The organism is Actinomadura sp. GTD37 (assembly GCF_041951365.1).
Lineage (GTDB): Bacteria > Actinomycetota > Actinomycetes > Streptosporangiales > Streptosporangiaceae > Spirillospora.
On record NZ_JBGNUS010000007.1, the window covers coordinates 113,408 to 168,048 of the forward strand.

Here is a 54,641-nt window from a genome sequence, read left to right on the forward strand (position 1 = left end):
CGAGGTGCGCCCAGGGCCGGTCGCCGGCGAACTCGCGCAGGAACAGCGCCGCCGTGATGGAGCCGCCGCCGTAGCCGCCGCGCCCGATGTTGGCGACGTCGGCGACGTCGGAGTCGATCGCGGTGCGGTAGTCGGCGGTCAGCGGGAGCCGCCACACCGGCTCGCCCGCCGCCGTCCCGGCGCGGGTGAGCTCGCCGGCGAGGGCGTCGTCGGTGGCGAACAGCGCGGCGTGCCGGAGGCCGAGCGCGACCTTCGCGGCGCCGGTGAGGGTCGCGACGTCGACGACCGCGTCGGGGGCGAGCTCGGCGTCCGCGTAGGCGAGCGCGTCGGCGAGGACGAGTCGCCCCTCGGCGTCGGTGTTCAGCACCTCGGAGGTCGTCCCGCCGAAGTGGCGGATCACGTCGCCGGGACGCATCGACGACCCGGACGGCATGTTCTCCGCCGCCGCGACCAGGCCGGTGACGCGGGCGCGGACGCCGAGGCCGCGCAGCGCGCTCATCACGGCGATGACCGCGCCGCCGCCCGCCATGTCGGTCTTCATCGCCTTCATGCTCTCGTTCGGCTTCAGCGACAGGCCGCCGCTGTCGAACGTGATGCCCTTGCCGACCAGCACGATGTGCTTCCCGGCCGGTTCGTCGGGCCGGTAGGACAGCTCGATGAGGCGGGGCGGGCGGGCCGATCCGCCGCCGACGGCGAGCAGCCCGCCGAAGCCGCCCTCGGCCAGCTCCTTCTCGCCGCGCACGCGGACGGCGAGGCCGGCGTCCGCGGCGACCCGCTCGGCCCGCGCGGCGAGCCAGGACGGGTCCTTCTCGCCGGCCGGGGTGTTGGCGAGGTCGCGGGCCAGCGCGGTGGCCCGCGCCCGCGCGGTGCCCCGCTCGATCGCCGGGGCGCCGGCCTCGGGCCCGGCCTCGGTCAGCACGGCGAGGGCGCCGAGCGCCTTCCGGGCGGGCGCGGCGCCGATCTTGAACTCGTAGCCGGCCAGCAGCGCGCCCTCGGTGAAGGCGGCGAGGTCGCCGTCCGGGACGCCGGCGACGAGGGCCGTCCGGCCCCGGCCGCGGCGGGCCAGCGCGGCGCCGGCCCTGCGCAGGTCGGCCGGGGACGCCTCGCCCACCCCGTACAGCAGCAGCTCGCGGACCCGGCCGCCGACGCGGACCTGGGTCGCGGTGATCTCCCCCGGCTCGCCCTTGGCCCGGTGCAGCGCCAGCAGCTCGTCCAGCGTGTAGGGCAGCGCCGCCGCGACCTCCGCCGCCGGCGCGACGGGGCCCTTGCGGACCGGGACCGCCACCACCTCCGCCCCGAGGTCGGCCGCCGTCTGCGACACGGTGCCGCCGGCGCCGTGGACGCGGGTCGCGATGGGCATGGTGATGGTCCCCCTTCTGGGTACGGAAATGGCAAGGGCCCCGGCGGCGTCGCCGGGACCGTCACCAACAAGCCGGGAGCGGTGGAGCCGTCAGCCCACGACGCCCTTGAGCGCCTCGCCGAGCTCCTTGGCCTCGTCGGCGGAGAGCTCGACCACGAGGCGGCCGCCGCCTTCGAGGGGGACCCGCATGACGATCCCGCGTCCCTCCTTGGTCACTTCGAGCGGACCGTCTCCCGTCCGCGGCTTCATCGCCGCCATGCGTGCATCCCCTTCCTGCCTTAGGGCCGCGGCCTCGCACACCGTTGGCCGCGTGGCCGCGTGTCGCATCCGCGTCATCAGTAGTGGTCCATTATCTCGTCTTCCGGGCGCGAAGTGGTAACGATCAGCCTCCAGATCGGAAGATGGGAAGATCTGCGGGAGAACCGAGAGGACGACGATGTCTGAGACCGTGCTGTACGACGTCACCGACGGTGTGGGGACCATCACACTCAACCGTCCGGACGGGATGAACTCGCTGACGACCGAGATGAAGGAGCTGCTGCGGGACACGGTGGTGCGCGCGGCCGCCGACCCGGCGGCCCGCGCGGTGATCCTGACCGGCGCCGGGCGGGCCTTCTGCGCGGGCCAGGACCTGCGCGAGCACGCCGCCAACCTCGCCGCCGGGAAGGGGCTGGACGACACCGTCCGCAAGCACTACAACCCGACCGTGCTGGCCCTCGCCGGGATGCGCAAGCCGGTGGTGGCGGCGGTGAACGGCGTCGCGGCGGGCGCGGGCGCGGCGCTGGCGTTCGCCTGCGACCTGGTCGTCGCGTCCGACAAGGCCAGGTTCGCGACCGCGTTCACCGGGATCGGCCTGGCCCCCGACAGCGGCATGTCGTGGACGCTGCAGCGCCTCGTCGGCCGCGCGCGGGCCGCGGAGCTGCTGCTGCTCGGCGAGCCGGTGAAGGCTGAGCGGGCGCTGGAGCTGGGCCTGGTGAACCGGGTCGTCCCGGCGGACGAGCTGGCCCCGGCGGCGGTGGAGCTGGCGCGGCGCCTCGCGTCCGGGCCCACGGTCTCCTACGGCGCGGTGAAGGCGGCCCTCGACCACGCGGCGTCGCACGACCTGGCGTCCGCGCTGGAGCGGGAGGCCGGGCTCCAGGACGAGTGCGCGGACACCGCCGACCACAAGAACGCGACGGAGGCGTTCCTGAAGAAGCAGCAGCCGGTGTTCGAGGGCCGCTGACACCCCGCCGGGGGTAGGGCCTTCCCCAGTGCCGGTCGGGGAGGCTCCGCCAGTGCGGGCGAGGGGGCGCGGGCGGTTGGCTTGAAGGCATGATCCAGACATCCGCCGCACCCCCTGCCGGGCACGTCAGCGACCATGTCGCCGTGGCCCGCGACGTCGTCAAGTCGTACGGGACGGGCGAGCACGCGGTGACCGCGCTGCGCGGCGTCTCCGCGGCGTTCCCCCGTGGCCGCTTCACCGCGATCATGGGGCCGTCCGGCTCCGGGAAGTCGACGTTCCTGCACTGCATGGCCGGGCTGGACACGGCCACGTCCGGCTCGATCATGATCGGGGACGTGGACATCACGAAGCTGTCCCGGACGCGGCTGACCAAGCTGCGCCGCGACCGGCTCGGGTTCGTGTTCCAGTCGTTCAACCTGCTGCCGATGCTGACGGCGGAGGAGAACATCCGGCTGACCGGGCGGCTCGGGAACCGGCGGCCCGACCGCGAGTGGTTCGCGACGATCGTGGACGCGCTCGGCCTGCGGGACCGGCTGTCGCACCGCCCGGCCGAGCTGTCGGGCGGCCAGCAGCAGCGGGTCGCGGTGGCGCGGGCGCTGCTGACCCGGCCGGAGGTGCTGTTCGCGGACGAGCCGACCGGCAACCTCGACTCCCGGTCGGGCGCCGAGGTGCTGGGCTTCCTGCGCCGCGCGGTCGACGCCTACGACCAGACGGTGATCATGGTGACGCACGATCCGGGGGCCGCCGCGCACGCCGACCGGGTGCTGTTCCTCGCCGACGGGACGATCGTCCACGAGCTGCACGCCCCGACCGTCGACCAGGTGCACGACGTGATGCGCCGGATGGAGGGCTGAGCGGCATGTGGCTCATCGCACGCCGCTCGTTCGCCGAGGGCTGGACGCGGCTGGCCGCCACGCTGCTGGCGGCGCTGTTCTCGATCGGGCTGATCGCGGGCTCGCTGCAGTTCACGCTGCGGGCGCAGGAGGCGGTGTCGGGCAGCAACGCCAGCGAGTACGCCCGCGCGGACGTGCTCGTCCTGGGCGGGTCGGTCGACGCCGACGACCCGTACGCGACGCCGGACGGCCAGGTCGCGCTCGGCGCGGTCGCGGGCCGTCCGGGGGTCGCGGCGGCGGCCGGGGACGCGATGGTCCCGGTGACCGCGAGCGGGTCCGGCGGCAAGACGATCCTGCCGCCCGCCGGGGCCGGGACGACGCTGCGGCCGTGGACGTCCGACGCCCGGCTCAACCCCTACCGCCTGGAGGCGGGCCGGGCGCCCGCCGCGGACGGCGAGGTCGCCGTCACCCGCCATGTGGCGCGGGCCGGGAAGCTCGATGTCGGCGACGCGATGCGGGTGCTGCTGCCGAAGCAGAGCAGCACCATGAAGGTCGTCGGGATCGTCACCGTGCAGGGGCACAGCTCGGTGGCGAGCGGCGACCTGCTGCTCGGAACGCCGTCGGCCGTCCAGCGGGCGGCGGGCCTCCCGGCGGGGACGTGGCAGGGCGTCTGGGTCAAGACGGCGCCGGGCGTCCAGGCGGCGAAGCTGCGCACCGAGCTGGCCCGCTCCCTCGGCCAGGACGTCACCGTCCGCACCGCCGCGGGCGTGCGGAACGCCCAGTCGGCCAATCTGGAGGGGGCGGGCGCGTCGATCGGCGGCGCCATCGGGATGCTCTCGTCCGTCGCGGTGTTCGTCGGGCTGTTCGTCGTGGCGAACACGTTCGGCACGCTTGTCCGGCAGCGGACCCGGCGGCTGGCGCTGCTCAGCGCGATCGGCGCGACGCCGCGCCAGATCAAGCGGCTGATCCGGTGGGAGGCGCTCGCCCTCGGGCTCGTCGCCTCGGCCGGCGGCGTGCTGCTCGGCTACCCGGTGTCGGCGCTGCTCACCCGGCTGTTCGCCGAGGACGGCTTCGACATCTCCGCCGCCGACGCGCAGTTCGGCTGGATCGCGCTCGCGGCGCCCGCCGCCGCGGGGATCGCCGTCACCCAGCTCGCCGCCTGGCGGGCCGCGCGCCGCGCCGCGCGGATCTCCCCCATGGCGGCGATCCGCGCCGCGAGCGCCGACACGGCCGGCCGCCGCCGGGGCCGGCTGCTCGGCGCGCTCGCCGTGTTCGCGTGCGCGTGGATCTTCTTCGGCGGCGTCTTCGGGATCAGGTACGAGGAGCCGCCGGGCCCCGACCGCACCGTCGGCATCTGCGTCATGATCCTCATGGGCTGCATGACGACGGTCGCGGCGCTCGCCGTCCTCGCCCCGTTCTTCGTCGGCCCCCTCGGCGGCCTGGTCGGGCGGATCGGGACGGCCGTCAGCGGCGAGGCCGGGCGGCTCGCCCGCGCCACCATCACCCGCAGCCCGCGCCGGGTGTCGTCGGCGGCGTCGTCGCTGATGCTGGGCGTGGCGCTGGTCGGCGTGACCGCGCTGACCGTCGTGTCGGTGAACGCGCGGTTCGACGAGGCCGGCAAGCAGGTGATGCGGGCCGAGCACGCGATCGCCGCGACCGGCACGACGTCCAGCGGCCCGGCGCCGCTGCCCCGCGACTCGGTGGACAAGGCGGCGGCCGTGGCCGGCGTGTCCGCCGCGGCCGCGCTGACGGTGTCGGAGATCAAGCTCGTCTCGCCGCCGCCCCGGCGGCCGTCGCCGGAGGAGGCGCCGCTGCCGGTCTACCTGACCGTGACGGGGGCGGACCAGGCGGCGATGCCGGCCGTGCTGGAGCTCGGCGGGCGCCTGCCCCGGCTCGGGGACGGCGAGATCGCCCTCACCTCCGCGGTGCTGGAGGCGAACAAGATCAAGAAGGGGCAGCGGATCGTCGTCCGCGGCGCCCAGGGCCGGATTCCGCTGACGGTCGCCGCCGCCTACCACGACCCGTCGCACCTGTTCGCCGACCAGGCCGTGGTGTCGCCGGCGACCATGGAACGGCTGGACCCGGCCGCCCCCGCCCAGGTCGTCCTGGTGCGGGGCGGCTCCGAGCGCGACCTCGCCCGCGCGTTCGCGGCCACGCCCGGCGTCGAGGTGCTCGACAAGGGCGCCTACGTGAAGACGGCCGCGAGCGCGATGACGAGCGGGCTGAAGGTCATGTACGGGTTCATCGGCATGGCGCTCGTCCTCGCGCTGTTCGGGATGGCGACCACCGTGTCGATGAGCGTCGCCGAGCGGACCCGCGAGTTCGGGCTGCTCGGCGCGGTCGGCGCGACGGTCGCGCAGATCAAGGCGATCGTCCGCTGGGAGGCCGCGACCGTCGTCCTGCTCGGCGGGTTCCTCGGCATCGGCATGGCGCTGGCCGCCGTGTTCCTGATGCACGTCGCGACGGGCAGCTCGTTCTTCGCCCCGAACCCGCCGTGGTGGCTGTTCCCGGTCGTCCTCGTCTGCGCGGCGGCGGTCGCCCTCGCGACGTCGGCCCTCCCCGCCCGCCGCGCCGCCGACGTCCCCCTCCTCGAAGCGGCCAAGGCGGAGTGATGCCGGGGCGGCGGCTAGCGGAACGCGCAGCCGGCGAGGTGGTCGTTGACCAGGCCGCACGCCTGCATCATGGCGTAGGCGGTGGTGGGGCCGACGAAGCGGAAGCCGTGCTTCTTCAGCTCCTTGGACAGCGCCTTCGACGCGTCGGTGAAGGCGGGCACGTCGGCCATGTCGGTGTAGGCCGGGGAGCCGGGGTCGGCGTAGCGCCAGGCGGTCGCGGCGAGACCGCCCGGCAGGTCGAGGGCGGCGCGGGCGTTGCCGATCGCCGCCTCGATCTTCGCCCGGTTCCGGACGATGGAGGCGTCGCCCATCAGGCGCGCGACGTCGTCCGGGCCGAAGGCGGCGACCTTCTCGGGGTCGAAGCCGTGGAAGGCAGCGCGGAAGTTCTCGCGCTTGCGCAGGATCGTCAGCCAGGACAGCCCCGACTGGAACGCCTCCAGGCAGAGCTTCTCGTAGAGCCCGAGGTCGTCGCGGACGGGACGGCCCCACTCGTCGTCGTGGTAGGCGATGTAGTCGGGCGCCGACATGCCCCAGGGGCAGCGCGCCAGCCCGTCATCGCCGAGGATCGCGGTCACCCGCCCGTTCTACCTCACGCCTCCGACAGCGCGGCGAGGCGGCGGAGGCCGAGGGTCAGGAACGCCTTCGCGACCGGGCCGGCGACGAGCCATCCGGCGCGGCCCAGCAGGCCGAGGGGGAGGTCGACGCACTCCGCCCAGACGACGCGGCTGCCCGAGCCCTCGGGGACGACCTTGAACCACGCCTCGCCGCGCACCACGCGGCCGGTGTGCCGGACGGCGACGCGGCGGCCGGCCCGCCAGTCGGTGATGACCATCGTGTCGACGAAGCCGACCGGTCCGACGCCCGTCCACGCCCGGACCTCGTCGCCGGTCTTGTCGCCGCCTTCGGCGCTGGTGAACGGCATCCACTCGGCGTGCCGAGGCCAGTCGGTCAGGACCTCGAAGACGCGTTCGGGCGGGGCGCCGGACACGGCCTCCGCGTGGACGGCGACTCGGCTCACTGGTGGTCCTCCTCCGGGCCGGGGTCGTCCTCGACCGGGACGGTCTCCTTGCGGAGCGGCACGCCGTTGTCGGGCTCTTCCAAGCCGTGCAGGGCGCCGATGGACGGTTCGCCGTCGCGCCTGCGGAGGTCGCGCAGCTGCCGCTCCAGGTCGGCCACGCGGGCGTCGCGCTCGTGCAGGGCCGTGGTCAGGCGGTGGACGGCCTCGTCCGTCACCTGCATCTGGTACCCCCAGATCGTCGTGGGGAACCGGATGCGGGAGCCGTCCCGGGCCAGGATGGGACGGCCCTCGGCGTCCACCTGGAGGGGCGGGTAGTCCGGGTGGGCCTCGGTCAGTTCACCGCCCCTGCCCATGGCGAGCACGACGACGGCGCCCAGCACGGCCACGCCGGCCAGGACGAGCACCACGACGACCATCAACGCTCCCATCCGCTCGCGTCCCCGGGTAGGACGATCCCCGGACTCCGATCGTGCCACGCTTGGCGGCATGGGGTTGCAAGAGCGGATGGTCCTTCCATCGGACGCGCCGGTTCCGGACGGCGCCGTGGACGCGGGCACGGCGCCTCCCGCGAGCCGGGCCGAGCGGCTCGCCGCCTCCGGGGACGCCGTGCTCGTCACGCTGGAGACGGACGCGCGGGAGCCCGATCCCGGGCTGCTCGCCGCCGCGTCCGTCTACGCGTGGCTGGGGGTGACCTACTTCCGGGTGCCGGAGTCGCAGGCGGACGGCATGCGCCAGGTGCTCGACATGGTGGCCTCCATCGAGGGCGCCCGGCCCCCCGCCGCCGCCCGCCGCGGCCTCGCCTAGCCCCGGACGCGGTGCCAGGGGCCCGTGACGGCGAACGTCGCCCCCGGGTCCGACTGGCGGTTGGCGAACAGGACGCGGCCGTCCGGCGAGAACGTGACGCCGGTGAACTCGCTGCCGTTGAGGGCGTTGCGCGCCATCGCGAACGGCTTGTTCCGGCGGGTGGTGCCGACGAGGTACTGCTCGCCGTCGCCGTCCTCGGCCAGGATCACGCCGCCGCCGTACGGGGAGACGGTGATGTTGTCGGGGCCGTCGAACCGCCCGCCCGGCTTGAAGATCAGCTGGAGCTCGATCTCGTCGCGGCGCGGGTCGTAGGTCCAGACCTGCCCGGCGTGGTCGCGCGCGGCGCCGTCGCCGGAATGGGAGAAGCTCGCGACGAAGTACGCCTTGCCGTGCCCCCACCAGGCGCCCTCGAGCTTCTGGCTCCGGGTGATCGTGTCGAACTGCTTGCGGACGGACGTCTGCCTCGCCGACGGGTCCGGGACGTCCAGCCACTCGACGCGCAGCCGGGTGCCGGGCTCGGTGACGAGCGACAGGTCCGGGACGCCCCGGACGTTCATCGCCTCCAGCCTCCCGCCCCGCGCGTAGGCGTGGTAGCCGCCGCGGTGGGCGCGGGGGCGGAACCGGTAGAACAGCCCGAACGGCTTGGCCGCGTCCTCGGTCAGGTAGGCGGTGAGCGTGTGCGGGTCGACGGCGACGGCCTCGTGCGCGAAGCGGCCGAGGCCCGTCAGCGGGACGGGCTCGGTGCGCCGGCCGTTCGGGTCGACCTCGAACACCCAGCCGTGGCTCCTGGTCTCGCCGCCGACCCCTTCGGTCTCCTCGCAGGTCAGCCAGGTGCCCCAGGGGGTGCGTCCGCCGGCGCAGTTCACCGCCGTCCCGGCGAGGCTGACGTACTGCGACAGCAGGTTGCCGCGACCGTCGACCTCCAGGGTGGTGGTGCCGCCGTTGACGGCGGGGTCGTAGGTCAGCGCGGCGGGCGCGACGGCGCGGGTGCCGTTGGTGCCCTGCTCGTGGTTGCGCACCAGCCGGGTCCGGCCGTGCCCGCCGCCGGGGAAGGTGGCCATCCCGTCGTGGTGTCCGGGGACGACCACGCCGTCGGAGATGGGGTCGCCTTCCACCGACAGCTGCTTGTAGGCGAAGCCCTTGGGCAGGTCCAGGACGCCCTTGGGGTCGGGGACGAGCGGGCCGTAGCCGTACGCCTCTCCGGTGTCCGCACCGGCGGACGTCTGGAAGACTCCGTCCAGGCTTCCGGCCAGGGCTATGGACAGTGCGCCGGCGGCGCCGCCCTTGACGACTCCGCGACGGGTCACTGACATGGGCACTCCTTCACGTGAGGGGATCACGCGGGAGCCTGGTCGCCGCCCCTGAACCGCCGGTGAACGGTCAACGTCCGCCCGGCAAAGCCCCAGGGCAATCTTGGGTCACTGCGCCGTGGGGAAGGCCATCCCGGGGGCCTCGGAGGCCGCGGCGGGCTCGGGCCAGCGGGACGTGACGGCCTTCGCCCGCGTGTAGAACCGGACGCCCTCGGCCCCGTGGACGTGGGTGTCGCCGAACAGCGACGCCTTCCAGCCGCCGAACGAGTAGAACGCCATCGGCACCGGGACCGGCACGTTCACCCCGATCATCCCGACGTGCACGGACCGCTGGAACCGCCGCGCCGCCGCGCCGGACGCGGTGAAGATCGCCGTCCCGTTGCCGTAGGGGTTGGCGTTGACGAGCGCGATCGCCTCGTCGAGGGTCTCGGCGCGCAGCACCGCCAGCACGGGCCCGAAGATCTCCTGCTCGTAGGCGGCCATGTCGGTGGTGACGCCGTCGAGCAGGCAGGGGCCGAGGAAGAAGCCGGGACCGGACAGGTCGCGTCCGTCCACGACGAGCTCGGCGCCGGCGCGGGCCGCCCCCTCGACGTGCCCGCCGACGCGTTCCCGCGCCGCCTCGCTGATCAGCGGCCCCATCTCGCTGGCCGGGTCGGCGCCCGGCCCGACCTTGATCGCGCGGGCGCGGTCGGCGAGCCGGTCGAGCAGCGGGTCGGCGGCGTCCCCGACGGCGACCGTCACCGAGATCGCCATGCAGCGCTGCCCGGCCGACCCGTACGCCGCCGAGGTGATCTGGTCGGCGGCGAGGTCGAGGTCGGCGTCGGGCAGCACGACCGCGTGGTTCTTGGCGCCGCCGAGCGCCTGCACGCGCTTGCCCGCGGTGCTCGCCGCCTCGTGCACGCGCCGGGCGACGGGCGTGGACCCGACGAACGACACCGCGGCCACGCCCGGGTGCGCGATCAGCGCGCCGGCGGTCTCCGCGTCGCCGTGCAGGACGTTGAACACCCCGTCCGGCAGCCCCGCCTCGGCGTACAGCTCGGCCACCAGGTTGGACGCGGACGGGACGCGCTCGCTCGGCTTCAGCACGAACGCGTTCCCGCAGGCGATCGCGATCGGGTGCATCCACAGCGGCACCATCACCGGGAAGTTGAACGGGACGATCCCCGCGCAGACGCCGAGCGGCTCCCGGAACGAGAACGCGTCCACGCCGGTCGACACCTGGTCGGAGTACTCGCCCTTCAGCAGCTGCGGGATCCCGCACGCGAACTCGACGACCTCCCGGCCGCGGACGACCTCGCCGCGCGCGTCGTCCAGGACCTTGCCGTGCTCGGCGGTGATCAGCCGGGCCAGCTCGTCCTCGTGCCGCTCCAGCAGGTCGCGGAGCGCGAACATGATCCGCGCCCGCCGGGTCAGCGACACCTCCCGCCACGACTCGAAGGCCCGGACGGCGGCGCCGACGGCGGCGTCCACCTCGGCCCGGCGGCCGAGGACCACCTCGGCGGTCTGCCGCCCGGTCGCGGGGTCGTGCACGGGCGCCGCGACGCTCCCGCCGACCGCGAGGCCGCCGATCCGGTGCTGAATCGAACGCATGAGGATTCCTCTCACAGGTAGTGGCGCCGGGTCTTCAGGTCGTCGTCGTAGCGGGCGCGGGCCAGCGCCGCGGGCTCCAGCGCGGACACCTCCGCGACCGGCACGTCCCACCACGCCTCGCTGTCGGGGGCGGGGGCGAGCGGGTCGGTCTCCACGTGGACGACGGTGGTGCGCGGGGACGCGACCGCCTCGCGCAGCGCGTCGCGGAACCCGTCGACGCCCTCGGCGCGGAGCACGTCCGCGCCGAGGCTGGCGGCGTTCGCGGCGAGGTCGACGGGGAGGGGGCCGCCGTCCAGGCCGGTGTCGGTGCGGGCGCGGTAGCGGGTGCCGAACCGCTCCGCGCCGACGCTCTCGGACAGGTTCCCGATGGACGCGTAGCCGTGGTTCTGCACCAGGACGACGACCAGCTTGACGCCCTCGGCGACGGCCGTGGCCAGCTCCTGCGCCATCATCAGGTACGAGCCGTCGCCGACGAGGACGAACACCTCGCGGTCGGGGGCGGCCATCTTCACCCCGAGGCCCCCGGCGATCTCGTAGCCCATGCAGGAGTAGCCGTACTCGACGTGGTAGCCCTTGGGGTCGCGCGTCCGCCACAGCTTGTGCAGGTCGCCGGGCATGGACCCGGCCGCGCAGACCACCACGTCCCGCGGCCCCGAGACCTCGTTCACCGCGCCGATGATCTCCGCCTGCGCGGGCAGCCCGTCCCGCCGCTCCCCGAACGCCCCGTCGACGACGGCGTTCCACCGCCGGGCGAGCTCCCGCGCCCGCGCCCGGTGGGCGTCCGGGACGCGGTGGCCGCCGAGCGCCGCGCCGAGGGCCCGGACCGCCTCCCCGGCGTCGGCGACGACGGTCGTCGCGGCGAGCTTGACGGCGTCGGGCCGCGCGACGTTGATGTTGACGAAGCGGACGCCGGGGTCGGCGAACAGGCTGTGCGACGCGGTGGTGAAGTCGCTGTAGCGGGTGCCGATGCCGAGCACGACGTCGGCCTCCCGGGCGAGCGCGTTCGCGGCCGTCGTGCCCGTCGCGCCGATCGCGCCCACCGAGCACGCGTGGTCCCAGGGCAGCGAGCCCTTGCCCGCCTGCGTCTCGGCGACCGGGATGCCCGTCCGCTCGGCGAAGGCGGCCAGGTCGCCGGTGGCGCGGGAATAGATGACGCCGCCGCCGGCCACGATCAGCGGGCGCTCGGCGTTCCGCAGGATCTCGGCCGCCTCCTCGATCGCCGCCGGTTCGGGGACCGGGCGCGGGATCCGCCACACCCGGCGGGCGAACAGCTCGTCCGGCCAGTCGAACGCCTCCGCCTGGACGTCCTGGGGCAGGGCCAGGGTGACGGCGCCGGTCTCGGCCGGGTCGGTGAGGACGCGCATGGCCGCCAGCAGCGCGCTGGGCAGCTGCTCCGGCCGGTTGACGCGGTCCCAGTACTTCGACACCGGCTTGAAGCAGTCGTTGACCGAGACGTCGTGGGACCGCGCGTCCTCCAGCTCTTGCAGGACGGGGCTCGCGGGACGGGTGGCGAAGATGTCCCCGGGCAGCAGCAGCACGGGCAGCCGGTTGATGGTCGCCAGCGCCGCGCCCGTCACCATGTTGGTCGCGCCCGGCCCGATGGACGTCGTGCACGCCAGCGTGGACAGCCGGTCGTGCATCCGGGCGTAGCCGGACGCCGCGTGCACCATCGCCTGCTCGTTGCGCGCCATGTAGTACGGGAGGTCTTCGGCGTGCTCCAGCAGCGCCTGGCCGAGCCCGGCGACGTTGCCGTGCCCGAAGATCCCGAAGCATCCGGCGAAGAACCGCCGCTCCGCGCCGTCCCGTTCGCTGTACTGCGCCGCCAGAAAGCGCACGACCGCCTGGGCGACCGTCAGTCTCGTGCTCACATGACCTCCACTGCAGCGTCCACGGCCCCGGCCACATCGCCGTCCGCAGGGTAGAGAAGGGAGCGGCCGACGACCAGGCCCCGGACGGTCGGCAGCCGCAGCGCGCGGCGCCAGCCGTCGCGGGCGGCGCGCGGGTCGGCGGAGACCTCGCCGCCGAGCAGCAGCGCGGGCAGCGTCGAGGCGGCCATGACGCGCTCCATGTCCGGGACGACCGGCACCTTCAGCCAGGTGCGCGCGGACGTCGTGCCGAGGCCCGCGGCGATCGCGATCGCGCGGATCATCGCCTCCGCGGTGAGGTCGTTGCGGACGCGGCCGTCCACCCGGCGCGCGATGAACGGCTCGACCATGGCCATCACGCCGTGCCCGGCGAGCGCCGACACCGCCCGCGCGCAGCCCTCCAGCGTGCGCGGGGTCGCCGGATCGTCGTCGTCGACGCGCAGCAGCACCTTGCCGCCGTCGAGCCGGGACGCGGCGATCGCGTCGGCGCTGTAGGCGGTGAACCGGTCGTCGATCTCGAAGGACGTGCCGGCGAGCCCGCCCCGGTTCATCGAGCCGATCACGACCTTGCCGTCCAGGGCGCCGAGGAGCAGCAGGTCCTCGACGACCTCGGGGGTGGCGAGCACCCCGTCGACGCCGGGGCGCTCCAGCGCCGTGCACAGCCGGTCGAGCATGTCGCCGCGGTCGGCCATGGCGAGCGGGTCGCCGCCGGCGGCGAGCGCGCCGCGGGCGGGGTGGTCGGCGGCGATCAGCATGAGCCGCCCGGTCGAGCCGAGCAGCGCGGACCGCCGGGTGCGGCGGGCGGCGGCCTCGGCGATGGCCTCGGGGCGCACCGCCCGCGTCTCCGCGAGCGCCGCGACCCGGCCCGCCCGTGCCCCGGCCGGGGTCACCGGCGTGTCGAGCGTCATGAGGCCACCTGCTTCACCAGTGCGTGCACTTCGTCCGGGGTGGGCATCGCCGCCGAGCAGGCCAGCCGGGACGCGACGATCGCGCCGGCGGCGTTGGCGAACGCGATGACGTCGGGGAGCGCCCAGCCCGCGAGCAGCCCGTGGCAGAGGGCGCCGCCGAACGCGTCGCCGGCGCCCAGCCCGTTGGCGACCTCGACGGGGACCGGCGGCGCCTCGACCACCCGCCCGTCGGCGTCGACGGCGAGGACGCCGTCCGGGCCGCGCTTGACGACCGCGAGCCGGACGCCCCGGTCCAGCAGGGCGCGGGCGGCGCGCACCGGGTCGCGCTCGCCGACGGCGACCTCGCATTCGGCCAGGTTGCCGACCGCGACGGTGGCGTGTCCGAGGGCCTCGCCCGCCCAGCGGCCCGCCTCGTCCGGCGACTCCCAGAACATGGGCCGGTAGTCGAGGTCGAGGACGGTGAGGGCGGCGCGGGAGCGGGCACCGAGCGCGGCGAGCGTCGCCGTCCGGGACGGCTCGGCGCACAGGCCGGTCACCGTCGTCCAGAGCACCCCGGCGGCCTCGATCGCGGGACGGTCCAGCTCGTCGGCGCGGATCTCCAGGTCGGGAGCCTTCGGGAAGCGGTAGAAGTACAGCGGGAAGTCGTCCGGCGGGAAGATCTCGCAGAAGGTCACCGGGGTCGGGAGCCCCGCCACGTCGGCGACGAACCGGGCGTCCACCCCGTACTCGGCGAGCGCGCGGCGGACGAAGCGGCCGAACGGGTCGGCGCCGGTCCGGGTGATCACGGCGGCGCGGCGGCCGTGCCGGGCGGCGGCGACCGCGACGTTGGTGGCGCTGCCGCCGAGGAACCGGGCGAACGTCTCGACCTCGTCCAGCCCGACGCCGGACTGGAGCGGGTAGAGGTCGACGCCGACGCGGCCCATGGTGATGACGTCGAATCGGGTCATGCGGGGATCCCGGCGAGGAAGTCGACGCAGGCGCGCACGTCGGTCAGCGGGCCGGCGCCGGGCGCGGGCTCGGCGTCGATGATCATGTCCTGCTCCAGGACGTACCAGCCGTCGTAGCCGACGCCTTCGAGGGAGCCGACGATGGCGGCGATGTCGATGTCGCCCGCGCCGAGCGGGCGGTAGATCCCGGCGCGGACGGCGTCGGTGTAGGAGGTGCGGCCGTGCCGGACGGCGTCGGCGAGGCCCGCGTCGACGTCCTTGAGGTGGACGTGCGCGATCCGCTCCCCGGCGCTCGCCGCGAGCTCGGCCGGGTCGGTGCCGCCGATCAGCAGGTGGCCGGTGTCCAGGCACAGCGGGACGCCCGACCCGTCGAGGACGCGGCGGACCTCCGCGGACCGTTCCACCATCGTCCCGACGTGCGGGTGCAGGACGGCCCGGACGCCGGTCTCGGCGGCGAGGGCGGCGATCCGGTCGAGGTTGGCGAGCAGGGCCGTCCAGCCGGCGAGGTCGAGCGAGGGGCGCTCGTCGTAGCCGTCCAGCCCGTGCACGGCGGCCAGCACCAGCGTCAGATCCGACTTGGAGCGTTCCACATCGAACCCGGACAGGATCCGCCGCACGTCCGGCAGCGGGTCCCGCTCCGGGTCGTGCAGCACGACCGGCGCGAAGCCGCCCACCGGCCGCAGCCCGTACTCCGCCAGGAGCGCGGCGCGTTCACCGGCCCGGGCCGGCAGGAAGCCGTCCGGCCCGAACTCGGTGGCGGCCAGCCCGAGGTCGCGCATCTCCGCCAGCACCCGCCCGGGGTCCATCTGATGGCCCCAGCCGGGGACTTCGCACACCCCCCACGAGATCGGGGCTCCCGCGACGCGATCGTTGATCATCGGCTCACCATCTTCCTGAACGCACCCGGTTCCGCGCTCGGCACCGGCCCCGCCGAGTCTGCTGAAGGCCAGGACGGCATGTCAATAGTTTGTTATGACATTATGAGGTAATAAGTTAAACACACTTCGGGGGGTACGATCCTCACGGACGAGAGGAGACGATGGGTGTACCGACCGCGCGTGTCCGTGGACCGCAGCAGCCCCGTGCCGCTGTACTACCAGCTCGCCCAGCAGCTGGAGGCCGCGATCCGGGAGGGTGAGCTGACCCCGGGCACCCGGCTGGAGAACGAGGTCGAGCTGGCCGACCGGTGCGGGCTCTCCCGCCCGACCGTCCGGCAGGCCATCCAGCACCTGGTGGACCGGGGGCTCCTCGTCCGCAAGCGGGGCGTCGGCACGCAGGTGGTGCAGTCGGAGATCCGCCGCTCGATCGAGCTGACCAGCCTGCACGACGACCTGGCGGCGGCCGGCCGCGAGCCGCGCACCCGCGTCCTGGAGCTGGGCCTCGTGCCCGCCGACGACACGGTGGCCAAGGAGCTCGGCCTCCCGCCCGGCACCGACGTCGTCCGGATGCGCCGCATCCGCTGCACCGGCGAGGAGCCGCTCGCCCTGCTCACCAACTACCTGCCGGTCGACCTGATCAAGCTGACCGAGGCCGACCTCGCCGAGCACGGCCTGTACGAGCTGCTCCGCGGGACCGGCATCAACCTGCGCATCGCGAACCAGACCATCGGCGCGCGCGGCGCGACGGCGGCCGAGGCCCGGCTGCTGGACGAGCGCCGCGGCGTCCCGCTGCTGACCATGAACCGCACCGCCTACGACGACAAGGGCGCCGCGATCGAGTACGGCTGCCACGTGTACCGCGCCGACCGCTACTCGTTCGCGCTCACGCTCGTGGAGCGCTAGCCCGCCGCCGGGGACCGGGGTGAACGGCCGGTGAGAACCTTGTGACCGATTAGAGCGCTCTATTGAATTAGAGCGCTCTAACGCTTACGGTGCAGGCATCCGCATCGCGCATCAGGAGGAACCCGATGCACCTGAAACCCACCCCCAAGGGCGCCCGCCTGGCGGCCGCCGCGACGACCGTGGCGCTCGCCGCCGCCGTGCTGCCGGCCGTCCCGGCGTCCGCCGGCGGCGACCAGCCCGCCCAGGTCCGCGCCACGCTGGAGACCCCGCCGAACTACGACGACGAGGCGGGCGGCAACGCCAACGCCGACGACCCGGCCATCTGGAGCCACCCGAGCGACCGCGCCGGCGACCTCGTCGTCGCGACCCTCAAGGAGGGCGGCCTCGTCGTGTACGACGCCGCCGGACGGGAGGTCCAGCGGTTCGCCGCCCCCACCCCGCCCCGGCCCGGCGACGAGCCCGGCAGGTTCAACAACGTCGACCTCGTCTACGGCTTCCAGCTCGGCCGCCAGAAGGTCGACCTGGCCGTCGTCTCCGACCGCGGCCGCGACACCGTCCGCACCTACGCGATCGACCCGCGGGCGGCCGTCCGGCACCAGGCGCCGCTGACCGACGTCACCGACCCGTCCGCGCCGTTCGTCTTCTCGTCCTCCCTCGACGACGTCAACGAGCAGGCGACGGCGTACGGGCTCGCGTCGTGGAGCGACTCCCGCGGCGGCGCCTACGTCGCGCTCAGCCGCCGGCACACCTCCCGGCTCGGCCTCGTCCGCCTGCGCGTCACCGCCGCGGGCAAGATCAGCTATGACCGCGTCCGCGACCTCGACCTGCCCACGTCGTTCCCGGTGCCCGGCGGCACCTGGACGCCCTGCGAGGACCCCGGCGAGGGCCCGCAGGTCGAGGGCATGGTCGCCGACCCCGAGAACGACGCGCTGTACGCGGCGCAGGAGGACGTCGGCATCTGGCGCGTCCCGATGAACGGCGGCGCGCCCGAGCTCATCGACCGGGTCAAGGAGTACGGCGTCCCGGCCGCCTACAACCCCGAGACCGAGGAGTGCGACCCGAGCGGGCCCGACCCGGGCGTGGGCGGCACGCACCTCACGGCCGACGCCGAGGGCCTCTCGATCTACCGGCAGGACGACGGCGAGGGCTACCTGCTCGCCTCCAGCCAGGGCGACAACACCTTCGTCGTCTACGACCGCGAGGACCCGGACGACTACATCGGCCGCTTCCGCGTCGCCCCCGGCACCACCGTGGACGGCTCGGAGGTCTGCGACGGCGCGATGGTGACCAGCGCCCCGATCGGGCGCTTCCGCAACGGCCTCCTGGTCGTCCACGACGGCGTCAACACCCCCGACGCGGTGGACGGCGGCGGCGAGGTCCGCGAGAACACGAACTTCAAGTTCGTGGACTGGAAGGATGTCGCCGAACCGCTCGACCTGGACGTCACCCCAGGCGACTGGAACCCGCGCGGCTGAGTTCATCGCGGTGCCCTTGGCGTCAGGCGCTTGAGCGCCTTCCTCCAACGGGCACCGCGGCGATCGCCGCATCGCTCCGGCTCGCCTGGCGGCTCGCATCGCGACCAGTTTCACGCAGGCTCGAAACTGGCTTCGCAGGCGATCACCGGCGGCTCGGCCGTCACGTGACGGAGTGATGCTCGGGGGCGCCTCCCGGATCCGGGGGGGGCGCCCCCGCACGAAAGGAAGTACTGAGATGGCGCATCCGACGCTGGAGGACGTCGCGGCGCGCGCGGGCGTGTCCCGCGCGCTGGTGTCCCTGGTGATGCGCGGCTCCCCCAAGGTCGGCAGGGAGCGCCGGGAGGCGGTGCTGGAGGCGGCGCGGGAACTCGGCTACCGGCCGAACGTCATGGCGCGCGGCCTCGCCGCCGGCCGGACGGGCATCGTCGGGGTGCTGCTGGCCGACCTCCACGACCCGGAGTCCGCGGCCGTCCACGACGGGCTCGCCGAGGAGGCGGCGCGGCGCGACGTCCGGCTGCTGCTGACCACGGGAGGCGGCCGCACCGCCCGCGAGCGGACCGCCGTGGAGGACCTCCTCGGCCTCCGCCTGGACGGCGTCGTCCTCGCCGGCCCCCGCATCCCCGCCGCCGAGATCGACCGGGCCGCCGCCGGCTCCGCCGTCGCCGTCGTCGGACGGACGCTCCGCTCGGCCAACGTCGACTGCGTGACCGGCGACGACGCCGGTGCGGCCGAGCACGCGATCGCGCACCTGGCCTCGCTCGGGCACCGCCGCATCGCCTGCCTGGACCTCGGCTCCCGGCCGTCCCGGCTCCGCCGCGCCGTCGCCGGCCGCGCCGCCGTCGCGACCGCCCCGGACGAGCTGTGGGACGCGCCCGAGCCGCCGACGGCGGTGCTCGCGCTCGGCGACACGACCGGCACCGCCGCGCTGGCGGCCCTGCTGCGCGCCGGGAGGCGCGTCCCCGAGGACGTCTCGCTGATCGTGCACGGCGACCCGCCGGGCGCCGGGGCCGCGCGGGTGACCGCGGTCGCCCCGCCGCCCCGCGAGCTGGGCCGCCTGGCGATGGCCGCCCTGCTGGACCGCGTCCGCGACGGCGCCCCGGACAGGCCGCGCCGCGTCAGCGTCCCCCCGGCGCTGGTCGAACGCGGCAGCACGGCCCCGGTCAGGCGATGACGCGCAGGCCCGGGACGGCCAGGGAGATCGGCCCCGCGTAGACCTCGCGCGCCGCCCGCAGCGCCTCCGCCGGATCGGCCCAGGGACGCAGATGGGTCAGGACGAGATGCCCGGCCCCCGCCTCCTTCGCCAGCCCGGCCGCCTGCGCGGGCGTCAGGTGCGCCTCCCCGGCGCCGGGCGTCCGCACCGACGCGGCCGCCTCGCACAGCAGGACGTCCGCGCCCCGCGCCAGGTCGAGCAGCTCGTCGCATTCGCCCGAGTCGCCGGAGTAGGTGAGCGACGCCCGCCCCACCGTCACGCGGACGGCCAGCGCGGGCACCGAGTGCCGCACGGGAGCCGTCCGCACGGTGAACGGACCGAACCGGGTCGGGCCCGGGACCGGGTCCCGCCACTCCAGCCCGTCCATGTAGCCGCCCGGCGCGGGCGCGTTCGCGCCGGCCGACTCGGACGCGGGCGGGGGCGCCAGGTGCGCGGACGTCCCGGCGGGCGCCAGCACCGGCAGCGGTTCCGCCGGGCCCCGGCGGTCGCGCAGATAGGCCAGGGGGGCCAAGTCGGAGCAGTGGTCGCGGTGGCGGTGGCTGACGACCACGGCGTCGATCGCGCGGGGGTCGGCGAAGCGCTGCAGCGGGCCGAGGGCGCCGGTGCCGGCGTCCAGCAGGAGCCGGAACCCCGCGTGCTCCAGCAGGTAGCAGGAGCACGCGGCGTCCGGCCCCGGGACGGAGCCCGCGCAGCCGACGACGGTCAGGATCACGGCAGGACGCGGGCGACGAGGTCGGCGACCGCGCCGTCCGCGCACGGCCCGACCACGAGGTCGGCGGCGGCGCGGACCTGCTCGGCCCCGTCGCCGACCGCGGCGCCGAGCCCCGCCACCTGGATCATGTCGAGGTCGTTGGGGTTGTCGCCGATCGCCGCGATGTCGGTCAGCGCCACGTTCCGCGCCGCCGCGAGCTCGCGCAGCGCCGCGCCCTTCGTCGCGCCCGCCGGGAGCGCCTCCAGGTAGGTGGTCTCCGACCGGACGAGGGTGACGCCCTCGACGTTCGCCGCCACCGTCTCCTCGGCGGGGTCCATGAGGCCGGGGCGGTCGCAGATCATCATGACCTTGACGATGTCGTCGAACGGCAGGTCGCCCCACGCGCCGATGCGGGTGAGCGTGATGCCGTCCCGATGGGCGTACTCCCGCAGCGCCGGCGAATCGGAGACAACGTGGGCGCGGCCGCCGCTGAACGCGACCGGCCACACCCCCTCGGGCAGGGAGCCGAACAGCATCGTCAGCTTCGCCCACGCGGCCACACCCAGGCAGCGCCGGTACAGGACGGCGCCCGTGCTGAGGTCGACCACGCGGGCGCCGTTGTAGAGGATCGCCGGGGTGGTGAGGCCGAGCGCCCGGTAGTACGGGAGCGCGGCCGCCTCGCTGCGTCCGGTGGCGATGACGACGGCGCCGCCCGCGTCCATGAAGCGGCGCAGCGCCGCGAGGCTCGGCGCGACGATCTCGCTGTCGCGGCCGACGAGGGTGCCGTCCAGGTCGGTGACGATCCAGTCGACGGTGCGGACGCCGGTGGTGCTCACGCGCCGCTCCCCCGCGCGCCGGTCACGTCGAGCATGACGGACGCGTCGAGGTCGAACGCGCCGGTGCACGCCAGGTAGCCGGGGGCCTCGTGGTCGGGGGCGCCGGGCTTCCCGCCGAGCGGCAGGTACGTGCCGCCCGCCTGCCGGACCAGCAGCAGCGCCGCGGTGACGTCCCAGGCGTTGATGGACGGGTCGTAGGCGACGTCGGTCCAGCCTGCGGCGACGTGCGCGAGGGTGAGCGCGGCGCTGCCGGGGCGGCGCAGCGTGGCGAACGCCTCCACCATCTGGCCGAAGCGGCGCAGCGCCTCGTCCCGGTCGGCGTGCAGCTCGCGCGCGCTGGGGTAGGACGTGGCGACGACGGCGGTCTCGTCGCGTGCGGCGCCCCTGCTCTCGATCCGCTCGCCGTTGCAGGTCGCACCGCCGAGGGACGCGCTGAACATCTCGTCCCGCACCGGGTCGTACACCGCGCCCGCGACGACCTCGCCGCCGGCGACGGCGCCGATGGACACGCAGAAGAACGGCAGGCCGACCGCGAAGTTGGCGGTGCCGTCGATGGGGTCCACGTACCAGCGGATGCCGCCGTCCGAACCCGCGCCGCCGTTCGACGCCGCGTCGCCGTCCGGACCCTGCGCGCCGCCCTCCTCGCCGACGACGACGCTGCCGGGGCTCTCCTTGGCGAGGACCTCCCGGATGGTCTCCTCGGCGGCGCGGTCGTGCACGGTGACCGGGTCGTGCATGTCGCGCTTGGTGTCGACCTCGGGACGCGAGCGGAACGCCGTCCGCAGCCGGTCCCCCGTGGCGCGAGCGGCGAGCTCGGCGATTCCGGCCAGTTCCCGCGAGGCGGGGACATCGACGTTCATGCGTCTCCTTCTGTGTCGTCTTCGCGTTCGAGCGCGCCGGTGAGCAGTTCGAGCAGCCCGTGGCCGTCGTCCACGACCGCGTCCGGGCGGTGCCGGACCTCGTAGGGGACGTCGTAGGTCCCCTTGGCGACCATCAGCACGTTGCCGCCGACGCCCGCCCGGTGCCCGCACACCACGTCCCGGTCGAAGTTGTCGCCGACGTACCAGACGTCGCCGGGGTCGAGGCCGAGGGCGCGGGTCGCGATCCAGATCATCTCCGGGTTGGGCTTGCGGACGCCGACCTCGTCGCTGTAGATCTCCACGGCCAGTTTCTCCGCCAGGCCCGTCGCCGCCGTGTAGTCGCGGTGGACGGCGCCCGACAGCGAGTTGCTGACGATCGCGCAGGGGATGCCGTGCGCGGCGGCGGCGTCCAGCAGTTCGGGGATGCCGGGGCGGGTGCGGCGGTCCTGCCGCAGCTCGCCCATCCGCTTGCACAGCGGGGTCGCGTGCGCGACGACGAGCTGGCGGGCCGGCGCCGGCCAGTCGGCGGCGACGTAGTCGCCCCAGAACGCGGCGTGCGTCATCTCCGGCGGCGCGTACGGCCGGGACATCGCGTCCTTCCAGCACTTGTCGGCCGCCACGCCCGCCTTGATGTCGGTCTCGACCGCGGCGACGTCCAGGTCGCGGCATCCGGCGCGGGCGAGGGCGGCGTGCACCTCCTTCGCCAGCGCCGCCGACCAGCCCTCCCGCCTGGTCGTCTCGGCCAGGACGCCGCCGAAGTCGAGCAGCAGCGCCCGCGGCCTGCGCAGGGCGCCGTTCACGAGGCCGCCTTCTGGACGGGGGCGTGCGCGTCGTCCCAGGCGCCGATCCGGGCGCCGTCACCGGCGAACAGGTGCAGCCGCTTCGGCCGCGCCCAGCAGGTGAGCCGGTCGCCCGGCCCGGCCTCGGGGTCCTCGTGGGCGACGGCGAACATCTCGGTGTCGAGGACGCGCAGCTGCACGGTCCAGCTCGACCCGGTCGGCAGGACCGTCTCCACGACGGCCTCGTCCGACCAGGCCGCGTCGGGCACGTCGTCGCGCGAGGCCGACAGCTTGAGCGCCTCCGGCCGGACGCCCACGCAGCCGGGGCGCTCCGGGCCGGCCTGCTTCTCCACGTACCGCAGCAGCGACCCGGCGAGCCCCTCCGGCTCGGCGCCGATGGGGACGATGTTCATCGGCGGGCTCCCCACGAACTCGGCGACGAACCGGTTGCCGGGCCGCTCGTACATCTCCATAGGCGGTGCCACCTGCTGCAACTCCCCATCCGACATGACCGCGATGTGCGTGGCCATGGTCATGGCCTCCATCTGATCATGCGTGACGAACACGACGGTCGCACCCGTCTCGTCGTGGATGCGCTTCAGCTCCGCCCGCATCTCCAGGCGCAGCCGCGCGTCCAGGTTCGACAGCGGCTCGTCCAGCAGCAGGACGTCGGGGTCGACGGCGAGCATGCGGGCCAGCGCGACGCGCTGCTGCTGGCCGCCCGACAGCTGCGACGGGTACCGGTCCATGCAGTCGGCGACGCGCACCTTCTCCAGCGCCTCCACCGCGCGGGCCTTGCGCTTCTCGGCCGGGACCTTGCGCATCCGCAACCCGAACTCGGTGTTGCCGCGCACCGTGAGGTGCGGCCAGAGCGCGTAGTTCTGGAAGACGAGGCCCATGTCCCGCTTCTCCGGCGGGACGTAGACGCCGCGTTCCACCGAGTCCAGGACCCGGTCCCCGACGGTGATCTCACCGAGCGTCGGCTGCTCCAGCCCGGCGATCATGCGCAGCGTGGTCGTCTTGCCGCAGCCGGACGGGCCGAGCAGGCACGTGAACGAGCCGTCCGGGATGGTGAGGTCCAGGTCCTTCACCGCCGGTCGGGCGCCGCTCGTGTAGGTCTTGACCACTCCGCTGAGGGTGATGGCCGGCATTGGTCAACCTCCGATGCCCGAGGCCAGGCTGCTCTTGGTGAGCCGCTGGGCCAGGTAGGTCATGGTGAACGAGAGCAGGGCGATGATGAGCACCACCCCGTTGGCGAGCTGGGTGTAGCCGTAGTCGACGAGACCGATCGACAGGGTGGTCAGCAGCTGCGTCCCGGACGTGGTCAGCATGATGACGATGCTGAGCTCCTTCAGCCCGGAGATGAACGGCAGCACGACGCCGGTGACGAGCGCCCCCCGCTGGATCGGGATGATGATCCGGATCATCCGGGTCGGCCAGCGCGCCCCGCTGATCTGCGCCGCCTCCTCCGGTTCCCTGCCGAGCTGCATCATCGCCGAGATCCCCGACCGCGACGAGTACGGCAGATGGGTGACGGTCAGCACCAGGACGAGCAGGGTGATCGTCCCGTAGAGGGCGGGGATCGGGCCGCGGCGCACCGCGAACAGCGACAGGCAGGCCGCGGCGAACGCGATGCCCGGCACCAGGTACGGCAGGAACGACACCTGCCGGAGGAACCCCGACACCCGGCTCCCCGCCCCGCGCACCACCACGTATCCGATCAGCAGCCCGAGGAAGCCGCAGAACAGCGAGGCGAGCCCGACGATCCGGATGCTGTTCCACGCGGCGTCCCACAGCTCGCCGCCGCGCAGCACGCCGTGCGGGAACCCGACGGCGCCCTCGATGTCGGACGCGAACCAGTACCGGAGCGTGAAGTTGTCGGCGCTGAACACGCCGGGCGTCTTGGTGATCGTGGAGAACAGCAGGGTGAGCACGGGGATGACGACGCTCGCGGCGAACACCGCCATCGCCAGCCCCCACGCGGGCCAGCGCCAGCGCCGCAGGTCGCTGCGGCGGTCCATGGCGCCCTTGCCGCCGACCGTGACGAACCGGCGCTGCTCCCGCACGAGCCGGGTGTCGACGATCACCACGAGCACTCCGACCAGCACGATCACGCCGGCGAGGGCCGAGGCGACGCCCGTGCTGCGGTCCCGGATCGCGTGGTAGAGGGTGGTGGACAGCACGTTGTAGTCGGCGGGCAGCCCGAGGATGTACGGGGTGCCGAACGTGCCGAGGACGCGGCCGAGGACGAGCAGCACCGCCGACGACAGCGCGGGCAGCATCAGGGGCAGCGTGATGCGGCGCAGCACCGTCCGGCCGCCGGCGCCGAGGATGCGGGCCGAGTCCTCCAGCTGCGAGTCGATGCGGCGCAGCGCGTTGCCGAACAGCAGCAGCACGAACGGGTAGTAGTGCAGCCCGAGCGTGACGATGATCGGCAGCCGCCCGTAGGCGAGCCAGTCGGGGGTGTGGATCCCGGCGCCCTGGAGGTACCCGACCTGCCCGCCGGACCGCTCGTTCTTGAACAGCGACAGCCACGCCAGCGCGAACGTCCACGACGGCAGCATGTAGGGGACGACCAGCGCGCCGGCGAGGAACTTGCGTCCCGGGACGTTCGTCCGCGTGACCAGCCACGCCATCGACCCGCCGACGACGAGCGCGAACGCGATGACGCCGAACGCGACCGTCAGGGTGTGCCAGAGCGGCTCCCAGAACAGCAGGTGGCTGACGGGCGACCGGAACACCCGCCACAGGTAGTAGCTCGTCCACGAGCCGGCGTCCTGGCCGGAGCGGGCCTCGTCGCCGTACTGGACGCGGCCCGCGTCCGACACGACCGAGACGAGCGGGGCGATGACCAGGTAGAGCAGGGCGATGCTCAGCACGAGGCCGAGCAGCACGGTGGGATCACGCAGGAGCACGCGCGACCGGTAGAGGACGCGCCGGCCGCGTGACACCGGCCGTGGGGGGGCGGAGACCGCCATGAGGTTTCCTCCGGGGTGGAACCCGGCGGGCCGCGCCCGCGGCCCGCCGGTGGTGTATCGGGTCAGGAGTGGTTGACGCGCCAGAAGTCCTTGATGTCCTGGCGGGCGCGGAAGTCGGCGAGCAACTGGTCGGAGGAGAACCAGTACAGCTGGGTGTTCCAGTCGGTCAGGCCGGGCGGGTTGTGCGGGCTCACCCCGACCGCGTTGTTGCCGGAGACGCCGCCGGAGTGGGCCTCAAGGTCGAAGCCCTCCTTCTCCATCGCGAAGTGGATGAAGAGCTTCGCGGCGTTCGGGTGCTTGGACTTCGTCGCGATCGTCGCGAACTTCGGGTACGCGAACCCGGTCCACGGGGCGAGGCCCTCGCAGACCTTCATGTTGAAGTGCTTGTCCTCCAGGTCGCGGAACTTGGCGATCGAGAACAGCCCGATCGTGGTGCGCGTCTGGTTGGGGGCGCCGACGGCGGTCGCGACGTCCTCGTCCTCGGTGGTGAGCACCGGCTTGTTCTTCGCCAGCCCCTTCACCCACTGGTACGCGGCGTCCTTCTCGTCCGTCTTGAGCTTGCCCTTGCCGAGCTGCTCGTAGGCGGCGGCGAGCTTGTCGGTGCCCTGCTCCGACATCTGGGTGAACCACTGGGTGAAGACCTCCTTGCCCAGCGGGTCCTGCATCATCACCTTGCCCTTCCACTTCGGGTCGGTGAGGTCCCAGATGTTCTTCACCGGGCAGCCGTTGGGGTTGAGCTTGGGGTTGTAGGCGAACACGTACGCCTTGGAGATCATCATCAGCGGGTTCCGGTTCTTCTCGTCGATGTCCTTCGCGAGGTCCGGCGGAATCCACGTCTGGAGGATCTTCTGCGGGAGGAGCTGGCCGACGAGCATCGGGCCGTCCTCGAACAGGCTGACGTCGATGGTGACGTTGCCCGCCTGCGCCTCCCTGGTCATCTTCTCGGCGGTGGCGGCGGCCTTGGACTTCACGCCCTCGGCCTTGATCCCGTACTTCTTCTCGAACGCCGCCGCCATGTCCTTGACGTCGCCGCTGCCGTCGTAGGCGAGGAGGCTGCCCTCCTTCTTCGCGGCGGCGACGAGCGCGTTCAGGTCGAACGACGCCGCGTCCTCGACGGTCGCGGACGGCAGCGGCTTGTCGGCCCCGGCCTCGCCGCTGCTGGACGGAGCGCACGCGCTGAGCGCGGCGGTGGCGAGCGCGACGACCACGGCGGCGCCCGTGCGCGCCCGGTGTCCTCTCGCGATGGTGCGGATCATGGTGTTCTCTCCTTGGCTCCGCCGGCGGCCCGGCCTGCGGCGTGATGGGGGTGGGTGGAGGATCAGTGACTGCGTTTGAGCATCGCGTCCGAGAGGGCGTCGGCGGCCTCGCCGAGGCGCCGCCCGACCGCGTCGAGCCGGTCGAGCAGCTCCGTCCTGCGCAGGACGTCGATGCCGAGGGGCCCGGCGAACAGCACGGCCAGCTCGGCCTGCCGGGTCTCCCGGACGCGGTTTCCGGCCTTGCGCGCCCCCAGCGCCGCGATGGTGACCGCGGCGGGTTCGGCGAGGACCTTCCGGACGGCGGTGTCGAGGGCGGTCAGGCCCTCCAGCACCGCGTCCAGCGGCGGAACGGCGAAACCGAGCTCGGACGGCCCGAACATGTCGGATTCGCGGACGAAGTCGCGGAGGTTGTCCAGGACGTCGTCGACGGAGCGGGAGAGCCGGTAGAGGTCCTCCCGGTCGATGGGGGTGGCGAGGACGCCGCGGAGCATCGCGGCGAGCGCGGCCCGCTCGGCGTCCCCGGCGTGCTCGATCTCGGCCATCCGGGCGCGGGCGGCGGCGGGCGGCGTGCGCCCGGCGGCCATCTCGCGGGCCAGGTCGGCGCCGTCGCGCGCGGCGCGCAGCTGCCGCGCGACCTGCCCGATGACCCGGTCTCCGGAGTGTCCGCGCAGGTCGTCCCAGACGCGCCGGAGGCGCCGCGCGGGGCGGCGGGCGGTGTTCACAGCGCCCTCACCGCCACGCCGCCGAGCGTCCCGCCGGCGAAGGCGAGCGGCAGGGTGAACAGCCAGGCGGCGCCGATGCCGACGACGTTCTGCCAGCGCACCCGGGACGCGCCCTCGCTGGCCGCGACGCCGACGACCCCGGCGGTGACCGACTGCGTCATGCTGACGGGCGCGCCCGCGAACGAGCTGGCCGCGACGGACGCGGCGGCGGCCGCCTCGGTGGACACGACGTGCAGCGGCCGGGCGAGCACGAGCCCGCGGCCGAGCCGTTCCCCCATCCGGTCGACGGCGCTCAGCGCGCCGGCGCAGAACACGACGGCGATCGCGATGAGCAGGACGGGGGTGGGCTGGACGGCCCCGACCGCGCCGAGCCGGCGGGTCGACACGACGTGCCGGGCGACGCTGACGACGGCGAGCATCTTCTGCCCGTCGTTGGCGGCGTAGGCGGCGCACTGGGCGCTGTAGGCGAGGACGTGCAGGGTCCGCACGGCTCCGGGCATCCCGGTGAAGGACGGCACGCGCCGCGACATGAGCCCGAGCCCGTACCCGACGGTGATCCCCACCATGGGCGCCGCCGCCCCGATGAGCAGGACGAGCCCGAGCCCGCCCCAGGAGACGTCCAGGCCCATGCCGAGCCCGGCGCCGCCGATGCCGCCGACGATGGCGAGGGTGAGGCTGGTCGGCAGCCCGCGCTTGGACAGGACGGCGACGACGGCGAGCGCGACGGTCACGCCGACCAGGAACGCCAGCGCGCCGCGCGGGTCGCCGAGGTCGGTGAGCCCTTCGGTGAACGTCCGCGCGACGGTGACCGTCAGCTGCGGGACGAGCACGAGCGGCACGAGGACCAGCGCGATCAGCAGCAGCCCCGACGAGCGCGGGTAGCGCCCGCTGAGCCCGAGCAGGGCCGCGCCGTCGTTGACGCCGGTGATCCAGACGAAGGCCAGGGCCAGCACGGCGAACGCCATCGCCCAGATCATCGAAGTTCCGCCAGGGCCACCCGGCGGCCCTCGTGCAGCGACAGCGTGGCGGCCTCGGCGACGAGGAACGCCTCCAGCGCCTCGTCCACGGTGCAGGGGCTGGCCACGGTGCCCTTGGCCATTTCTAGGAACGTTCCAATCTCGCTCGCGTAGGCGGGTTCGAAGCGCTCCCAGAAGTCCGTCCACGCGTCGCCGGGCGGCCAGTCGACGCCGGGTTCGGCGGACCGGAGCGCGGCGCGCTCGTCCAGCCCGACCACCCACGTGCCGGCGGTGCCGGACAGCTCCATGCGGACGTCGTAGCCGGCGCCGTTGTAGCGCGAGCCCTGCAGCGTCGCGATCGTCCCGTCGTCCAGGACCATGACGGCGGCGCTGGTGTCGACGTCGCCGGCCGCCGCGAAGTAGGCGTCGCCGCGGTTGGCGCCGACGGCGGTCACCGACTCGACCTCGCGGCCGGTGACCCACCGCAGGATGTCGAAGTCGTGGATGTGGCAGTCGCGGAAGATCCCGCCGGACGTGCGGACGTACTCGGCGGGCGGCGGCGCCGGGTCCGCGGTGACGAGGTGGACGCGGTGCAGCTCGCCGAGCCGCCCGTCGAGGACGGCCCGCCGCGCCGCCGCGTAGCCGGCGTCGAACCGGCGCTGGAAGCCGATGTGCACCGGCACGCCCGTCTTGGCGGCGCGGTCGCGGACCTCCAGCGTCGTGCGCAGGTCCGGCGCGACGGGCTTCTCGCAGAACGCGGGGACGCCGGCGTCGCAGGCGCGGGTGAGGAGTTCGGCGTGCGTGGACGTCGGGGTGGCGATCACGACCGCGTCCAGGTTCGCGGCGAGCACGGCGTCCGGGGTGTCGGCGCGGGCGCCGAGCGGGCCGGCCAGCGCCTCGGCGCGCCGCCGGTCGGCGTCCCCGATGAGCAGATCGCCCACCAGGGGGTGCCCGCCCAGGAACCGGGCGTGCCACGCCCCGATCCGTCCCGCACCCAGCAGTCCGACCCGCATTGTGTGCCTCCCATGGCGCTGTCCGATCGCGATGGCGAGTTCACCCGCCGTTCATCCGGCGGCCCGGTGGCCGACACCGGTCGTTCACTTCCTCGTCATCGCCGCGGCTTGGAGCATTTGTAGCCCCACCCGGAACGCCAGTCAATACTTTGTTATTACATCTGGACGTTCTGACTTGAAGTCATTAGTGCCTGACACCTCACTGGGCACAGGCGGCCACGAAGGGTGACGGAGGCGCCGGATCAGCCGGGCAGGAGGCGGTTCAGCAGGTGGGCGGCGGTGACGACGCCGATCACGGCGCCCCGCTCGGGGTGCTCCTCGTCGTCGGACACCGCCACCACCGGGCTGCGGGCGCCCGCCATGACGCTCGCGATCTCCATCGCGGTCGCGTCCGGGCCGACGACGGGGAGCGTTCTCCGCTCGTCCGCCAGCAGCTCCGCGACGCTGCGGTCGCCGAGCTTGGCGGCGAGCCGGTCGGCGTGGGGCTCGTCGTAGACGCGGGCGAGGGCCGGGTCGTCCCGGACGTGCGGCGGGACGATCTGCCGCACCAGCCGCGAGCCGGGGATCACCGCGACCGCGCGCCGCCGGCCGTCCACGACGACGAGGCCGGGCAGCCCCTGGTCCGCCAGAAGGCGGGCGGCGTCCAGCGCGGAGTCGTCCGGTGTCACGGTCGGGTACTCGACGGCGAGTTCACGGGCGCGCACCTCTCGACGGTATCCGAGGACCGCCCCGCCCGCCCGGCGCCGCGTTACAGGCCCCTCGTCACGGGCAGGGGGCCTGGGTGCCGGCTACCTGGTGGGGGCCGCGACGGCCGGCGCCGCCGCGGGCGCGACGGCCGGCGAGGCTGCTGCGGCGCCGACGGACACGACATCACGACGAAGGAGAGATCGATGGCGCAGCAAGTGGCCGACTACGTCCTCCAGCGGCTCACCGAATGGGGCGTGAAGCGGGTCTACGGCTACCCGGGCGACGGCATCAACGGGATGCTCGGCGCGTTCGACCGCGCCGAGGGCGAGCCCGAGTTCATCCAGACGCGGCACGAGGAGATGGCCGCGTTCATGGCGTGCGGGCACGCCAAGTTCACCGGCGAGGTCGGCGTCTGCGCCGCCACGTCCGGGCCGGGCGCGATCCACCTGCTGAACGGCCTGTACGACGCCAAGCTGGACCACCAGCCGGTCGTCGCGATCGTCGGGCAGCAGAAGCGGCTCTCCCAGGGCACCCACTACCAGCAGGAGGTGAACCTGGAGAACCTGTTCTCCGACGTCTCGGAGTTCTGCCAGATCGTCATGGCGCCCGGCCAGATGCGGCACGTCGTCGACCGCGCGTTCAAGACGGCGCTGACCACCCGCGGCGTCGCGACGATCATCATCCCGGAGGACGTCCAGGAGTCGGACGCGGTGCCGTCGCCGCCCAAGGAGCACGGCGCGGTGTACTCCAGCGTCGGGTGGAGCCGGCCGCGCGTGCTGCCGAACGAGGAGGAGCTGCACAAGGCGGCCCGGATCCTCAACGAGGGGCGGAAGGTCGCCATGCTCGTCGGGCAGGGCGCCGCGAACGCGCACGCCGAGCTGATCGAGGCGGCCGAGCTGCTCGGCGCCGGCGTCGCCAAGGCCCTGCTCGGCCGCGAGGTGCTCCCGGACGACCTGCCGTACGTCACCGGCCCGATCGGGCTGCTCGGCTCCAAGGCCAGCGACGAGATGATGATGAACTGCGACACCCTGTTCATGATCGGCACGAGCTTCCCGTACGCCGAGTGGCTGCCGGACGAGGGCAGCTGCAAGGGCGTCGAGATCGACATCGACGGCCGCATGATCGGCATCCGCTACCCGATGGACGCGCACGTCGTCGGGGACGCCAAGGAGACGCTCAGGGAGCTGATCCCCCTCCTGGAGCGCAAGAAGGACCGGTCCTGGCGCAAGGAGATCGAGGAGAACGTCCGCACCTGGGACACGGTGATGCGCAAGCGCGCCGGGCAGAGCTTCGGCGGCAAGGTCAACCCGCAGGCCGTCGCGCACGAGCTGTCCCCGCTGCTGCCCGACCGCGCGATCCTCACCGCCGACTCCGGTTCGGCCACGAACTGGTGGGCCCGGCACATCAAGCTCCGCGACGGGATGCGGGCGTCCCTGTCCGGCACCCTCGCCACGATGGGCCCCGGCGTCCCGTACGCGATCGCGGCCCGGTTCGCCTACCCCGACCACCCCGTGATCTGCTTCGTCGGCGACGGCGCGTTCCAGATGAACGGCATGAACGAGATGCTCACCGTCAAGCGGTACGCCGACCGGATGGCGGGCTCGCCGCCGCTGGTCTTCGCCGTGTTCAACAACCAGGACCTCAACCAGGTCACCTGGGAGCAGCGCGCGATGGGCGGCGACCCCAAGTACGAGGGCTCGCAGGTCATCCCCGACTTCCCGTACGCCCAGTACGCGGAGATGTGCGGCCTCAAGGGCGTCTACTGCGACAAGCCCAAGAAGGTCACGAGCGCCTGGAAGGAGGCGCTCGCGAGCGACCGTCCCGTCGTCGTGGAGTTCGTGGTGGACAGCGAGATCGCGCCGATCCCGCCGCACATCATGAAGGACCAGGCCGTGAAGACCGTCAAGGCCGGCTTCAAGGACCCGCAGAAGATCGGCATCGCGGCCCGCGGCTTCCGGCAGAAGCTCACCGACATGTACGAGAGCATGCCGGGCCGCAAGCGCGACTGAGCGCCCTGCCGGGGGGCGTCCCCCGCGATGGCTAGAGCTGGGTCTCCGCGTAGTCCCCGGAGGAGAACTCGATGCGGGGCTGCGTCCGCTCCAGGAGGTCGAACGCCTCGGGGACGGAGGTCGTCCAGCCGATGGCGTCCCAGATCCTGGGACGGGCGAAGCCCTGCTCGGTGAGGCCCTTCATCAGCTCGCGGAGCGGTTCGTAGACGCCGGTCGGGTCGAGGATGACGACCGGCTTCTCGTGCATGGCGAGGACGCGGGCCGTCCACACCTCGAACAGCTCCTCCAGCGTGCCGATGCCGCCGGGCAGGACGAGGAACGCGTCGCTGCGCCGGTCCATCTCGCCCTTGCGGGTACGCATGTCGGAGGTGACGATCAGCTCGTCGCTGTCCTCGTCGGAGATCTCGACGCTGACCAGGCCCTCCGGGATCACCCCGACGGTGCGGGCGCCGCCGGCCCGCGCGGCGCGGGCGACGGCGCCCATGCACGACACCCGGGCGCCGCCGCTGACCAGGCTGTGGCCGCGCCGGGCCAGTTCGGCGCCGGTCTCGGCGGCGAGGTCGGTGTACCGGCGGTCGATCCTGCCGCTGGACGAGCAGAAGACGCAGACGGCGAGGGGCTTCGGCGTTGTCACCCGGCCAATCTAACCGCTACCTGGTCGCGAGGTCGCGGCGGCGGAAACCGAGCAGGCCCGCGGCCGACAGCACGGCCGTGACCGCCAGGAGCCACAGCAGGGGCGCGACCGTGAACGCCTGCCCCGGAAGCTTCGGGATGTGGCTGAACGGTGAGACGTCCATGACCCACTGGTCCAGGCCGAGCGCCGCCCCGAACAGGGTGATCAGCGCGCACCCGGCGACCGCCGCCCACGAACCGCCGGCCGGCCCGGGGAGCAGCCCGAACAGCGCCAGCGCGATCGCCGCGACCAGCCACACGGCGGGCAGCTGCGCCAGCGCGGCGCCGAGGACGCGCGGCACCTCGCGGCCGGGGTCGCCGGTGTCCAGCCCGTGCGCGACCCCGGCGGCGAGCCCGGCGACGGTGAGCAGGACGACCGGGCCGGCGAGGGCGAACAGCAGGTGGCCGCACGCCCAGCGCGACCGTCCCGTCGCGGTGGCGAGCAGCGGTTCGGCGCGCTGCCCGGCCTCCTCGGTGCGCAGCCGCAGCGTGGCCGACACCGCGTAGGCGGACGCGATCAGGCCGAGCACGCCCATCACCGACGCGAAGTAGGCGTCGACGATGGCGCTCTGCCCGCCGAGCCGGGTGAAGATCTCCGCCAGGTCGGGATTGTCGTCGACCATGTCCAGCACACCGCCCGCGACGGCGCCGTACACGACGCCCAGCGCGGCGAACCCGGCGAGCCACCCGTAGAGGGGACGGCTCTGCAGCCGCCAGGCCAGCCCGAACACCCCGGACAGCCGCGCCGGGGCGTCGGCCGGGCCGGGCCTCGGCGGGAGCACGCCCGCGCCGACGTCCCGGCGCGCCGACAGGACCCCGGCGGCCGCCACCAGCACCGCGACCAGGGCGGCGACCAGCGCGAGCGTCCACCAGCGCTCACCGCCGTAGGCGCGGAGCCGGTTGCCCCAGCCGAACGGGGACAGCCAGCCGAGCCACGACAGTCCGTTGCCCGCGCCGCCGACGTCGGCGGCCATCCGCACCGCGAACGCGGCGCCGAGCGCGCCGACGGCCGCGCCCCGCGCGGCGCCGGCGCCCTCGCTGAGCTGCGCGGCGACGCCCGCGACGGCGGCGAAGACGCAGCCTCCGGCGGCCAGCTGGAGCCCGAAGGCCAGCGAACCGGCGACGGGCAGGCCCTGCGCGGCCAGGCCCGCGGCGAGCAGCCCGGCGAGGACGAGGTTCGCCGCCATCGTCACGATGAGCGCGGCGGCCAGCCCCGCGCCGCGTCCCGTCACGGTGGCGCCGAGCAGCTCGCGGCGGCCCGCCTCCTCCTCGGTGCGGGTGTGCCGGACGACGGTGAGCGCGCTGATCAGCCCGACCACCACCGGGATGAACCCGGACCGCTGCGCGATGATGCTGCCGAGGCCGGTGTCGTACATCGGCCCGTAGAGGGCGAGGAACGTCGGGTTGGTCCCGGTGGTCCGCGCGTACTGGAGCCGGTCGGCGGCCTCCGGGTAGAGGCCCTCGGTGGCCCCCACGAACCCGAGCGGGATCACCGCCAGCCAGAGCACCCAGGCGGGCAGCAGCACCCGGTCGCGGCGCAGGATCAGCCGGATCAACCCGCCGACCCCGGTCAGCCCAGTCGTTCCCGCCATCCGCGGGGGGACCGCCTCCCGGTTCGCTCCGCTCATTCGGAGACCTCCTGCAACTCGTCCTTGTAGTGGCGCAGGAACAGCTCCTCCAGTGTCGGCGGACGGCTGACCAGGCTGCGGACGCCGATCTCGGTGAGGGCGCGGAGCACGGCGTCGAGCTGCGGGGTGTCGACCTCGAACCTGATGGTGGCCCCGTCGACATGGACGTCGTGGGCGCCCGGCAGCGCGATGCCGTCCGGCGGGGCCGCGAGTTCAGCGCGGATCGAGGTGCGGGTCAGGTGCCGCAGCTCGTCGAGGGTGCCGGACTCCACCGCGGCGCCGCCCCGGATGATCGTCACGCGGTCGCAGAGCGCCTCGACCTCGGACAGGATGTGGCTCGACAGCAGGACGGTCCGCCCCGCCCGCCGCTCCTCGCGGACGCACTCCTGGAAGACCTCCTCCATGAGCGGGTCGAGGCCGGAGGTCGGCTCGTCCAGCAGCAGCAGCTCGGCGTCGGACGCGAGCGCCGCGACCAGGCCGACCTTCTGCCGGTTGCCCTTGGAGTAGGCGCGGCCCTTCTTGCGCGGGTCCAGCTCGAACCGGTCGAGCAGCTCGGCCTTGCGGCGCCGGTCCAGGCCGCCGCGCATCCGGCCGAGCAGGTCGATGACCTCGCCGCCGGACAGGTTCGGCCACAGCGTCACGTCCCCCGGGACGTAGGCGAGGCGGCGGTGCAGCCGCGTCGCGTCCCGCCAGGGGTCGCCGCCGAGCAGCCGGACGGCGCCCGCGTCCGCGCGCAGCAGGCCGAGCAGGACCCTGATGGCGGTCGATTTCCCGGCGCCGTTCGGGCCGAGGAAGCCGTGCACCTCGCCCTGCCGGACGGCCAGGTCGAGGCCGTCCAGCGCGCGCGTCCGGCCGAAGTTCTTGACCAGGCCGGATACGGATATCGGGAGCGTGTTCGCGGTCACCGGTCCTCCTTGTCGGGGGGCTGCCCGCCGGCGGCGAGCATGTTCTTCAGCGCGGTGCGGGCCTGGTCGGCCAGCTCCGGCGACATGAGGCGGTCGTCGAGGACCTCCAGGGCCGCGAGCGCCATCCGGGGGTAGCCCTCGGCCGTGAACGTGTCGGCGCCGAGGGCCCGGGACAGGTGGTCGTGCAGGACGACCATGCCGACGCTCATCGAGGTCAGCACGGTGGCGTACGCGTGCAGGTCGTCGGTGGCGGGCTTGCGCATGCCGGACGTCCCGCGTTCGAGGACCTCCTCGGTGAACGCCACCGCGTCGTCGAAGAGCGTGTTCGCGGCGTCCGTGCCGTCGGTCAGGGCGCGGGCCAGGTAGCGCTGGACGGGCAGGGCGGCCCGCACGGCGATCGCCAGGAAGCCGGGGTCGCCCATGCCTCCGTCGAGGGCCTCCCCCTTGGTCTCGCGGATGACCTCGATGACGTACGCGTCGCAGGCCAGGCGCAGCGCCTCCTTCGTCCCGAAGTGGTGCTGGACGAGGGCGGGCGAGACGCCGGCGGCCTTGGCGATGCCGCGGATCGTCGCGCCCTTCACGCCGTGCTCGGCGAACTGGAGCAGCGCCGCGTCCCGGATGCGGGTCCGTCCGGTCGGATCGCCGGCTCGCTCGGCCGCCATCCGCACCTCCTGTACAAGTGTTCAGCGTGCTGGACAAATGCACACTGTACGCTTGTACAGGCCATCGTCAAGGGGTCAGGAGCCGCCGGGCAGCTCCCCGAGCGTCACCTGGACGGTCCGCTTCGAGCCGTCCTCCTTCTGGACCTCGACCTTGGCCGTGCTGCCCGGCTTGAGGCCCGCGAGCACCGACGACAGCGCCGTCTGATCGGGGGTCGCGGTGCCGTTCACCGACAGGATCAGCTCGCCCGGCACGATGCCCGCCTTGGCGGCGCCGCTGCCGCGCTGGACGTCCACGACGGCCACCGCCGTCCGCTGCCCGCTCTGCGGGTCGACGATCGTGCGGACCGTCACGCCGAGCGCCGCCCGGCCGGAGTTCGACACCTTCCCGCTCTGGACGAGCTGCGGGACGATGTTCTTCACCGTGTTGCTCGGCGTCGCGAACCCGATGCCGGCCGCGGGCGCGCCGACCGACGGGTCCGACGCGGCGGCCGTGGGAATGCCGATCACCTGCCCGTTCAGCGTGACGAGCGCGCCGCCGCTGTTGCCCGGGTTGATCGCCGCGCTCGTCTGGATGGCGTCGGCGATCGTCGAGCCCTGGAAGGAGCCGTCGCCCTTGGTCGAGACCGTCCGGTGCAGCGCGGACACGATCCCGTTCGTCACGCTCCCGGCCAGCCCAAGCGGGTTCCCCATCGCGAGGACGATCTGCCCGACCACCGCCTTGCCGGAGTCGCCCCACGACGCCGGCTTGAGGTTCCCGCCGCTCACCTTGATGACGGCGAGGTCGTCGGCCGCGAACGCGCCGACCGGCTCGGCGGTGAGCGTGGCGCCGCCGCCGGAGGACGTCACCTGGATCTTCTTCGCCCCGGCGACCACGTGCGCGTTCGTGACGATGTGGCCCTGCGCGTCGTAGACGACACCGGAGCCCTCCGCCTGGTCGGTCTGGATCTTCACCACCGACGGCAGCACGGCGTCCACCACCCGCTCGTACTGCTGCTCCAGGCTCGACGCCGACCCGCCGGCCGGCGCCGAGGTCCTCGCCGCCGGCGTCGCGGTGTTCTCGTCGTCCCCACCGCTGCACCCTGCGAGCGCGAGCATCCCCACCGCCGCCAGCGCGCAGGCCCTGACCTTCGCTCTCGTGTCCACGCTCCACCTCCAGGAGGGACAGTTCCCACCCTCCGGAGATCAGCCGCCGGCAGAACGTGATTTTGCGACACCGTGCCCCGCGCCGGGGCGTCCGGCAGCGGTCACGGGCGGGCCCCGTACACGCGGTACGGCTCCGCGTCGGCCCACTTGACCTCCAGGCCCAGGCCGGGACGGCCCGCGTTGCGGATCCCGGCGGACATCCGCTCCCACGCCGCGGCCGGGGCGTGCGCGTCGGCGCCCCGCACGAGGGGCGCGAGCGCCGACTCGACGAACGCCGCGACCGAGGCGTCGCCGTAGGTGTAGCCGATCCCGGACGTCCCGCCCGCCCGCGCCTCGACGAGGATCATGGTCGTCGAGTCCCACCGGAGGGTGCCGTCCTCCTCGAACCCGTCCGGGCCGTCCGTCGGCACCTCGAAGGCGTGGACGGCGACGTCCTCGACCTCGGCGTCCGCGCCGGCCCGCATCGGCCCCTCCCTTCCCCGTGCGTCTACTACCGCGGGGAGGGGGGCCGAAACGAACGTCGCGCTCCCGGGTCAGTCCCAGGCCGCCGCCCACGTCCAGGCGTCGATCTCGCCGTCGGGGACGAGGCCGGCGCGCCGCTGCAGCGACGCGGCGACCTTGCTCGACCGGTGCCCGTACCATCCGTCGACGTGCAGCGTGTAGCCCTTCTTGCACATCTGCCGCTGCCACAGCTCGACGTCCAGGCCGTGCATGATCGGCATTCCCGGGCCCTGGTACTTCAGCGTCCGGCGCGGGAACGGCGGCATGCGCTTCACCACCTGGGCGATGGTGCGGCGCGGCCGGCGGTGCTTGCCGCCGAGCCCGCGCTGCAGCCACGGCGCCCACTGGAGCGGCGCGGCGTCCCCGGGCGCCGCGGCGGTCGTCCCCATCACGTCCTGATTCATCTAACCCACCGTTTGTCTCTCTCTACGCGGATATCAGCGCGGCGCCAGGCAGGGGCCCGGCGACGCGGCCAGCCGGGACATCTCGACGCCGATCACGATCGCGCCGAGCAGGGCCAGCGCGATCACGCACACGATCACCGCCAGCTCCGTCCACACCCGGGAGCGGCCCGGGAGCGGCGCCGCCGGTGCGGCGTCCGTCCAGGGGGGCGCGTCGGGCGCCTCCAGGCGGAGCAGGGAGGCGATCTCGGGTTCGTGCAGGGTCATTGCTCACTACCGTCCATGGGAATTCGTCGTGAAAGGCCGGCGGCCACGCCCGGGGCTGGCCGGCGTGGCCGCCGGCGACGGCGGATCTCCTCCCCCATCCGAGACCCGCCCTCGAAGGTCGTCCCCCCTCCCCCCAGTGCGGGAGACGACGTGGTCAGCTACCGCCCGTCATCGGCGGCTCGTCAATGGCGGCTCGTCAGCGGCGGCTGGTCAGCGCACGTCCCAGCTGTGCAGCCGGACGAGCCGGCGGAGCTGCTCGGCGTGCGCGCCGGAGTCGGCGCGGGGCAGCGACTCCCAGCGTTTGGCCAGGTCATAGCAGGCTTCGGTCAGCGAGCGGTGCTCGTGCACCGCCTCCGTCCCGAGCGCCTCGGCCCGGTTCCGCGCCGCCACCGCCTCGTCGCGCTGGGAGGCGATGAGCCGGACGCTCTTCTCCGCCCTGCCGAGCGCCGCCAGCGTCTCGGACGCCTTCCAGTACAGCTGCCGCCTGCGCCGGACGGCGGCCAGGCCGCCCAGCATGATCAGCGCGACCAGGACGGCGGCCCATGCCTGTCCTCCGTTCACCGCGCCGCCTCACATTCCGGAGGCGCTCTTGGCCCGCCCGCCCCGGCGCACCAGGGACACCACGCCGCCGGCGCGCGGCTGGGCCGCCGAAGGCTCCGCTCCGGGGTCCCGGTGCTCGGCCGGCGCGCCCGCGTCCAGGGCGTTCACGCCGGCCGGGTCCCGCGCGCCGGGGTCCTCGGCCGGGGGCCAGGCCCGGACGGCGAGGACCTCGTCGAGCAGCGGCCAGGCGACGGGGACGCCGTCCTCGTCGAGGAGGGTGAGCTGCCCCCCTTCGACGGAGCCGAGCAGCCCGATGTCCCGGGTGCCGTCGGAGTTGTCCACGCAGACCTGGGAGCCCATGAGTGAGGCGAAGGCGCGGGGCACGGCGATCGGGATCTCCGGTTCCGGCGCGAACGGCGGCCGGGACCCGAGGCGCGCCCGCTCGTCGGCGTGCAGCGCGACGACGTGCGCGGCCGCGTACAGCGCGCGCATCGACTCGGCCAGGTGCCCGAACTGCGCGGCGGTGGAGTCCGGCGGCAGGGCCATGCGGATGCTGCCGATCGCGAGGCCGAGCCCGTCGTCCTCCCCGGCGACCTCGCGGATCTCGCCGGGGGACGGGATGGGCGCGGTGCCGTGCGCGATCGTCAGCAGGAACTTCGCCTCGGCGGCGAGGCCCTGGTGCCGGTGCAGGACCTCCATGACCTCGAAGGCGGCCTTGCGGTGGTTCTCGAGTTCCTCGTGGGCCCTTTCGACGGTGGCCTCGTGCTCGGCGACCGACGCGGCGAGGTCGTTGATGGTGCCCTGACTGAGCCAGTTCATCGGGCTCCTCCGGCGGGGCCGGGGCCGGAGAGGGCATGACGAGAGGGTGGTGCGGTGCTCATGTGCGTTTCCTTCGTGCGGGTTCGCCGGACGGGTCTCGCCGCCCGTGGAGATCAGTTCGACACTTCCCACCGCTCGGCCGGCTCGACCGGGCAGGCGCCCATGTCCTTGATCGCTTCAAGGTCCTCATGGGCGAACCGGAACAGGCGCTTGCCGTAGCGGCGGTGCGGTATCTCTCCCCGGCTCGCTGCCCGGACGAGCCAGTCACGGGTGAACGACGTGATCTCTGCGGCTTCCTGCGGCGTGAACAGAAGCCGTTCCACGGGGATCTCGGTGCCTGGAGAGCTTGACATGACGGGAAGCGTAACGCATCTCAGTGCGTCGTGCAGCTTAAAGACGCGTTTTAACCATGCCATGTGTTGTTCGATGCACTTCGTTGCATGGGACCCGGACTCCGCGCGGCCAAAACGCGTTACGACTCGTCAAAGTCCGTTTTGCTCCGCTACACTTACGCACCGTGTCAGGCCGTCACCCCGCACACACAAAAGGAGCCTGATCACGTTGGACGACCTCGACGACCTCGATGACCGCGGCCACCCGCCGGCCGCCTGGCGCCGGCTGGGACAGATGGTCCGGCAGCGCCGCATCGAACTGGGCTTCGGTTCCCAGGCCAGCCTCGCCGCGGAGGGCGGCCCGTCGCTCTCGGTCGTGAACAAGATCGAGACCGGTCGCGGCCGCGACTACACCGACCGCGTGATCATCCCCCTGGAGGACCGGCTCGGCTGGCGCCGCGGCAGCTTCCGCGCCATCCTCGACGGCGGCGAGCCCGTCTGCCTCGACGCCCCCGTTCCCGGGGCGCCGCCCACGGCCGCCGAGCACACCCATGACGGGAACTATCCCGAGGAAGTGGTCGGCGACCCCTTCCTCCGCTTCATCTGGGACGCACCGGAAACACTCGCCGACGACGAAGACAAATGGGCGGCGGTGACCGGCGTGCTACTCAAACGTATGCGTCCGGCGCCGAGGTCTCTCGACGAGCAGCCGGACTCTCAACAGAAGGCCGACAACATATAGCGTCGGTAGCTGGGTAGCAGGCGAATCTGCAATCCATTGCTTCTGTCTGGGTCGTACTGCTCGGGGGCGCGGTCGACGCGTATGACGCGATCGGGAGACGTCATGGATTTTCCTGATGAACAGCGCCTCAAAGAGACCATCGAACGTCTGACTCGGGAGAACGCCAAACTGCGCACCCAGCTGGCGGTCGCCCAGCAGTGGAACCCGCCCCTCGACCTGGAGCAGGCATTCCGGTCGGCCCGGGGCTGGCAGTGCCTCACGGTACCACTCTTGCCCGAACAATCCACGCTGATCCTCATCAGCGGACGCAAACCCGGAAAGGACGAGGAGGAGGACGATGAGGCGGCCGGCGAAGTGTGGCGCCACCTGCAGACCGCAGCCGCGCCGGGCGGCCGGATAGGCCCGTTCGCGCGGGCCAGGATGCCCCGCCGCCTACTCGGCTACCTGCGAGAACAGAGCGGGAGGACCATCATCGTGCTCAACCGCGACCTGCGTCGCGGCCAGGTGTCGCAGGCGGCCCGAATGCTCCGGGAGAGCTCCAAAAGAGGCCGCCCTAAAATCCGGCTCCTGGAGCTGTCCGCCATTCCGCTGCTGAGCCTCTGCGCACTCCTGCACGGCGACATGGCCAAGGGCGCGGCCGGATTCTCGGCGGCCGCCGCGGCGGCGCCCGCCACCATCATCCTGCCCGCGGCGGTCGCGTCCGCCATCGGCCCGAACCTGGATCTGCACACGATAACCGTCCGGCACCATCCCCCATCGCATACCCGGCAGGACGACCGGCCGCCGGGCTGGCCGTCCGGCCCCGGAACCCCCTACATCTTGAAGCCGCCGCCCGTCCCCGGTTCCCCGTACAGGCTGGATCCGTCGCGCTGATGTAAAGCGTCCGTTCCGGTGGGGTGTTCGCTCTTTTCATTTGATGAGAAATCTCGGGGCGGACACCCCGCCGCGGCTATTCGAAATCGTCGGGGCTCAGATCCTCCATCCGGCCTCCGCGCCCCTCGGGGGAGTCCGGATGGAACCCCTCCTCCCCCTTGTGCCGGTCCTCGGCCGCCGGCGGCATCGGCCAGGCGCCGCTCACGTACTCGCCCGGGTCCCGCCGGGCGTCCCCGGCACCGTCCTCGGGCTTCCACTCGGTCATGTCCCGTCCCCCCTTACCGGGATATTTCCGACAGCCCTACCCGGTCACGCCGCCCCCACACGGCTCGCCGGGAGGCGATCCGGCGCCGCCCCCCGCCGCCCCCTGCCGCTCCCCGCCGACCGGCCGCCGGGTCACTCCCCGGCGCCCTCCCTCGTCTCCGCCTGTGCACGGGCCTCGATGATCTGCTGCCGGGCGCGGGTGTGGCCCTCGACGATGATCCGGACGACCTCCTCGGGGTCGTCGGTCAGGTGGACGAGGTCGATGTCCTGCGCGGAGATCTTGCCGCTGGGCAGCATGGCCGTCTTGACCCAGTCGAGCAGGCCGCCCCAGAACTCCGTCCCGACCAGGACGATCGGGAAACGGGTGATCTTCCTGGTCTGCACGAGGGTGATCGCCTCGAACAGCTCGTCGAGGGTGCCGAAGCCGCCCGGCAGCACCACGAACGCCTGCGAGTACTTCACGAACATCGTCTTGCGGACGAAGAAGTACCGGAACTCGATGCCGATGTCGACGTAGTCGTTGAGCTTCTGCTCGAAGGGCAGCTCGATGCCGAGGCCGACCGACATGCCGCCGTTCTCGTCGCAGCCCCGGTTGGCCGCCTCCATGATCCCCGGGCCGCCGCCGGTGACGACGGCGTACCCGGCCTCGTGCAGGCGCGCGCCGATGTCGACGGCGAGCTTGTACTCCGGCGAGTCCGGCTTGGTGCGGGCGCTGCCGAAGACGCTGACCGCCTTCGGCAGCTCGGCGAGCAGGCCGAATCCCTCCACGAACTCCGCCTGGATCCGCAGGACGCGCCACGGGTCGGCGTGCACCCAGTCGACCGGGCCGCGGCCGTCGAGCAGCCGCTGGTCGGTGGTGGTCTTCGGGACGGCGCGCCCGCGCAGCATGGCCGGCCCCTGGCGCCGGGACGGGGAACTGGCATCCAAAGTCATGCGCCCACGGTAGTCCGACCGGCCAGCCACGTGCGCATACGTTGCTCGCACTCGGTGATCAGGGGCGTCTCGACGTACTCGTCCCTGGTGTGCGCGAGGGTGGGTTCGCCGGGCCCGTAGTTGACGGCCGGGACGCCGAGCTCGGCGAAGCGGGCGACGTCCGTCCAGCCGAGTTTCGCGCGGACCTCGACGCCGCTGGAGGCGACGAACGCGGCGGCCGCCGGATGCGTCAGCCCAGGCCGGGCCGCCGACGCGACGTCGGTGACCGTGACGTCGAAGCCGGCGAAGACCTCCCGGACGTACGCCTCCGCGTCGGCCGGGGACTTGTCGGGCGCGAACCGGTAGTTCACGGTGACGACGCATTCGTCCGGGATGACGTTCCCGGCGACGCCGCCCGCGATGAAGACCGCGTTCAGGCCCTCGTGGTATTCGAGGCCGTCCACAACCGGACGCGCCGGCTCGTACGCGCGCAGCACGTCGAGGATCCGCCCCGCCGTGTGGATGGCGTTCGACCCCATCCAGGCGCGCGCGCTGTGCGCCCGCTCGCCCCGCGCCGCCACCTCGACCCGCATCGTGCCCTGGCAGCCGCCCTCGATCTGCCCGCCGGTGGGCTCCATCAGCACGGCGAAGTCCCCGGCGAGCAGCTCGGGGCGCGCCGCGGCGAGCTTCCGCAGCCCGTTGCGCTCGGCCTCGATCTCCTCGCACTCGTAGAAGACGTAGGTGACGTCGCGGTTCGGCTCCGGGACGGTCGCGGCGAGCCGCAGCGCGACCGCGACGCCGCTCTTCATGTCCGTGGTGCCGCACCCGTAGAGCCGGTCGCCGTCCAGCCGGGACGGCAGGTTGCCGTTCAGCGGGACGGTGTCGAGGTGCCCCGCCAGCACGACCCGCTCGCCGCGTCCGAGCTCGGTGCGGGCGACGACGTTGTGGCCGGAGCGCTCCACCGCCAGGTGCGGGAGCGCACGCAGCGCCTCCTCGACGGCGTCGGCGAGGGCGCCCTCCGCGCCGCTCACCGACTCGATGTCGACGATCGCCGCCGTCAGGTCCACGACGTCCGAGAACAGATCAAGCCCCATGCCCAAGTCCTATCATCACGTTCGTGGAGATGCTGGAGTGCGCCGTCCGCTGGGCGGCCCCCGTGGACGAGCCCGACATGCGCGCCCTGCTGGACGAGCGGGAGCGCGATCGCTACGACCGGTTCATGCGCGCCGAGGACAAGGCCCGGTTCGTCACCGGCCGCTTCCTCGCCCGCACCGTCCTCGCCGAGGCGGTCGGGCTGGCGCCGGAGAGCATCCGCTTCACCACCGACTGCCCGCACTGCGGCGGCACGCACGGCAAGCCCCGGCTGCCCGGCAGCGGCCTCGACTTCTCCCTGTCCCACTCGGGCGACCGCGTCGTCCTCGTCCTCGCCGAGGGCGCCGAGGTCGGGGTGGACGTGGAGCGGGAGAGCGACCGCGACATCGACCGCCTCGCCGAGATGGTCCTGACCGCCGCCGAGCGGGCGGACCTCGCCGCCATGGACGACCGCAGACGCGGCTTCCACGCCTACTGGAGCCGCAAGGAGGCCCTGCTGAAGGCCACCGGGCACGGACTCGCCGCGCCGATGACGTCCATCCACGTCTCCTCCCCCGACGCCCCGGCGGAGGTCATCGCGTGGGAGGGCGACGCGGCGGTGTCCCCCGTCCGGCTCGCCGACCTGACGCCGGGCCCCGGCTACGCCGCCTCCGCCGCCATCCTCACCGGGCGCCCCCTGCGGATCACCGAGACCTCGTTCGGCTGACGGCCGTCCCCCCGGCAGGGGCGAGACCGGGCGGACGAGGATCGTGGGCGCGCGGCGCGTCAGGTGTTGATGCCGTGGTCGCGGAGGATGTCGTTCAGGGACGCCTTGTCGTGGCGCTGCCCCTCCTCCAGCCGCTTCAGGATCAGCACGGCCGGGAGCCCGAACGTGCCGCCCTTGAACTCCTTGTAGCGGGTGCCGCCGACGGCGACGCACCAGTCGGGGATGCGGCCGCGGCTGATCTCCTCGCCCGTCTCGACGTCGATCACCGGCATGGACGCCGACAGGTTCGTGCCGGAGCCGACGACGGCGCCCTTCCCGACCCGCGCCCCCTCGACGATCATCGAGCGGCTGCCGATCATGGCCTCGTCCTCGACGATGACGGGCTTGGCGTTCGGCGGCTCCAGCACGCCGCCGATGCCGACGCCGCCGGACAGGTGGACGTTCTTGCCGATCTGCGCGCACGAGCCCACGGTCGCCCACGTGTCGACCATCGTGCCGGAGTCGACGTACGCGCCGATGTTGGTGAACGACGGCATCAGCACCACGCCGGGGGCGAGGTAGGCGCCCCAGCGGGCGATGGCGCCGGGGACGACGCGGACGCCGTCCAGGCGGCTCTTCAGCGGGATGCGGTCGTGGTAGCGGAAGTCGCCCACCTGTCCGCGCGCCATGCCGAGGACCTTGAAGCTCAGCAGGATCGCCCGCTTGGCCCGCTCGTCGACGACGACGTCGCCGGTCGCGGGGTCGATGTGGGCGACGCGGGCCTCGCCCGTGTCGATCTGGTCGACGGCGGCCACGATGGCGGAGCGCGCGTCGGCGTCGTCCGGGGTGAGGTCGGCGCGCCGCTCCCACAGCTCGTCGATGCCGCCGGAGATCGGGCTGGTGAACGTTTCGGTCATGACTCCTGAGCTTAGTGGTGGCCATCTCCCGGTACCTTCTTCGCGTGGCTGTTTGGGCGAGGTTGAAGGAGCGTCCCGAGGAGGGCGCGAGCGGTGGCGGCCGCCGCCGCGGCCTGCGCTGGGCCGTGGGCCTGGCCGTCGTCGTGATGCTGCTGGCCGTGGGCGGCTTCGTGCTCTTCGACCGGGCGCGCCCCTACCTGCACGGGTCCGGCTGCGAGGCGCGGACGAGCCGGGGGACGATGCCGCTCGACCTGGAGCAGGCCGCCAACTCGGCGACCATCGCCGCGGTCGCGTTCCGCAAGCGGCTGCCCGAGCGGGCGGCGGTGATCGCCTACGCGACGGCGATCCAGGAGTCGCACATCCGCAACCTGCCGGGCGGCGACCGCGACTCGGTGGGCATGTTCCAGCAGCGTCCCTCGCAGGGCTGGGGCACCCCGGACAAGCTCCGCGACCCCGTCCAGTCCACGAGCAAGTTCTTCGACGCCCTGGTGAAGATCAAGGACTACCTCGACCGCGACCTGCACGACGCCGCGCAGCTGGTGCAGCGCAGCGCGGACGGCACCGCCTACGCCCAGCACGAGCCGGACGGCGAGCTGCTCGCGACGGCGTTCACCGGCCGGGAGCCCGCCACGGCGCGCTGCTGGTTCCCGCCCGACGAGCAGACCGCGTCCCGCCGCCCGGAGGCGATCCTGGAGATGCGCCGCGCGTTCGGCAGCCGCCTGAAGGTGGGCGGCCCGGGGTCCCTCAAGGCGGGCGCGCCGTCCGGCCCCGACTCGTGGAACGCGGTGCGGCCGTCGAGCGCCCGCGAGGGCTGGGCGGTCGCGTCCTGGGCCGTGACCCACGCCCAGGCGTACGGCCTCACCGAGATCCGCTTCGCGGGCAAGCGCTGGACGGCCGACGCCGGCCACGACGGCTGGACCCCGGACGAGGACGCCTCCGAGGACGCCGTCATCGTCCGCTGACCTGCGACCACTGCCGGACGGTGCGCACAAGAATCGTTTGCCCGGACAATGTCGCTGGCCTCCAGTGAGAACGATCGAGGCCAAGCGGTCCCGCAGCGCTGGTCGGCCGGGCCCCGCATCGGCGGTGTCAGACGGGGGTTCGGGAGTCCGGGTCCTGGCGGTCGTGGCTCTCCGGGGAGTACGGGGCGGTGACCGGCATCGGCAGCTGGAAGCCCTTGATCGCGGGCAGCAGCGCCACGCCCGGCGGGAGCGCGCCGCCCCAGGCCCGGCACCAGAGGGACAGCGCGTTGTCGATGTCGAGGAGTTCGTCGTAACCCTTCTGCTCAAAGGCGATCAGCGGCATCTCCTCCGGCAGGGCCATTCCGCAGTACTTGGCCCACAGGTCGCGGCGCAGTCTCCGGACGGTGTCGGTTCCAGCGGCGTCCAGGATCGCGACGGACAGCTCGATGTCGGTGTAGAGGCTTCGCCGCATCGAGTTGGCCGATCCCACGATGCAGAAGACGTCGTCGATGATGGTCACCTTGCAGTGCACGGTGGTGTTGGTCCAGCCGCGGAACTCCAGGCCCTGCAGGCCGCTGCTGGAGTCCAGCAGGAGCGGCGGCACGCCTGGTATCAGGTGCTCGTTGACCGCGTGGGCCAGATCGCCGGTAGGCGGGTCGGCGGGGTCGCTGCCGTGCAGCAGGATCACCTTGAGTTGCGGGCGCTGCCGCAACCGGGCGTTGATCCAGCCCATGATCTCCTGGCTGGTGAAGCCCTGGTCGGCGATGAAGATGTACTTCTCCGCCTTGCGGATCGCCTTTTCCAGCGCCACCTTGAACTCGAAGAGGCCGTCCTTCGCGAAGCTGATCGGCTGCTTCTGGAAACCGATGCCCGCGGCGATGAGGGCCCGCACCACCGCGCTCTTCTCGAATATCCAGGCGGGCCCGGCCGTGGTGAACCGCATGCACGGGACGGTCCGGAGCACCTGGACGTGGGCTCCGGTCCCCGTCCCGGCCGGCTTCGCCGCCAGGTCGGGGATCTTGCCGGCCGATGTGAGCCGTGAGGGGATCTGCTGCCCGCCGATCTGGAACGTCTCGACCGGCAGGCCGAGGTTCTCGGCCCACAACTGCTGGAAGAACCGGTGGATCGCGGTCGCCCCGGGCCCGGTCACCCGCACCGCGAGGTCGTGCCAGTACTTGGCCTTCCGGTTCTCCACCGGGTCGATGCCGCCGGTGAAGGCGCGCGTGGACTTCCGGTCGCCGGCCACCACGAGCTTGCAGTGCGCCGCCCCCATGGGGTGCGCGGCCAGGTTGAGCAGCACGTTGCCGGCGCCCTGGTCGCCGAAGTGCTTGCGCATCTCCGCCACGCTGAGCAGCGTCTGCGCGTTCACCACGCGGATGCCCTCGAGTTCGGGGACGGCGTACCTGGCGGCGAACGGCGACACCCAGGCGAGAATCCGCACGTCGGCGCCGGAATCGTGCAGTTCCTTCAGCCGCGTGGAGAGCGGTTCGCCGCTCGGGAGGATCATCGGGGGAAGGTCCGTGCCGACCTTCACCGGCAGGGTCACGTCCTTCAGGACGGGGAACTGCCTGGCGACGGCGGCGCCCATCTCCCCGAGCGCCCGGATCTCCGTCGCGGCCGACACCGGGGACAGGCCGAGCCACCATGCGGACAGGTAGAGGAAGCGGCCCCGCTCCTTGGACGCGCACAGCGTCTTGATCTCGTCGTCCAGCGCGGTGAAGTACGCCGTCCCGTTGATGAAGTAGTCGACCGTGTTGCCTGACAGGTCGCTGGGGAAGATCTGCTCCGGGGGGTGATCGCCGTTCGCCCATTCCTCCCGGTCCATCTCGCTTGCCAGGTACGTGCCGATCAGTTTCCGCGTTCCCGACGTGTTGTCCATCCCCGCCGCCCTTCCCCGCCCCTCGGGTGAGGGTGCCGGTCGACGATAGGACCGCGCGGACGGCCGGAGGCAGGGACGGCGAGGTGACACTTACCCTCCGCAGCTGTCCGAATCCGGACAGCGGTTGCGGTAGACAGCCCTCCGCCCCGGGTCGGCACACCGCCTCGGTGGGCGGTCGCGTTGGTTGGAGCGCGGTTGTGCGGGAATCCGGTGTCGCATGGACATACCGCGGACTCTCGTGCTGACCGGGCACTTCCCCCCGGAGCCCGGGGGTGTGCAGACGTTCACCTGGGAGCTGGTGCGGCGGCTGCCCGCGGAGCGGGTGGTCGTGGTGGCGCCGGCGCGGCCGGGGGCGGCGGAGTTCGACGCGGGGCTGGGCTTCCCGGTGGTGCGGCGGCACGGGTATCTGCTGTTCCGGGGGCTGCGGGCGCTGGTGGCGCGGCACCGGATCGAGGCGGGGTGGATCACGGCGGCGGCGCCGTTCGGGATGTACGCGCCGCTGGTGCGGGCGGCGGGGGTGCGGCGGCTGGTCGGGTCCGCGCACGGGCAGGAGCTGGGCTGGTTCCGGGCGCCGCCGACGCGGGCGGCGCTGCGGGCGGCGGCCCGGTCGTTCGACGTGCTCACGTACCTGTGCGAGGCGACGCTGCCGGAGCTGGCGGGCGCGGTCGGGGACCGGACGCGGCTGGTGCGGCTCGCGGGGGCGGTCGACACGGTGCGGTTCCGGCCGGGCCTGGACGGGGCGGCGGTCCGGCGGCGGCACGGGCTCGGCGCGGGGCCGGTGGTGCTCAGCGTGGCCAGGCTCGTCCGACGCAAGGGCCACGACATGCTGATCCGCGCGTGGGCGGACGTGGTGCGGCGCCGTCCGGACGCGCGGCTGGTGATCGTCGGGGAGGGCCCGATGCGGCGCCGGCTGGCCGAGCTGGCCGACCGGTTCGGGCCGGGGACGGTCACGCTGGCGGGGCTCGTGCCGGCGGCCGACCTGCCGCGCTACTACGCCGCCGCCGACGTGTTCGCGCTGCCGTGCCGCGACGACCGGCGGGGGCTCCAGACGGAGGGGCTCGGCCTGTCGGTGCTGGAGGCGTCCGCGGCGGGGCTGCCGGTCGTGGTCGGGCGCTCCGGCGGCAGCCCCGCGTCGCTGATCGACGGGCGGACCGGCGTGCTGGTGGACGCGACCGTCCCGGACGAGCTGGCGCTCGCCCTGCACGGGCTGCTCGCCTCACCGCGGCGGGCCGCCGCGATGGGCGCGGCGGGGCGGCACTGGACCTGCGAGAACTGGAGCTGGGACGCGGCCGCCGCGCGGCTCGCCGCGCTCCTGCCGGGCTCTCCCCGCCCCGATTCGCCGGCGCGGCGCGCCAGACCGGGGATGGAGCCCGCATGGGACTCAAGGAGCAGCTGAGCCGCCGGGACTTCCGGCGGCTCATCGTCGGGCAGACGGTCTCCTCCTTCGGCGACTGGACGGGCACGCTCGCGCTGATGTACTTCGTCCTGGAGCTGAGCGGCTCCACGACGGCGGTGGGCGGGGTGCTGGTGCTGCGGCTGCTGCCGTCCGCGGTGGGCGCGCCGGTGGCGGCGCGGGTGGTGACGCGGTGGCGGCGGCGCAGCGTGATGCTGTGGTCGGACCTGATCCGCACGGGCATGGCGTTCGCGCTGCCGCTCGTGCCGTGGCTGTGGTGGGTGTACTTCTGGGCGTTCCTCATCGAGGTCGTCGGGCTGATGTTCCTGCCGGCCCGGGACGCGGCGATCCCGTTCCTCATCGAGGACGACGAGGACGAGCACGACACCGCGACGCTGGAGATGGCGAACGGCATCACGATGGCGACGTCCTACGGGATGATCCCGCTGGGCGCGGGCGCGTTCGGGCTGCTGCTGTGGGTGTCGAACATGGCGGGCTGGGAGGGCCACTGGCGGTACGTGGTGGTGTTCTGGCTGAACGCCGTGACGTACGTCGTGTCGTACTTCGCCATCCGGTCGATTCCCGACCTCGGTCCCGGGCCGGTGGAGCGGCGGCAGATGGAGCACACCGAGCGGGAGTCGCAGGGCGGCTTCTTCAGGGCGCTGCGGCTGCCGGTGGTGCGCGGCGTCCTGCCGGGGGTCGCGGTCGTCGCGCTGGGCCTCGGCGCCCTGTTCTCGCTGGGCGTGGTGTTCGTGCGGAACACCCTCGACGCGGGCGCGGTCGGGTTCGGCGTGCTGGTGGTGCTGTTCGGCGTGGGCGCCCTCGCGGGCCTGCTGCTGATCCACCGCAAGGCGGGCAGCCTGATGACGCAGATCAAGCTGGGGACGGCCGCGCAGGGCGTCGTGATCGCGCTGATGGGCGGGCTGGGGTCGATCGGCTGGTCGTTCGCCGGGGCCGTCGTGTTCGGCGCCGCCGCGACGAGCGCCCTGGTGGGCGGGATCACCTACCTCCAGGAGTCGCTGAGCGGGGTGGAGCGCAACCTCGCCCTGACCGCGTTCCACGCCGTGCTGCGGTTCGGGCTGGCGCTCGCGGCGCTGATCTCGGGCGCCGCGGCCGACCTCCTGAAGGAGGCCGGCGCGTCGCCGCTGGGCCTCGAGCCGGGCCAGTTCGTGCTGGCGGCGTCCGGCCTGGTGGTGCTGGCGGGCACCTTCCTGATCCGCGTGCCCGGCGCGGGCCGCGGGTCGGCGACCTGACGGGCGCGGGCTCCGGGTCCTTCGCAGACCGGCACGTTCACCAGCATCACCCAGCGCCAGCCGGGTCCGTCCGTCAGCAGGCCGCCGAGCAGCACCCCGGCGGCGGACGCGCCGCCCGCGACGCCGCCCCAGACGCCGAGCGCCTTGCCCCGGTCGCCGCCCTCTTTGAACATCGTCGTCAGGATCGACAGCGTGCCCCGCGCCTCGTGACGAGGAACGAGTCCGTCATGAAGCCCTCCGGGTGGTGTCGTTTCGCGACCCTTGGCGAACCGGGAGGCCGGGAGTGCGACGCCGCCGCCGGGCAATGAGGCCCAGCTCACATTCCCGCCCCGGATGTCACACTCCGGGCGGGTGCGGCCCTCTGATGGGGGAGCCCACAGGAGGTCGAGCCATGCCGGAGAGCACCGCCGCGGAGACGGCGACGAGGGTGTTCGCCGACCATCGGGAGCTGCTGTTCTCGGTCGTCTACAACATGCTGGGCAGCGTCGCCGACACCGAGGACGTCCTTCAGGACGCCTGGCTCGCGTGGCGGGCGCGCAGCGGCGAGCGGGACGCCGAGGAGATCGGGAACCCGCGCGCCTACCTGGTGCGGGTCGCGGTCAACACGGCGCTGTCCCGGCAGGCGGCGATCAGCCGCCGCCGCGAGACGTACGTGGGGCCGTGGCTGCCCGAGCCGCTGGTGAGCGAGGCGGGCGCGGACGAGTCCGCCGAGCGGGCGGAGGCGGTGTCGATGGCGCTGCTCGTCGTGCTGGAGACGCTCACCCCGCTGGAGCGCGCCGTGTTCGTCCTGCACGAGGTGTTCGGGTACGCGCACACGGAGATCGCGCCGATCCTGGACCGGAGCCCGGCCGCGGTCAGGCAGCTCGCGCACCGGGCGCGCGAGCACGTCCAGGCGCGCCGCCCCCGGTACCAGGCCGACCCGAAGGTGCAGCGGCAGGTGACGGAGCGGTTCCTCCAGGCCGCGCTGGGCGGGGACCTGGAGTCGCTGATGGCCATCCTGGCCCCCGACGTGACCCTGTGGACGGACGGCGGCGGCAAGGTCAGGCGCGCGGCGGCGCTCCGTCCGATCCACGGCGCGGCCAAGGTCGCCCGCGTCATCGCCGGCACCGCCGGATCGCACAGCGGGCGGCTGGACATCCGCTACCGGACGGTCAACGGGGACCCCTCGGCGGTGCTGTTCGACGCGGACGCCCCGTTCGCCGTCATGGTCCTCGACCTGGCCCCGGACGGCGACCGCGTCCGGGGCGTCTACGCCGTCACCAACCCCGACAAGCTCACCCGCGTCACCGAGGACGGCTGAGCGGGCCGTCAGTCCTGCACGATGGTGATGCGGCTGTTCGGCCCGTCCGTGTCCCGCGCCATGCCGGCGAGGGCGCGGACGTGGGCGGGCAGGCGGCGGCGGGTGAGGTCCTCCAGGGTCGTCTCGTCCAGCACCCAGCGCAGGGCGGTGTCGGCGGCGTGCCACACCTCGTCGAGATGCGCCGCGTCGTCCGGCGGCCGTCCCGGCTCCGCGCGCGGGTCGGCGAAGCCCGCGTCCATGGCGCGGACGACCTCGCCGACGGTGATCTCGGTGGCGGGCCTGGCCAGCCGGTACCCGCCGTCGTTGCCCCGCTGGCTGACCACCAGCCGGGCCCGCCGCAGGTCACCGAGCACGGTCTGCAGGAAGGTGAACGGCAGTCGCTCGGCCTCGGCCAGCGCGGGGGCGCTGAGCCTGGCCGGCCCGGCCGCCGCCATGGCGACCAGGGCGCGCATCGCGTAGGTGGTGCGGGCGGTGACGTGCATCAGGACGCGGGGACGACGGCGGCCTCGACCGCCGGCCGCACGTGGACCTCGGCGCCCGGCTCGGCGCCCAGCCGCCCGGCGGCCTGCCGCGTCATCTGCGCCCAGGAGACGTCGTCCTCCGCCGCGCCGCGCAACCGGAACTCGACCCGGACCTCGAACCCCAGCCGCACCACGCGGGTGACGGCGGCCGGGACGGTCCCCGGCGCGGGTTCGGCCGACACCTCCACGTCGTGGGGGCGCAGCAGCCGGCCGCCGATCTCCGTGACCGGCCCGAGGAAGCGCATCACGAAGGGGGTGGCCGGGTTGTCGTAGATGTCGCCCGGCGCCCCGACCTGCTGGACGGCGCCGTCGGCCAGCACCACGATCGAGTCGGCGACCTCGATCGCCTCCTCCTGGTCGTGGGTGACGAAGACGGTGGTGACGTGCACCTCGTCGTGCAGGCGGCGCAGCCACGCCCGCAGCTCCTTGCGGACCTGGGCGTCGAGCGCGCCGAACGGCTCGTCCAGCAGCAGGACCTCGGGGTCGACGGCGAGGGCCCTGGCGAGGGCCATGCGCTGCCGCTGGCCGCCCGAGAGCTGCGCCGGGTACCGCCCGGCGAACTGGTCGAGGTGGACGAGTTCCAGCAGTTCGCCGACCCGCCGCCGGATCTCGTCCTTGGACCGCTTGCGGATCTTCAGGCCGAACGCGACGTTGTCGAACACCGTCAGGTGCTTGAACGCGGCGTAGTGCTGGAAGACGAACCCGACGCCGCGGCGCTGCGGCGGGAGCCGCGTCGCGTCCCTGCCGGAGATCAGCACCGTCCCCGAGTCGGGCGTCTCCAGGCCCGCGATCACGCGGAGCAGGGTCGACTTGCCGCCGCCGCTCGGCCCGAGCAGCGCGGTCAGCGAGCCGGACGCGATGTCGACCGACACGTCGCGCAGCACCGGCGCCTCGCCGAACGACTTGTTCACATCGCGGACTTCGATCGCCATCAGGTGCCGTCCTTCGGTCGCAGGAGCCGGGTCGCCAGCAGGCTGACGACCGCGATCGCCGCCAGCGCGAGCGAGGCGGCGTACGAGGCGTGCGCGTCGAAGTTCTCGAAGCGCTCCTCGACGAACAGGGTCAGGGTCTGGGTCTGGTCGACCGTCCGGCCGGAGACGACGGCGACCGCGCCGTACTCGCCCAGGGCGCGGGCCAGCGAGAGGACGATGCCGTAGCCGAGCGCGGCGCGGATGCCGGGCAGGGTGATGCGGCGGAAGGTCTGCCAGCCGCCCGCTCCGAGGGTCCTGGCGGCCTGCTCCTGCTCGTCCCCCAGTTCCTCCAGGACGGGGACGATCGCCCGCACCACCAGCGGGAGGCAGACGAACACCGTCGCCAGCACCATGCCCGGGGTGGAGAAGATGATCTGGATGCCGCGGGCCTCGAACCAGCCGCCCACCGGGGTGAAGCCGCCGTACACGAGGATCAGCGCCAGCCCGACCACGACCGGGGAGACCGCGAGCGGCAGGTCGACCAGCGCGCTGAACAGCCGCCGGCCCGGGAACCGGTGCCGGACGAGCAGCAGCGCGGCCAGCACCCCGAACACGGTGTTGAGGACGACGGCCCAGCCCGCGACGATGAGCGTGACCTTGAAGGCGTGCAGCGCGGAGCGGGTGGTGAGGGCGTCGACGAACGGGCCGAGGCCGTCCTCGAACGTCCGCCAGAAGATCAGCCCGACCGGCACGATCAGCAGGAAGGCCAGGTAGGCCAGCACGGTCAGGCGCAGCGCGTGTCTAGCCATGGCGGGCCCCCCAGCGGCGGACGAGGTCGATCGCGAGCAGGAACACCAGCGACAGCGCCAGCAGGGCGGTCGAGGTGGCGGCCGCGGCGGCGGTGTTGTCGCTCTCGATCTGGCCGAAGATGTGCACGGCGGCGACCTGCGTCTTGAACGGGACGTTCCCGGAGATCAGCACGGTCGACCCGAACTCGGAGATGGCGCGGGTGAAGGCCAGCGCCGTCCCGGTCAGCATCGCCGGCACCAGGTTCGGCAGGATGATCCGCCGGAAGACCGTCCAGTTGCCGGCGCCGAGCGAGGCGGCGGCCTGCTCCATCTCGCGGTCCAGTTCCAGCAGCACCGGCTGGACGGTCCGGACCACGAACGGCAGCGTCACGAACAGCAGCGCGACGACGACGCCGGCGCGGGTGTAGGCCAGCGAGACGCCGAGCGGGCTGTCCGCCCCGTACAGGGCGAGCAGGACCAGCCCCGCCACGATGGTCGGCAGCGCGAACGGAAGGTCGATCAGCAGGTCGACCAGGCGCTTTCCGGGGAAGTCGTCG

Annotated in this window: 57 protein-coding genes and 1 pseudogene (2 of these 58 running past the window's edge); 15 read left to right on the forward strand and 43 right to left on the reverse strand. The window is 73.6% G+C overall.

From position 1 onward, the window contains the following. Together ACA511_RS30905 and ACA511_RS30910 are read right to left on the reverse strand one after the other, a co-directional pair. Window positions 1-1,360 carry the 5' portion of a leucyl aminopeptidase gene (locus ACA511_RS30905; protein ID WP_375028192.1) on the reverse strand. The gene continues 101 nt to the left of window position 1, outside the view, so the window shows 1,360 of its 1,461 coding nt (coding positions 1-1,360); it begins with the start codon at window positions 1,358-1,360; its stop codon lies beyond the left edge, outside the window. 90 nt (window positions 1,361-1,450) lie between these two features. Next, the gene (locus tag ACA511_RS30910) at window positions 1,451-1,618 is read right to left on the reverse strand and encodes a DUF3117 domain-containing protein (protein ID WP_083946426.1); all 168 of its coding nucleotides are present in this window, start codon (window positions 1,616-1,618) and stop codon (window positions 1,451-1,453) included. A gap of 178 nt (window positions 1,619-1,796) precedes the next feature. On the opposite strand from ACA511_RS30910, the gene ACA511_RS30915 reads away from it, so the two are divergent. From ACA511_RS30915 to ACA511_RS30925, 3 genes are all read left to right on the forward strand, one after another. Then, the gene (locus ACA511_RS30915) at window positions 1,797-2,582 is read left to right on the forward strand and encodes an enoyl-CoA hydratase-related protein (RefSeq protein WP_375028193.1); all 786 of its coding nucleotides are present in this window, start codon (window positions 1,797-1,799) and stop codon (window positions 2,580-2,582) included. An 89-nt stretch (window positions 2,583-2,671) separates the two neighbouring features. Next, a complete protein-coding gene (locus ACA511_RS30920) occupies window positions 2,672-3,436 on the forward strand; it encodes an ABC transporter ATP-binding protein (RefSeq protein WP_375028194.1) in 765 nt (254 codons plus the stop codon). A 5-nt stretch (window positions 3,437-3,441) separates the two neighbouring features. Then, a complete protein-coding gene (locus ACA511_RS30925) occupies window positions 3,442-6,027 on the forward strand; it encodes an FtsX-like permease family protein (RefSeq protein ID WP_375028195.1) in 2,586 nt (861 codons plus the stop codon). A 14-nt stretch (window positions 6,028-6,041) separates the two neighbouring features. Here the strand turns inward: ACA511_RS30925 and ACA511_RS30930 are convergent, their stop codons facing one another. From ACA511_RS30930 to ACA511_RS30940, 3 genes are all read right to left on the reverse strand, one after another. Continuing rightward, the gene (locus tag ACA511_RS30930; RefSeq protein ID WP_375028412.1) at window positions 6,042-6,554 is read right to left on the reverse strand and encodes a DNA-3-methyladenine glycosylase I; all 513 of its coding nucleotides are present in this window, start codon (window positions 6,552-6,554) and stop codon (window positions 6,042-6,044) included. 62 nt (window positions 6,555-6,616) lie between these two features. Next, window positions 6,617-7,045 carry an SRPBCC family protein gene (locus ACA511_RS30935; RefSeq protein ID WP_375028196.1) on the reverse strand — a complete coding sequence of 143 codons (429 nt, stop codon included), beginning with the start codon at window positions 7,043-7,045 and terminating at the stop codon, window positions 6,617-6,619. Further along, entirely contained in the window at window positions 7,042-7,473 is a 432-nt protein-coding gene (locus ACA511_RS30940; RefSeq protein WP_375028197.1) for a hypothetical protein, read from the reverse strand. The genes ACA511_RS30935 and ACA511_RS30940 overlap by 4 nt, the downstream gene beginning before the upstream one ends. A gap of 58 nt (window positions 7,474-7,531) precedes the next feature. Between ACA511_RS30940 and ACA511_RS30945 the strand changes: the two genes are divergently transcribed. Further along, a complete protein-coding gene (locus ACA511_RS30945) occupies window positions 7,532-7,849 on the forward strand; it encodes a hypothetical protein (RefSeq protein WP_375028198.1) in 318 nt (105 codons plus the stop codon). Here the strand turns inward: ACA511_RS30945 and ACA511_RS30950 are convergent. The 6 genes from ACA511_RS30950 to ACA511_RS30975 form a co-directional block, all read right to left on the reverse strand. Then, window positions 7,846-9,162, reverse strand: a complete 1,317-nt coding sequence (locus ACA511_RS30950; RefSeq protein ID WP_375028199.1) for an alkaline phosphatase PhoX — start codon at window positions 9,160-9,162, stop codon at window positions 7,846-7,848. The two genes, ACA511_RS30945 and ACA511_RS30950, sit on opposite strands and share 4 nt — an antisense overlap. A gap of 105 nt (window positions 9,163-9,267) precedes the next feature. After that, a complete protein-coding gene (locus ACA511_RS30955; RefSeq protein ID WP_375028200.1) occupies window positions 9,268-10,749 on the reverse strand; it encodes a CoA-acylating methylmalonate-semialdehyde dehydrogenase in 1,482 nt (493 codons plus the stop codon). Window positions 10,750-10,760: 11 nt separating this feature from the next. Beyond that, a complete protein-coding gene (gene iolD, locus ACA511_RS30960) occupies window positions 10,761-12,617 on the reverse strand; it encodes a 3D-(3,5/4)-trihydroxycyclohexane-1,2-dione acylhydrolase (decyclizing) (protein WP_375028201.1) in 1,857 nt (618 codons plus the stop codon). After that, a complete protein-coding gene (locus tag ACA511_RS30965; RefSeq protein ID WP_375028202.1) occupies window positions 12,614-13,522 on the reverse strand; it encodes an aldolase in 909 nt (302 codons plus the stop codon). The genes iolD and ACA511_RS30965 overlap by 4 nt, the downstream gene beginning before the upstream one ends. Further along, window positions 13,519-14,469 (reverse strand): 5-dehydro-2-deoxygluconokinase, encoded by a 951-nt coding sequence (gene iolC / locus ACA511_RS30970; RefSeq protein ID WP_375028203.1) that lies wholly within the window; start codon window positions 14,467-14,469, stop codon window positions 13,519-13,521. The genes ACA511_RS30965 and iolC overlap by 4 nt, the downstream gene beginning before the upstream one ends. Then, window positions 14,466-15,347, reverse strand: coding sequence for a TIM barrel protein (locus ACA511_RS30975; protein WP_375028204.1), 882 nt, complete (start codon window positions 15,345-15,347; stop codon window positions 14,466-14,468). The genes iolC and ACA511_RS30975 overlap by 4 nt, the downstream gene beginning before the upstream one ends. Window positions 15,348-15,512: 165 nt before the next feature. Between ACA511_RS30975 and ACA511_RS30980 the strand changes: the two genes are divergently transcribed. From ACA511_RS30980 to ACA511_RS30990, 3 genes are all read left to right on the forward strand, one after another. Continuing rightward, the gene (locus tag ACA511_RS30980) at window positions 15,513-16,250 is read left to right on the forward strand and encodes a GntR family transcriptional regulator (protein ID WP_375028205.1); all 738 of its coding nucleotides are present in this window, start codon (window positions 15,513-15,515) and stop codon (window positions 16,248-16,250) included. Between the two features lie 125 nt (window positions 16,251-16,375). Then, window positions 16,376-17,725, forward strand: a complete 1,350-nt coding sequence (locus ACA511_RS30985; RefSeq protein ID WP_375028206.1) for a phytase — start codon at window positions 16,376-16,378, stop codon at window positions 17,723-17,725. Between the two features lie 235 nt (window positions 17,726-17,960). Then, window positions 17,961-18,896: a LacI family DNA-binding transcriptional regulator gene (locus ACA511_RS30990; RefSeq protein WP_375028207.1), complete on the forward strand. Its 936-nt coding sequence runs from the start codon at window positions 17,961-17,963 to the stop codon at window positions 18,894-18,896. Here ACA511_RS30990 and ACA511_RS30995 read toward each other — a convergent pair. The 11 genes from ACA511_RS30995 to ACA511_RS31045 form a co-directional block, all read right to left on the reverse strand. Beyond that, window positions 18,886-19,647, reverse strand: a complete 762-nt coding sequence (locus ACA511_RS30995; RefSeq protein WP_375028208.1) for an MBL fold metallo-hydrolase — start codon at window positions 19,645-19,647, stop codon at window positions 18,886-18,888. The two genes, ACA511_RS30990 and ACA511_RS30995, sit on opposite strands and share 11 nt — an antisense overlap. Next, window positions 19,644-20,462 (reverse strand): Cof-type HAD-IIB family hydrolase, encoded by an 819-nt coding sequence (locus ACA511_RS31000; protein ID WP_375028209.1) that lies wholly within the window; start codon window positions 20,460-20,462, stop codon window positions 19,644-19,646. Before ACA511_RS31000 ends, ACA511_RS30995 begins: the two co-directional genes overlap by 4 nt. After that, window positions 20,459-21,322, reverse strand: a complete 864-nt coding sequence (locus ACA511_RS31005) for an inositol monophosphatase family protein (RefSeq protein ID WP_375028210.1) — start codon at window positions 21,320-21,322, stop codon at window positions 20,459-20,461. The genes ACA511_RS31000 and ACA511_RS31005 overlap by 4 nt, the downstream gene beginning before the upstream one ends. Beyond that, window positions 21,319-22,122 (reverse strand): HAD family hydrolase, encoded by an 804-nt coding sequence (locus ACA511_RS31010; RefSeq protein ID WP_375028211.1) that lies wholly within the window; start codon window positions 22,120-22,122, stop codon window positions 21,319-21,321. Before ACA511_RS31010 ends, ACA511_RS31005 begins: the two co-directional genes overlap by 4 nt. After that, window positions 22,119-23,252 (reverse strand): ABC transporter ATP-binding protein, encoded by a 1,134-nt coding sequence (locus tag ACA511_RS31015; protein ID WP_375028212.1) that lies wholly within the window; start codon window positions 23,250-23,252, stop codon window positions 22,119-22,121. Before ACA511_RS31015 ends, ACA511_RS31010 begins: the two co-directional genes overlap by 4 nt. 3 nt (window positions 23,253-23,255) lie before the next feature. Continuing rightward, window positions 23,256-25,016, reverse strand: coding sequence for an ABC transporter permease (locus ACA511_RS31020; RefSeq protein ID WP_375028213.1), 1,761 nt, complete (start codon window positions 25,014-25,016; stop codon window positions 23,256-23,258). Window positions 25,017-25,141: 125 nt separating this feature from the next. Continuing rightward, window positions 25,142-26,335, reverse strand: coding sequence for an ABC transporter substrate-binding protein (locus ACA511_RS31025; protein ID WP_375028214.1), 1,194 nt, complete (start codon window positions 26,333-26,335; stop codon window positions 25,142-25,144). 62 nt (window positions 26,336-26,397) lie between these two features. After that, a complete protein-coding gene (locus ACA511_RS31030) occupies window positions 26,398-27,057 on the reverse strand; it encodes a DUF47 domain-containing protein (protein WP_375028215.1) in 660 nt (219 codons plus the stop codon). Then, a complete protein-coding gene (locus ACA511_RS31035; protein ID WP_375028216.1) occupies window positions 27,054-28,034 on the reverse strand; it encodes an inorganic phosphate transporter in 981 nt (326 codons plus the stop codon). The genes ACA511_RS31030 and ACA511_RS31035 overlap by 4 nt, the downstream gene beginning before the upstream one ends. Next, entirely contained in the window at window positions 28,031-29,026 is a 996-nt protein-coding gene (locus tag ACA511_RS31040) for a Gfo/Idh/MocA family oxidoreductase (protein ID WP_375028217.1), read from the reverse strand. The genes ACA511_RS31035 and ACA511_RS31040 overlap by 4 nt, the downstream gene beginning before the upstream one ends. 242 nt (window positions 29,027-29,268) lie before the next feature. After that, window positions 29,269-29,730, reverse strand: coding sequence for a CBS domain-containing protein (locus tag ACA511_RS31045; protein ID WP_375028218.1), 462 nt, complete (start codon window positions 29,728-29,730; stop codon window positions 29,269-29,271). A gap of 186 nt (window positions 29,731-29,916) precedes the next feature. Here ACA511_RS31045 and ACA511_RS31050 point away from each other — a divergent pair, with 186 nt between their 5' ends. Continuing rightward, window positions 29,917-31,722 carry a thiamine pyrophosphate-requiring protein gene (locus ACA511_RS31050; RefSeq protein WP_375028219.1) on the forward strand — a complete coding sequence of 602 codons (1,806 nt, stop codon included), beginning with the start codon at window positions 29,917-29,919 and terminating at the stop codon, window positions 31,720-31,722. 31 nt (window positions 31,723-31,753) lie between these two features. Here the strand turns inward: ACA511_RS31050 and ACA511_RS31055 are convergent, their stop codons facing one another. The 11 genes from ACA511_RS31055 to ACA511_RS31105 form a co-directional block, all read right to left on the reverse strand. Beyond that, window positions 31,754-32,356, reverse strand: a complete 603-nt coding sequence (locus ACA511_RS31055) for a TIGR00730 family Rossman fold protein (protein WP_375028220.1) — start codon at window positions 32,354-32,356, stop codon at window positions 31,754-31,756. Window positions 32,357-32,372: 16 nt separating this feature from the next. Next, entirely contained in the window at window positions 32,373-34,022 is a 1,650-nt protein-coding gene (locus ACA511_RS31060) for an ABC transporter permease (RefSeq protein ID WP_375028221.1), read from the reverse strand. Further along, a complete protein-coding gene (locus tag ACA511_RS31065; protein ID WP_375028222.1) occupies window positions 34,019-34,927 on the reverse strand; it encodes an ATP-binding cassette domain-containing protein in 909 nt (302 codons plus the stop codon). The genes ACA511_RS31060 and ACA511_RS31065 overlap by 4 nt, the downstream gene beginning before the upstream one ends. After that, window positions 34,924-35,589: a TetR/AcrR family transcriptional regulator gene (locus ACA511_RS31070; protein WP_375028223.1), complete on the reverse strand. Its 666-nt coding sequence runs from the start codon at window positions 35,587-35,589 to the stop codon at window positions 34,924-34,926. Before ACA511_RS31070 ends, ACA511_RS31065 begins: the two co-directional genes overlap by 4 nt. Window positions 35,590-35,664: 75 nt before the next feature. Beyond that, window positions 35,665-36,732: a S1C family serine protease gene (locus ACA511_RS31075; RefSeq protein WP_375028224.1), complete on the reverse strand. Its 1,068-nt coding sequence runs from the start codon at window positions 36,730-36,732 to the stop codon at window positions 35,665-35,667. 101 nt (window positions 36,733-36,833) lie between these two features. Further along, window positions 36,834-37,196: a hypothetical protein gene (locus ACA511_RS31080; RefSeq protein ID WP_375028225.1), complete on the reverse strand. Its 363-nt coding sequence runs from the start codon at window positions 37,194-37,196 to the stop codon at window positions 36,834-36,836. A 69-nt stretch (window positions 37,197-37,265) separates the two neighbouring features. Next, the gene (locus ACA511_RS31085; protein ID WP_375028226.1) at window positions 37,266-37,637 is read right to left on the reverse strand and encodes a peptidoglycan-binding protein; all 372 of its coding nucleotides are present in this window, start codon (window positions 37,635-37,637) and stop codon (window positions 37,266-37,268) included. Between the two features lie 33 nt (window positions 37,638-37,670). Beyond that, complete coding sequence (locus ACA511_RS31090) at window positions 37,671-37,901, reverse strand: hypothetical protein (protein ID WP_375028227.1); 231 nt, start codon at window positions 37,899-37,901, stop codon at window positions 37,671-37,673. 210 nt (window positions 37,902-38,111) lie between these two features. Further along, the gene (locus tag ACA511_RS31095) at window positions 38,112-38,462 is read right to left on the reverse strand and encodes a hypothetical protein (RefSeq protein WP_375028228.1); all 351 of its coding nucleotides are present in this window, start codon (window positions 38,460-38,462) and stop codon (window positions 38,112-38,114) included. A gap of 9 nt (window positions 38,463-38,471) precedes the next feature. Next, entirely contained in the window at window positions 38,472-39,260 is a 789-nt protein-coding gene (locus ACA511_RS31100) for a hypothetical protein (protein ID WP_375028229.1), read from the reverse strand. Between the two features lie 113 nt (window positions 39,261-39,373). Continuing rightward, window positions 39,374-39,613, reverse strand: coding sequence for a helix-turn-helix domain-containing protein (locus tag ACA511_RS31105; protein ID WP_375028230.1), 240 nt, complete (start codon window positions 39,611-39,613; stop codon window positions 39,374-39,376). A 208-nt stretch (window positions 39,614-39,821) separates the two neighbouring features. Here ACA511_RS31105 and ACA511_RS31110 point away from each other — a divergent pair, with 208 nt between their 5' ends. Together ACA511_RS31110 and ACA511_RS31115 are read left to right on the forward strand one after the other, a co-directional pair. Next, complete coding sequence (locus tag ACA511_RS31110) at window positions 39,822-40,334, forward strand: multiprotein-bridging factor 1 family protein (protein WP_375028231.1); 513 nt, start codon at window positions 39,822-39,824, stop codon at window positions 40,332-40,334. Between the two features lie 102 nt (window positions 40,335-40,436). After that, window positions 40,437-41,207, forward strand: a complete 771-nt coding sequence (locus tag ACA511_RS31115) for a hypothetical protein (RefSeq protein ID WP_375028232.1) — start codon at window positions 40,437-40,439, stop codon at window positions 41,205-41,207. A 76-nt stretch (window positions 41,208-41,283) separates the two neighbouring features. On the opposite strand, the gene ACA511_RS31120 is transcribed toward ACA511_RS31115, so the two are convergent. The 3 genes from ACA511_RS31120 to dapE form a co-directional block, all read right to left on the reverse strand. Further along, entirely contained in the window at window positions 41,284-41,472 is a 189-nt protein-coding gene (locus ACA511_RS31120) for a hypothetical protein (RefSeq protein WP_375028233.1), read from the reverse strand. Window positions 41,473-41,603: 131 nt separating this feature from the next. Next, window positions 41,604-42,404 (reverse strand): TIGR00730 family Rossman fold protein, encoded by an 801-nt coding sequence (locus ACA511_RS31125; protein WP_375028234.1) that lies wholly within the window; start codon window positions 42,402-42,404, stop codon window positions 41,604-41,606. Then, a complete protein-coding gene (dapE, locus tag ACA511_RS31130; protein ID WP_375028235.1) occupies window positions 42,401-43,477 on the reverse strand; it encodes a succinyl-diaminopimelate desuccinylase in 1,077 nt (358 codons plus the stop codon). The genes ACA511_RS31125 and dapE overlap by 4 nt, the downstream gene beginning before the upstream one ends. Window positions 43,478-43,506: 29 nt before the next feature. Between dapE and ACA511_RS31135 the strand changes: the two genes are divergently transcribed. Then, window positions 43,507-44,181 (forward strand): 4'-phosphopantetheinyl transferase family protein, encoded by a 675-nt coding sequence (locus ACA511_RS31135; protein WP_375028413.1) that lies wholly within the window; start codon window positions 43,507-43,509, stop codon window positions 44,179-44,181. A 59-nt stretch (window positions 44,182-44,240) separates the two neighbouring features. Here the strand turns inward: ACA511_RS31135 and ACA511_RS31140 are convergent, their stop codons facing one another. After that, window positions 44,241-45,077, reverse strand: a complete 837-nt coding sequence (locus ACA511_RS31140) for a 2,3,4,5-tetrahydropyridine-2,6-dicarboxylate N-succinyltransferase (protein WP_375028236.1) — start codon at window positions 45,075-45,077, stop codon at window positions 44,241-44,243. 44 nt (window positions 45,078-45,121) lie between these two features. Here ACA511_RS31140 and ACA511_RS31145 point away from each other — a divergent pair, with 44 nt between their 5' ends. Continuing rightward, window positions 45,122-46,039: a hypothetical protein gene (locus ACA511_RS31145; protein ID WP_375028237.1), complete on the forward strand. Its 918-nt coding sequence runs from the start codon at window positions 45,122-45,124 to the stop codon at window positions 46,037-46,039. Between the two features lie 127 nt (window positions 46,040-46,166). Here ACA511_RS31145 and ACA511_RS31150 read toward each other — a convergent pair whose 3' ends face one another. Continuing rightward, window positions 46,167-47,918 carry a phospholipase D family protein gene (locus ACA511_RS31150; RefSeq protein ID WP_375028238.1) on the reverse strand — a complete coding sequence of 584 codons (1,752 nt, stop codon included), beginning with the start codon at window positions 47,916-47,918 and terminating at the stop codon, window positions 46,167-46,169. 217 nt (window positions 47,919-48,135) lie between these two features. Between ACA511_RS31150 and ACA511_RS31155 the strand changes: the two genes are divergently transcribed. Both ACA511_RS31155 and ACA511_RS31160 read left to right on the forward strand, forming a co-directional pair. Next, window positions 48,136-49,314 (forward strand): glycosyltransferase family 4 protein, encoded by a 1,179-nt coding sequence (locus ACA511_RS31155; RefSeq protein WP_375028239.1) that lies wholly within the window; start codon window positions 48,136-48,138, stop codon window positions 49,312-49,314. After that, window positions 49,293-50,564, forward strand: coding sequence for an MFS transporter (locus tag ACA511_RS31160; RefSeq protein WP_375028240.1), 1,272 nt, complete (start codon window positions 49,293-49,295; stop codon window positions 50,562-50,564). The genes ACA511_RS31155 and ACA511_RS31160 overlap by 22 nt, the downstream gene beginning before the upstream one ends. Before the next feature lie 35 nt (window positions 50,565-50,599). On the opposite strand, the pseudogene ACA511_RS31165 reads toward ACA511_RS31160, so the two are convergent. Continuing rightward, window positions 50,600-50,884 (reverse strand): annotated as a pseudogene (locus ACA511_RS31165) (MFS transporter); the annotation flags it as partial. Window positions 50,885-50,955: 71 nt separating this feature from the next. Between ACA511_RS31165 and sigJ the strand changes: the two are divergent. Next, entirely contained in the window at window positions 50,956-51,864 is a 909-nt protein-coding gene (gene sigJ, locus ACA511_RS31170) for an RNA polymerase sigma factor SigJ (protein ID WP_375028241.1), read from the forward strand. A gap of 8 nt (window positions 51,865-51,872) precedes the next feature. Here sigJ and ACA511_RS31175 read toward each other — a convergent pair whose 3' ends face one another. The 4 genes in view from ACA511_RS31175 to cysT are tightly spaced (each overlapping or abutting the next) and all read right to left on the reverse strand, a layout consistent with a single transcriptional unit that may run on beyond the window. Beyond that, window positions 51,873-52,346 (reverse strand): RrF2 family transcriptional regulator, encoded by a 474-nt coding sequence (locus ACA511_RS31175; protein WP_375028242.1) that lies wholly within the window; start codon window positions 52,344-52,346, stop codon window positions 51,873-51,875. Next, complete coding sequence (locus tag ACA511_RS31180; protein ID WP_375028243.1) at window positions 52,346-53,317, reverse strand: sulfate/molybdate ABC transporter ATP-binding protein; 972 nt, start codon at window positions 53,315-53,317, stop codon at window positions 52,346-52,348. The genes ACA511_RS31175 and ACA511_RS31180 overlap by 1 nt, the downstream gene beginning before the upstream one ends. Beyond that, a complete protein-coding gene (locus ACA511_RS31185) occupies window positions 53,317-54,105 on the reverse strand; it encodes a sulfate ABC transporter permease subunit (protein ID WP_375028244.1) in 789 nt (262 codons plus the stop codon). The genes ACA511_RS31180 and ACA511_RS31185 overlap by 1 nt, the downstream gene beginning before the upstream one ends. Beyond that, window positions 54,098-54,641, reverse strand: the 3' portion of a protein-coding gene (gene cysT, locus ACA511_RS31190) for a sulfate ABC transporter permease subunit CysT (RefSeq protein ID WP_375028245.1). It continues 302 nt past the right edge of the window; only the last 544 of its 846 coding nucleotides appear in the window; the start codon falls outside the window, past its right edge; the stop codon is at window positions 54,098-54,100. Before cysT ends, ACA511_RS31185 begins: the two co-directional genes overlap by 8 nt.

Excerpts from the sequence above, each read along its gene's own strand:
- ACA511_RS30910 (WP_083946426.1), bottom strand. The coding sequence starts at position 1,618 with ATGGCGGCGATGAAGCCGCGGACGGGAGACGGTCCGCTCGAAGTGACC.
- ACA511_RS30915 (WP_375028193.1), top strand. The coding sequence starts at position 1,797 with ATGTCTGAGACCGTGCTGTACGACGTCACCGACGGTGTGGGGACCATC.
- ACA511_RS30920 (WP_375028194.1), top strand. The coding sequence starts at position 2,672 with ATGATCCAGACATCCGCCGCACCCCCTGCCGGGCACGTCAGCGACCAT.
- ACA511_RS30925 (WP_375028195.1), top strand. The coding sequence starts at position 3,442 with ATGTGGCTCATCGCACGCCGCTCGTTCGCCGAGGGCTGGACGCGGCTG.
- ACA511_RS30930 (WP_375028412.1), bottom strand. The coding sequence starts at position 6,554 with ATGTCGGCGCCCGACTACATCGCCTACCACGACGACGAGTGGGGCCGT.
- ACA511_RS30940 (WP_375028197.1), bottom strand. The coding sequence starts at position 7,473 with ATGGGAGCGTTGATGGTCGTCGTGGTGCTCGTCCTGGCCGGCGTGGCC.
- ACA511_RS30945 (WP_375028198.1), top strand. The coding sequence starts at position 7,532 with ATGGGGTTGCAAGAGCGGATGGTCCTTCCATCGGACGCGCCGGTTCCG.
- ACA511_RS30950 (WP_375028199.1), bottom strand. The coding sequence starts at position 9,162 with ATGTCAGTGACCCGTCGCGGAGTCGTCAAGGGCGGCGCCGCCGGCGCA.
- ACA511_RS30955 (WP_375028200.1), bottom strand. The coding sequence starts at position 10,749 with ATGCGTTCGATTCAGCACCGGATCGGCGGCCTCGCGGTCGGCGGGAGC.
- ACA511_RS30965 (WP_375028202.1), bottom strand. The coding sequence starts at position 13,522 with ATGACGCTCGACACGCCGGTGACCCCGGCCGGGGCACGGGCGGGCCGG.
- iolC (WP_375028203.1), bottom strand. The coding sequence starts at position 14,469 with ATGACCCGATTCGACGTCATCACCATGGGCCGCGTCGGCGTCGACCTC.
- ACA511_RS30975 (WP_375028204.1), bottom strand. The coding sequence starts at position 15,347 with ATGATCAACGATCGCGTCGCGGGAGCCCCGATCTCGTGGGGGGTGTGC.
- ACA511_RS30985 (WP_375028206.1), top strand. The coding sequence starts at position 16,376 with ATGCACCTGAAACCCACCCCCAAGGGCGCCCGCCTGGCGGCCGCCGCG.
- ACA511_RS30990 (WP_375028207.1), top strand. The coding sequence starts at position 17,961 with ATGGCGCATCCGACGCTGGAGGACGTCGCGGCGCGCGCGGGCGTGTCC.
- ACA511_RS31005 (WP_375028210.1), bottom strand. The coding sequence starts at position 21,322 with ATGAACGTCGATGTCCCCGCCTCGCGGGAACTGGCCGGAATCGCCGAG.
- ACA511_RS31015 (WP_375028212.1), bottom strand. The coding sequence starts at position 23,252 with ATGCCGGCCATCACCCTCAGCGGAGTGGTCAAGACCTACACGAGCGGC.
- ACA511_RS31025 (WP_375028214.1), bottom strand. The coding sequence starts at position 26,335 with ATGATCCGCACCATCGCGAGAGGACACCGGGCGCGCACGGGCGCCGCC.
- ACA511_RS31035 (WP_375028216.1), bottom strand. The coding sequence starts at position 28,034 with ATGATCTGGGCGATGGCGTTCGCCGTGCTGGCCCTGGCCTTCGTCTGG.
- ACA511_RS31040 (WP_375028217.1), bottom strand. The coding sequence starts at position 29,026 with ATGCGGGTCGGACTGCTGGGTGCGGGACGGATCGGGGCGTGGCACGCC.
- ACA511_RS31050 (WP_375028219.1), top strand. The coding sequence starts at position 29,917 with ATGGCGCAGCAAGTGGCCGACTACGTCCTCCAGCGGCTCACCGAATGG.
- ACA511_RS31060 (WP_375028221.1), bottom strand. The coding sequence starts at position 34,022 with ATGAGCGGAGCGAACCGGGAGGCGGTCCCCCCGCGGATGGCGGGAACG.
- ACA511_RS31070 (WP_375028223.1), bottom strand. The coding sequence starts at position 35,589 with ATGGCGGCCGAGCGAGCCGGCGATCCGACCGGACGGACCCGCATCCGG.
- ACA511_RS31080 (WP_375028225.1), bottom strand. The coding sequence starts at position 37,196 with ATGCGGGCCGGCGCGGACGCCGAGGTCGAGGACGTCGCCGTCCACGCC.
- ACA511_RS31085 (WP_375028226.1), bottom strand. The coding sequence starts at position 37,637 with ATGAATCAGGACGTGATGGGGACGACCGCCGCGGCGCCCGGGGACGCC.
- ACA511_RS31090 (WP_375028227.1), bottom strand. The coding sequence starts at position 37,901 with ATGACCCTGCACGAACCCGAGATCGCCTCCCTGCTCCGCCTGGAGGCG.
- ACA511_RS31100 (WP_375028229.1), bottom strand. The coding sequence starts at position 39,260 with ATGAACTGGCTCAGTCAGGGCACCATCAACGACCTCGCCGCGTCGGTC.
- ACA511_RS31105 (WP_375028230.1), bottom strand. The coding sequence starts at position 39,613 with ATGTCAAGCTCTCCAGGCACCGAGATCCCCGTGGAACGGCTTCTGTTC.
- ACA511_RS31115 (WP_375028232.1), top strand. The coding sequence starts at position 40,437 with ATGGATTTTCCTGATGAACAGCGCCTCAAAGAGACCATCGAACGTCTG.
- ACA511_RS31120 (WP_375028233.1), bottom strand. The coding sequence starts at position 41,472 with ATGACCGAGTGGAAGCCCGAGGACGGTGCCGGGGACGCCCGGCGGGAC.
- ACA511_RS31125 (WP_375028234.1), bottom strand. The coding sequence starts at position 42,404 with ATGACTTTGGATGCCAGTTCCCCGTCCCGGCGCCAGGGGCCGGCCATG.
- dapE (WP_375028235.1), bottom strand. The coding sequence starts at position 43,477 with ATGGGGCTTGATCTGTTCTCGGACGTCGTGGACCTGACGGCGGCGATC.
- ACA511_RS31135 (WP_375028413.1), top strand. The coding sequence starts at position 43,507 with ATGCTGGAGTGCGCCGTCCGCTGGGCGGCCCCCGTGGACGAGCCCGAC.
- ACA511_RS31140 (WP_375028236.1), bottom strand. The coding sequence starts at position 45,077 with ATGACCGAAACGTTCACCAGCCCGATCTCCGGCGGCATCGACGAGCTG.
- ACA511_RS31150 (WP_375028238.1), bottom strand. The coding sequence starts at position 47,918 with ATGGACAACACGTCGGGAACGCGGAAACTGATCGGCACGTACCTGGCA.
- ACA511_RS31155 (WP_375028239.1), top strand. The coding sequence starts at position 48,136 with ATGGACATACCGCGGACTCTCGTGCTGACCGGGCACTTCCCCCCGGAG.
- ACA511_RS31160 (WP_375028240.1), top strand. The coding sequence starts at position 49,293 with ATGGGACTCAAGGAGCAGCTGAGCCGCCGGGACTTCCGGCGGCTCATC.
- sigJ (WP_375028241.1), top strand. The coding sequence starts at position 50,956 with ATGCCGGAGAGCACCGCCGCGGAGACGGCGACGAGGGTGTTCGCCGAC.
- ACA511_RS31175 (WP_375028242.1), bottom strand. The coding sequence starts at position 52,346 with ATGCACGTCACCGCCCGCACCACCTACGCGATGCGCGCCCTGGTCGCC.
- ACA511_RS31180 (WP_375028243.1), bottom strand. The coding sequence starts at position 53,317 with ATGGCGATCGAAGTCCGCGATGTGAACAAGTCGTTCGGCGAGGCGCCG.
- ACA511_RS31185 (WP_375028244.1), bottom strand. The coding sequence starts at position 54,105 with ATGGCTAGACACGCGCTGCGCCTGACCGTGCTGGCCTACCTGGCCTTC.